This is a genomic window from Streptomyces sp. NPDC002156 (assembly GCF_053593675.1).
On the sequence record NZ_JBSFDA010000023.1, the window covers coordinates 1 to 56,204 of the forward strand.

At 70.4% G+C, this 56,204-nt stretch carries 52 protein-coding genes, 1 tRNA gene and 2 pseudogenes (1 of these 55 running past the window's edge); 23 read left to right on the forward strand and 32 right to left on the reverse strand.

What is annotated here, in order from left to right; genetic code table 11:
- Window positions 1–101: 101 nt before the first annotated feature.
- Window positions 102–1,439, reverse strand: a complete 1,338-nt coding sequence (locus ACWCRB_RS12740; RefSeq protein WP_450996063.1) for an MFS transporter — start codon at window positions 1,437–1,439, stop codon at window positions 102–104.
- Window positions 1,436–2,098, reverse strand: coding sequence for a GntR family transcriptional regulator (locus ACWCRB_RS12745; RefSeq protein ID WP_405536312.1), 663 nt, complete (start codon window positions 2,096–2,098; stop codon window positions 1,436–1,438). The genes ACWCRB_RS12740 and ACWCRB_RS12745 overlap by 4 nt, the downstream gene beginning before the upstream one ends.
- 314 nt (window positions 2,099–2,412) lie before the next feature.
- Between ACWCRB_RS12745 and ACWCRB_RS12750 the strand changes: the two genes are divergently transcribed.
- Window positions 2,413–3,312 (forward strand): D-alanyl-D-alanine carboxypeptidase family protein, encoded by a 900-nt coding sequence (locus ACWCRB_RS12750; RefSeq protein ID WP_450996113.1) that lies wholly within the window; start codon window positions 2,413–2,415, stop codon window positions 3,310–3,312.
- Window positions 3,313–3,365: 53 nt separating this feature from the next.
- Here the strand turns inward: ACWCRB_RS12750 and ACWCRB_RS12755 are convergent, their stop codons facing one another.
- Genes ACWCRB_RS12755 through pdhA (ACWCRB_RS12765) form a run of 3 tightly spaced genes read right to left on the reverse strand, consistent with a single transcriptional unit; the run spans window position 3,366 to window position 7,121 of the window.
- Window positions 3,366–4,766 (reverse strand): dihydrolipoamide acetyltransferase family protein, encoded by a 1,401-nt coding sequence (locus ACWCRB_RS12755; RefSeq protein ID WP_450996064.1) that lies wholly within the window; start codon window positions 4,764–4,766, stop codon window positions 3,366–3,368.
- A 10-nt stretch (window positions 4,767–4,776) separates the two neighbouring features.
- Window positions 4,777–5,796, reverse strand: a complete 1,020-nt coding sequence (locus ACWCRB_RS12760) for an alpha-ketoacid dehydrogenase subunit beta (protein WP_450996065.1) — start codon at window positions 5,794–5,796, stop codon at window positions 4,777–4,779.
- A 2-nt stretch (window positions 5,797–5,798) separates the two neighbouring features.
- Entirely contained in the window at window positions 5,799–7,121 is a 1,323-nt protein-coding gene (gene pdhA, locus ACWCRB_RS12765; protein WP_450996066.1) for a pyruvate dehydrogenase (acetyl-transferring) E1 component subunit alpha, read from the reverse strand.
- 320 nt (window positions 7,122–7,441) lie between these two features.
- Between pdhA (ACWCRB_RS12765) and ACWCRB_RS12770 the strand changes: the two genes are divergently transcribed.
- The 4 genes and pseudogenes from ACWCRB_RS12770 to ACWCRB_RS12785 all read left to right on the forward strand — a co-directional run.
- Window positions 7,442–8,131 carry a response regulator gene (locus ACWCRB_RS12770; protein WP_450996067.1) on the forward strand — a complete coding sequence of 230 codons (690 nt, stop codon included), beginning with the start codon at window positions 7,442–7,444 and terminating at the stop codon, window positions 8,129–8,131.
- A gap of 101 nt (window positions 8,132–8,232) precedes the next feature.
- Window positions 8,233–8,649 (forward strand): pyridoxamine 5'-phosphate oxidase family protein, encoded by a 417-nt coding sequence (locus ACWCRB_RS12775; protein ID WP_369029191.1) that lies wholly within the window; start codon window positions 8,233–8,235, stop codon window positions 8,647–8,649.
- 103 nt (window positions 8,650–8,752) lie between these two features.
- Window positions 8,753–9,169, forward strand: a pseudogene (locus ACWCRB_RS12780) (phosphotransferase); the annotation flags it as partial.
- Window positions 9,170–10,165: 996 nt separating this feature from the next.
- Window positions 10,166–10,735 (forward strand): annotated as a pseudogene (locus ACWCRB_RS12785) (phosphotransferase); the annotation flags it as partial.
- Between the two features lie 100 nt (window positions 10,736–10,835).
- Here the strand turns inward: ACWCRB_RS12785 and ACWCRB_RS12790 are convergent.
- A complete protein-coding gene (locus tag ACWCRB_RS12790; protein WP_450996068.1) occupies window positions 10,836–12,431 on the reverse strand; it encodes a protein kinase domain-containing protein in 1,596 nt (531 codons plus the stop codon).
- A gap of 351 nt (window positions 12,432–12,782) precedes the next feature.
- On the opposite strand from ACWCRB_RS12790, the gene ACWCRB_RS12795 reads away from it, so the two are divergent.
- Complete coding sequence (locus tag ACWCRB_RS12795) at window positions 12,783–14,390, forward strand: protein kinase domain-containing protein (RefSeq protein WP_450996069.1); 1,608 nt, start codon at window positions 12,783–12,785, stop codon at window positions 14,388–14,390.
- Between the two features lie 91 nt (window positions 14,391–14,481).
- On the opposite strand, the gene ACWCRB_RS12800 is transcribed toward ACWCRB_RS12795, so the two are convergent.
- Entirely contained in the window at window positions 14,482–15,024 is a 543-nt protein-coding gene (locus ACWCRB_RS12800) for a bacterial proteasome activator family protein (protein ID WP_235476769.1), read from the reverse strand.
- A 148-nt stretch (window positions 15,025–15,172) separates the two neighbouring features.
- Here ACWCRB_RS12800 and ACWCRB_RS12805 point away from each other — a divergent pair, with 148 nt between their 5' ends.
- Entirely contained in the window at window positions 15,173–15,583 is a 411-nt protein-coding gene (locus ACWCRB_RS12805) for a hypothetical protein (RefSeq protein WP_450996070.1), read from the forward strand.
- An 8-nt stretch (window positions 15,584–15,591) separates the two neighbouring features.
- Here the strand turns inward: ACWCRB_RS12805 and ACWCRB_RS12810 are convergent, their stop codons facing one another.
- Window positions 15,592–16,572, reverse strand: coding sequence for an NAD(P)H-quinone oxidoreductase (locus tag ACWCRB_RS12810; RefSeq protein ID WP_450996071.1), 981 nt, complete (start codon window positions 16,570–16,572; stop codon window positions 15,592–15,594).
- A gap of 162 nt (window positions 16,573–16,734) precedes the next feature.
- Here ACWCRB_RS12810 and ACWCRB_RS12815 point away from each other — a divergent pair, with 162 nt between their 5' ends.
- Together ACWCRB_RS12815 and ACWCRB_RS12820 are read left to right on the forward strand one after the other, a co-directional pair.
- The gene (locus ACWCRB_RS12815; RefSeq protein WP_450996072.1) at window positions 16,735–17,748 is read left to right on the forward strand and encodes an ATP-binding cassette domain-containing protein; all 1,014 of its coding nucleotides are present in this window, start codon (window positions 16,735–16,737) and stop codon (window positions 17,746–17,748) included.
- Entirely contained in the window at window positions 17,745–18,596 is an 852-nt protein-coding gene (locus ACWCRB_RS12820) for an ABC transporter permease (protein ID WP_450996073.1), read from the forward strand. The genes ACWCRB_RS12815 and ACWCRB_RS12820 overlap by 4 nt, the downstream gene beginning before the upstream one ends.
- 7 nt (window positions 18,597–18,603) lie before the next feature.
- Here the strand turns inward: ACWCRB_RS12820 and ACWCRB_RS12825 are convergent, their stop codons facing one another.
- From ACWCRB_RS12825 to pdhA (ACWCRB_RS12850), 6 genes are read right to left on the reverse strand one after another with little or no spacing between them, the layout of a single operon-like run.
- Entirely contained in the window at window positions 18,604–19,704 is a 1,101-nt protein-coding gene (locus ACWCRB_RS12825) for a potassium channel family protein (protein ID WP_450996074.1), read from the reverse strand.
- Window positions 19,705–19,735: 31 nt separating this feature from the next.
- Window positions 19,736–21,172 carry a molybdopterin molybdotransferase MoeA gene (locus ACWCRB_RS12830; protein WP_450996075.1) on the reverse strand — a complete coding sequence of 479 codons (1,437 nt, stop codon included), beginning with the start codon at window positions 21,170–21,172 and terminating at the stop codon, window positions 19,736–19,738.
- Window positions 21,169–22,107, reverse strand: a complete 939-nt coding sequence (locus ACWCRB_RS12835; RefSeq protein WP_450996076.1) for an NTP transferase domain-containing protein — start codon at window positions 22,105–22,107, stop codon at window positions 21,169–21,171. The genes ACWCRB_RS12830 and ACWCRB_RS12835 overlap by 4 nt, the downstream gene beginning before the upstream one ends.
- A gap of 55 nt (window positions 22,108–22,162) precedes the next feature.
- The gene (locus ACWCRB_RS12840; protein ID WP_450996077.1) at window positions 22,163–23,467 is read right to left on the reverse strand and encodes a dihydrolipoamide acetyltransferase family protein; all 1,305 of its coding nucleotides are present in this window, start codon (window positions 23,465–23,467) and stop codon (window positions 22,163–22,165) included.
- On the reverse strand, window positions 23,467–24,471 hold the full coding sequence (locus ACWCRB_RS12845; protein WP_450996078.1) for an alpha-ketoacid dehydrogenase subunit beta: 1,005 nt from the start codon (window positions 24,469–24,471) through the stop codon (window positions 23,467–23,469). The genes ACWCRB_RS12840 and ACWCRB_RS12845 overlap by 1 nt, the downstream gene beginning before the upstream one ends.
- Window positions 24,471–25,604 carry a pyruvate dehydrogenase (acetyl-transferring) E1 component subunit alpha gene (pdhA, locus tag ACWCRB_RS12850; RefSeq protein ID WP_450996079.1) on the reverse strand — a complete coding sequence of 378 codons (1,134 nt, stop codon included), beginning with the start codon at window positions 25,602–25,604 and terminating at the stop codon, window positions 24,471–24,473. The genes ACWCRB_RS12845 and pdhA (ACWCRB_RS12850) overlap by 1 nt, the downstream gene beginning before the upstream one ends.
- Before the next feature lie 190 nt (window positions 25,605–25,794).
- On the opposite strand from pdhA (ACWCRB_RS12850), the gene ACWCRB_RS12855 reads away from it, so the two are divergent.
- Window positions 25,795–26,280, forward strand: coding sequence for an Lrp/AsnC family transcriptional regulator (locus ACWCRB_RS12855; protein WP_235480016.1), 486 nt, complete (start codon window positions 25,795–25,797; stop codon window positions 26,278–26,280).
- Window positions 26,281–26,292: 12 nt separating this feature from the next.
- On the opposite strand, the gene ACWCRB_RS12860 is transcribed toward ACWCRB_RS12855, so the two are convergent.
- Both ACWCRB_RS12860 and ACWCRB_RS12865 read right to left on the reverse strand, forming a co-directional pair.
- Window positions 26,293–26,883 (reverse strand): TetR/AcrR family transcriptional regulator, encoded by a 591-nt coding sequence (locus ACWCRB_RS12860; protein WP_235476780.1) that lies wholly within the window; start codon window positions 26,881–26,883, stop codon window positions 26,293–26,295.
- Window positions 26,880–28,394 carry a 3-hydroxyacyl-CoA dehydrogenase gene (locus ACWCRB_RS12865; RefSeq protein ID WP_450996080.1) on the reverse strand — a complete coding sequence of 505 codons (1,515 nt, stop codon included), beginning with the start codon at window positions 28,392–28,394 and terminating at the stop codon, window positions 26,880–26,882. Before ACWCRB_RS12865 ends, ACWCRB_RS12860 begins: the two co-directional genes overlap by 4 nt.
- Before the next feature lie 172 nt (window positions 28,395–28,566).
- Here ACWCRB_RS12865 and paaN point away from each other — a divergent pair, with 172 nt between their 5' ends.
- Window positions 28,567–30,273 (forward strand): phenylacetic acid degradation protein PaaN, encoded by a 1,707-nt coding sequence (gene paaN, locus ACWCRB_RS12870; protein ID WP_450996081.1) that lies wholly within the window; start codon window positions 28,567–28,569, stop codon window positions 30,271–30,273.
- A gap of 95 nt (window positions 30,274–30,368) precedes the next feature.
- On the opposite strand, the gene ACWCRB_RS12875 is transcribed toward paaN, so the two are convergent.
- Genes ACWCRB_RS12875 through ACWCRB_RS12885 form a run of 3 tightly spaced genes read right to left on the reverse strand, consistent with a single transcriptional unit; the run spans window position 30,369 to window position 33,249 of the window.
- The gene (locus ACWCRB_RS12875) at window positions 30,369–31,133 is read right to left on the reverse strand and encodes a TrmH family RNA methyltransferase (RefSeq protein ID WP_450996082.1); all 765 of its coding nucleotides are present in this window, start codon (window positions 31,131–31,133) and stop codon (window positions 30,369–30,371) included.
- Entirely contained in the window at window positions 31,130–32,395 is a 1,266-nt protein-coding gene (locus ACWCRB_RS12880; protein ID WP_450996083.1) for an HTTM domain-containing protein, read from the reverse strand. The genes ACWCRB_RS12875 and ACWCRB_RS12880 overlap by 4 nt, the downstream gene beginning before the upstream one ends.
- The gene (locus tag ACWCRB_RS12885) at window positions 32,392–33,249 is read right to left on the reverse strand and encodes a DUF5819 family protein (protein ID WP_450996084.1); all 858 of its coding nucleotides are present in this window, start codon (window positions 33,247–33,249) and stop codon (window positions 32,392–32,394) included. Before ACWCRB_RS12885 ends, ACWCRB_RS12880 begins: the two co-directional genes overlap by 4 nt.
- Before the next feature lie 324 nt (window positions 33,250–33,573).
- Here ACWCRB_RS12885 and ACWCRB_RS12890 point away from each other — a divergent pair, with 324 nt between their 5' ends.
- Entirely contained in the window at window positions 33,574–34,707 is a 1,134-nt protein-coding gene (locus tag ACWCRB_RS12890; RefSeq protein WP_450996085.1) for an acyl-CoA dehydrogenase family protein, read from the forward strand.
- Window positions 34,708–34,748: 41 nt separating this feature from the next.
- Here the strand turns inward: ACWCRB_RS12890 and ACWCRB_RS12895 are convergent, their stop codons facing one another.
- The 4 genes from ACWCRB_RS12895 to ACWCRB_RS12910 form a co-directional block, all read right to left on the reverse strand.
- The gene (locus ACWCRB_RS12895; protein WP_369029269.1) at window positions 34,749–35,078 is read right to left on the reverse strand and encodes a rhodanese-like domain-containing protein; all 330 of its coding nucleotides are present in this window, start codon (window positions 35,076–35,078) and stop codon (window positions 34,749–34,751) included.
- A 37-nt stretch (window positions 35,079–35,115) separates the two neighbouring features.
- Window positions 35,116–36,024 carry a hypothetical protein gene (locus ACWCRB_RS12900; RefSeq protein WP_450996086.1) on the reverse strand — a complete coding sequence of 303 codons (909 nt, stop codon included), beginning with the start codon at window positions 36,022–36,024 and terminating at the stop codon, window positions 35,116–35,118.
- Between the two features lie 89 nt (window positions 36,025–36,113).
- Window positions 36,114–37,568 (reverse strand): DUF2252 domain-containing protein, encoded by a 1,455-nt coding sequence (locus tag ACWCRB_RS12905; RefSeq protein WP_450996114.1) that lies wholly within the window; start codon window positions 37,566–37,568, stop codon window positions 36,114–36,116.
- 314 nt (window positions 37,569–37,882) lie between these two features.
- Window positions 37,883–38,305, reverse strand: a complete 423-nt coding sequence (locus tag ACWCRB_RS12910) for a hypothetical protein (protein WP_450996087.1) — start codon at window positions 38,303–38,305, stop codon at window positions 37,883–37,885.
- Between ACWCRB_RS12910 and ACWCRB_RS12915 the strand changes: the two genes are divergently transcribed.
- Together ACWCRB_RS12915 and ACWCRB_RS12920 are read left to right on the forward strand one after the other, a co-directional pair.
- Complete coding sequence (locus tag ACWCRB_RS12915) at window positions 38,268–38,714, forward strand: hypothetical protein (protein WP_450996088.1); 447 nt, start codon at window positions 38,268–38,270, stop codon at window positions 38,712–38,714. The two genes, ACWCRB_RS12910 and ACWCRB_RS12915, sit on opposite strands and share 38 nt — an antisense overlap.
- A complete protein-coding gene (locus tag ACWCRB_RS12920) occupies window positions 38,711–38,842 on the forward strand; it encodes a TetR/AcrR family transcriptional regulator (RefSeq protein ID WP_450996089.1) in 132 nt (43 codons plus the stop codon). Before ACWCRB_RS12915 ends, ACWCRB_RS12920 begins: the two co-directional genes overlap by 4 nt.
- Before the next feature lie 95 nt (window positions 38,843–38,937).
- On the opposite strand, the gene ACWCRB_RS12925 is transcribed toward ACWCRB_RS12920, so the two are convergent.
- Window positions 38,938–39,021, reverse strand: a tRNA-Leu gene (locus tag ACWCRB_RS12925).
- A gap of 439 nt (window positions 39,022–39,460) precedes the next feature.
- Between ACWCRB_RS12925 and ACWCRB_RS12930 the strand changes: the two genes are divergently transcribed.
- From ACWCRB_RS12930 to ACWCRB_RS12960, 7 genes are all read left to right on the forward strand, one after another.
- Entirely contained in the window at window positions 39,461–40,333 is an 873-nt protein-coding gene (locus tag ACWCRB_RS12930; protein WP_369029163.1) for an FhaA domain-containing protein, read from the forward strand.
- A 10-nt stretch (window positions 40,334–40,343) separates the two neighbouring features.
- A complete protein-coding gene (locus tag ACWCRB_RS12935) occupies window positions 40,344–40,868 on the forward strand; it encodes an FHA domain-containing protein FhaB/FipA (RefSeq protein WP_164315837.1) in 525 nt (174 codons plus the stop codon).
- A gap of 98 nt (window positions 40,869–40,966) precedes the next feature.
- Complete coding sequence (locus tag ACWCRB_RS12940) at window positions 40,967–42,523, forward strand: Stp1/IreP family PP2C-type Ser/Thr phosphatase (RefSeq protein WP_450996115.1); 1,557 nt, start codon at window positions 40,967–40,969, stop codon at window positions 42,521–42,523.
- Between the two features lie 27 nt (window positions 42,524–42,550).
- Complete coding sequence (locus tag ACWCRB_RS12945) at window positions 42,551–43,990, forward strand: FtsW/RodA/SpoVE family cell cycle protein (RefSeq protein WP_369029162.1); 1,440 nt, start codon at window positions 42,551–42,553, stop codon at window positions 43,988–43,990.
- A complete protein-coding gene (locus tag ACWCRB_RS12950; RefSeq protein ID WP_450996090.1) occupies window positions 43,987–45,459 on the forward strand; it encodes a peptidoglycan D,D-transpeptidase FtsI family protein in 1,473 nt (490 codons plus the stop codon). The genes ACWCRB_RS12945 and ACWCRB_RS12950 overlap by 4 nt, the downstream gene beginning before the upstream one ends.
- Window positions 45,460–45,630: 171 nt before the next feature.
- Window positions 45,631–47,619: a Stk1 family PASTA domain-containing Ser/Thr kinase gene (gene pknB / locus ACWCRB_RS12955; RefSeq protein ID WP_450996091.1), complete on the forward strand. Its 1,989-nt coding sequence runs from the start codon at window positions 45,631–45,633 to the stop codon at window positions 47,617–47,619.
- A gap of 143 nt (window positions 47,620–47,762) precedes the next feature.
- A complete protein-coding gene (locus ACWCRB_RS12960; RefSeq protein WP_450996092.1) occupies window positions 47,763–48,812 on the forward strand; it encodes a restriction endonuclease in 1,050 nt (349 codons plus the stop codon).
- A gap of 102 nt (window positions 48,813–48,914) precedes the next feature.
- Here the strand turns inward: ACWCRB_RS12960 and ACWCRB_RS12965 are convergent, their stop codons facing one another.
- From ACWCRB_RS12965 to ACWCRB_RS12990, 6 genes are read right to left on the reverse strand one after another with little or no spacing between them, the layout of a single operon-like run.
- Entirely contained in the window at window positions 48,915–49,667 is a 753-nt protein-coding gene (locus ACWCRB_RS12965; RefSeq protein ID WP_450996093.1) for a class E sortase, read from the reverse strand.
- Window positions 49,668–49,710: 43 nt separating this feature from the next.
- Complete coding sequence (locus ACWCRB_RS12970) at window positions 49,711–51,057, reverse strand: class E sortase (protein ID WP_450996094.1); 1,347 nt, start codon at window positions 51,055–51,057, stop codon at window positions 49,711–49,713.
- The gene (locus tag ACWCRB_RS12975) at window positions 51,054–51,692 is read right to left on the reverse strand and encodes an aminodeoxychorismate/anthranilate synthase component II (protein WP_369029156.1); all 639 of its coding nucleotides are present in this window, start codon (window positions 51,690–51,692) and stop codon (window positions 51,054–51,056) included. Before ACWCRB_RS12975 ends, ACWCRB_RS12970 begins: the two co-directional genes overlap by 4 nt.
- Entirely contained in the window at window positions 51,689–51,871 is a 183-nt protein-coding gene (locus ACWCRB_RS12980) for a hypothetical protein (RefSeq protein ID WP_189149527.1), read from the reverse strand. The genes ACWCRB_RS12975 and ACWCRB_RS12980 overlap by 4 nt, the downstream gene beginning before the upstream one ends.
- Before the next feature lie 43 nt (window positions 51,872–51,914).
- Window positions 51,915–52,625, reverse strand: a complete 711-nt coding sequence (locus tag ACWCRB_RS12985) for a class E sortase (RefSeq protein WP_450996095.1) — start codon at window positions 52,623–52,625, stop codon at window positions 51,915–51,917.
- Between the two features lie 27 nt (window positions 52,626–52,652).
- Window positions 52,653–53,432, reverse strand: a complete 780-nt coding sequence (locus tag ACWCRB_RS12990) for a DUF881 domain-containing protein (protein WP_450996096.1) — start codon at window positions 53,430–53,432, stop codon at window positions 52,653–52,655.
- 142 nt (window positions 53,433–53,574) lie between these two features.
- Here ACWCRB_RS12990 and crgA point away from each other — a divergent pair, with 142 nt between their 5' ends.
- Window positions 53,575–53,829, forward strand: coding sequence for a cell division protein CrgA (gene crgA, locus ACWCRB_RS12995; RefSeq protein WP_006383246.1), 255 nt, complete (start codon window positions 53,575–53,577; stop codon window positions 53,827–53,829).
- 296 nt (window positions 53,830–54,125) lie between these two features.
- Here crgA and ACWCRB_RS13000 read toward each other — a convergent pair whose 3' ends face one another.
- Both ACWCRB_RS13000 and ACWCRB_RS13005 read right to left on the reverse strand, forming a co-directional pair.
- Entirely contained in the window at window positions 54,126–55,019 is an 894-nt protein-coding gene (locus tag ACWCRB_RS13000) for a rhomboid family intramembrane serine protease (RefSeq protein WP_450996097.1), read from the reverse strand.
- Window positions 55,020–55,171: 152 nt separating this feature from the next.
- Window positions 55,172–55,699: a peptidylprolyl isomerase gene (locus tag ACWCRB_RS13005; protein ID WP_450996098.1), complete on the reverse strand. Its 528-nt coding sequence runs from the start codon at window positions 55,697–55,699 to the stop codon at window positions 55,172–55,174.
- Window positions 55,700–56,089: 390 nt separating this feature from the next.
- Between ACWCRB_RS13005 and ACWCRB_RS13010 the strand changes: the two genes are divergently transcribed.
- Window positions 56,090–56,204, forward strand: the 5' portion of a protein-coding gene (locus tag ACWCRB_RS13010) for a DUF5324 family protein (protein ID WP_450996099.1). 590 nt of this gene lie beyond the right edge of the window; only the first 115 of its 705 coding nucleotides appear in the window; its start codon is at window positions 56,090–56,092; its stop codon lies off the right edge, out of view.

Here is a 56,204-nt window from a genome sequence, read left to right on the forward strand (position 1 = left end):
GGGGAGTTTGAGGACGAGGCCGTTCAGGCCGACAGCGGGGGCCTGGGGGCGGCAGCCCCCAGAAACGCCCACACCAACACCGCCCACCTACTAACCAGCGTTCACACAGGAACGTGCACTGTAGAAACCCTGCTGGCAACCAACCGCTCCGACTCCCGCAGAGCGGCCCGCTTCCGCAACCGCAGAATCTGGCTGACGCCAACCCCCTGCAACAGGAACACGAACGAGAACGCGACGGTGTAGTTGTCCCCGGTCGCATCAAGCAGCACACCGACCGCGAACAGCGTCGTCATCGAGGCGACGAACCCGCCCATGTTGGTGATCCCGGACGCCGTCCCCTGACGCTCGGGCGGATTCGCGGGCCGCGCGAAGTCGAACCCGAGCATGGACGCGGGCCCGCAAGCCCCGAGCACCGTGCACAGCACCACCAGCAGCCACATCGGGACGTGCTCGGCGCCGGACACCGCCGGGTAGGCGAGCGTCACCGCCCACGTCACCGCCGTCAGGCCCACCGTGCCCAGCGCCAGCGGCAGCCGGGCCGTGTGGTGCCGGGCGACGATCTGGCCGTACACCAGGCCGATCACCATGTTCGAGAGCACGACCAGCGTGAGCAGTTCGCCGGCCGTCGCCCGCGTGAGCCCCTGTGCCTCGACGAGGAACGGCAGGCCCCACAGCAGCAGGAACACCATCGCCGGGAACTGGGTGGTGAAGTGCACCCAGAGGCCGAGCCGGGTCCCGGGCTCACGCCACGAGGCGGCGATCTGCCGGCGCACGTAGGCGGCCCCCTGATGCGGGAACGGCTCCGGCTCGTGCCCCTCGGGGTGGTCCTTGAGGAACACGAGCATCAGCACCAGCACCACCACACCCGCGAGCGCGCTGCCCGCGAAGGCCGCCGTCCACCCCACGCCGTGCAGCAGCCGGGCCAGGACGAGCGTCGAGACGAGGTTGCCCGCCATCCCGGCCAGCCCCGCGAGCTGCGCGACCAGCGGCCCGCGCCGCGCCGGGAACCACCGGGACCCGAGCCGCAGCACGCTGATGAACGTCATCGCGTCACCGCACCCGAGCAGCGCCCGGGAGGCGAGGGCCGTGCCGTACGAGGGCGAGAAGGCGAACCCGAGCTGACCCGCCGTAAACAGAATCACCCCGATGGTCAGCACCTTCTTGGTGCCGAGCCGGTCGACGAGCAGGCCGACGGGTATCTGCATGCCCGCGTAGACGAGGAGCTGGAGGATCGAGAAGGTCGACAGGGCGGACGCGCCCACGTGGAAGCGGTCGGCGGCGTCGAGCCCGGCCACCCCCAGGGACGTACGGAAGATGACGGCGACGAAGTACACGGAGACGCCGACGGACCAGACGAGGACGGCCCGGCGCCCACCGGGCGGATCGCCGGGCAGCGAACCGGAACCGGAACTGCTCTTCACTGCACCCCCGCGGCTCATCGGACCTCGCCCCGCGCCAGGTTGGAGAACCAGCTGACGTGCCGGTGCACGATCGCGACCGCCGCCTCCGGATCGCCCGAGCGCAGCGCGTCGAGGATCTCCTGGTGCTCGACGAGCGTCTTGGTGATGCGGTCGGGGTGGGCGTGCATGACGGCGACGCCCATCCTCAGCTGCCGGTCGCGCAGTTGGTCGTAGAGGCGAGAGAGGATCTCGTTGCCGCCGCTGCGGACGATCTCGGCGTGGAAGCAGCGGTCGGTCACGGCCGCGCCCGCGAGGTCGCCCGCAGCGGCCTGTTCGCGCTGCCGTTCGAGGAGTTCGGTGAGGCGGGCGATCAGCCGGGGCGAGGCGGGCACCGCCTTGCGGATCGCGTGCTCCTCGACCAGCTGCCGGGTCTCGACGACGTCCGCGATCTCCTGCGCGGAGACGGGCAGGACGAGCGCGCCCTTCTTCGGGTAGAGCTTGATCAGCCCCTCGGCCTCCAGGCGCAGCAGCGCCTCGCGCACCGGTGTGCGCGAGACCCCGACGGCCTCGGCCAGCTCGCCCTCGGTGAGCAGGGTCCCGCCTTCGTAACGGCGGTCCAGGACGCCCTCTTTGACGTGGGCGTAGACGCGGTCGGCGGCGGGAGGTTGCTTCACGTGCTGCACGGCCAGGCTGCTCATGCCGACAGCATAGATACAACACGTACACATGAGGGCGGCCGTCCGCCATATGGACCGATCCCGTGAGCCGATCGCCGGTCGGGGCGTGACGTCGCCGCACGGAGAGCAGTTCAGTCTCCGGAAGGGTCGCGGGAACCACGAAGAGCCGTACGGCGTCCCTCGGAAAGGGAAAATCGGGGAACCCGCCTCAGCACGCGCACAACCAACTGTGCTAGTTACGAGTCACACGAGAGCGGCATTCCGCCGACGACTCGGCCAACTCGGCCGCTCTCCAGGGGCATTCGGACGATTCAGACGTAATCGGGGTATTGAAGTTGATAACCGGCATCCAGGGCATCCGTTTCCGCAGAGCCGCAGCCGTCGTGGTCACCACCGGCGCCGTGCTCGCGACCGGAGCGCTCACCGCGGCGCCCGCGCAAGCCGCTGTCGCCACACCCACCATCACCGCCCCAGGCGGATTCCTGATGAACAGCGCCAACGGCTCGACCCTGTTCAGCAAGGCCCCCAACACGAGGCGGCTCACCGCTTCGACCACGAAGATCATGACCGCGAAGGTCGTGCTCTCGCAGGCGAACGTGAACCTTGACACCAAGGTCACGATCAAGAAGGCGTACAGCGACTACATCGTCTCCAAGGGCGCCTCGTCGGCCAGGCTGATCGTCGGCGACAAGGTCACGGTCCGTCAGCTGCTGTACGGGATGATGCTGCCGTCCGGCTGCGACGCCGCGATGGCCCTCGCCGACAAGTTCGGTACCGGCACGACGGTCGCCGCACGCACCAAGTCGTTCATCGCGAAGATGAACTCGACGGCCAGAAGTCTCGGCATGACGAACACGCATTTCGATTCGTTCGACGGTATAAGCAACGGCTCCAACTACTCGACGCCGAAGGACCTCACGCTGCTCGCCCGCAGCGCGATGAAGAGCGGCGCCTTCAAGGCGGTCGTGAAGACCAAGTCGTACACGGCGAAGACGGTCACGAAGACCGGCGCCTCCCGCAACACGACCTGGACGAACACCAACACCCTGCTCGGCTGGAACGGCACGCTCGGCATCAAGACCGGCTCGGGCACCGACTCCAAGTACTGCCTCGTCTTCGCCGCCACGAAGAACGGCGAGTCGGTCATGGGCGCCGTCATGACCGCCTCCTCGGCGGCCAACCGCACCACTGACGTCAAGAAGCTCATCAACTACGGCTACGCGAAGATCAGCTGACGCCTGCGCCAGACGGAAATGGGGGCGGCCACTCGAAGTGGCCGCCCCCGTTTTCACGCCCAGGTGATGAGCTTCTTCGGCTGTTCCAGGATCGCCGCCACGTCCGCCAGCACCTTGGACCCCAACTCCCCGTCCACCAGGCGGTGGTCGAAGCTCAGCGCCAGTGTGGTGACCTGGCGCGGCTTGACCTTGCCCTTGTGGACCCACGGCTGGAGCCTGATCGCGCCGACCGCGAGGATCGCGGACTCGCCGGGCGGGAGGATCGGCGTGCCCGTGTCGACGCCGAAGACGCCGACGTTGGTGATCGTCACCGTGCCGCCCTGCATCGCCCCGGGAGAGGTCTTGCCGTCCCGTGCCGTGGACACCAACTCGGCGAGCGCCGCCGCCAGTTGCGGGAGCGTCTTCTCGTGGGCGTCCTTGATGTTCGGGACGATCAGACCGCGCGGGGTGGCCGCCGCGATGCCCAGGTTGACGTAGTGCTTGAGCACGATCTCCTGGTTCGCCTCGTCCCAGGACGCGTTGACGTCCGGATTGCGCCTGATCGCGACCAGCAGGGCCTTGGCGATGAGGAGAAGCGGATTCACCCGCACCCCCTGCATCTCCTTGTCCTGCTTCAGCTCCTCGACGAGCTTCAGCGTGCGCGTCACGTCCACCGTCACGAACTCCGTGACATGCGGCGCCGTGAACGCCGAGCCGACCATCGCCGCCGCGGTCGCCTTCCGTACGCCCCTGACCGGGACGCGCGTCTCCCGCGTGCCGTCGTACGTGGCCACCGGCGCCGGTGCCGCGGGGACGGCCGGCGTGGTGCGCACCGGCTCGGGGGCCGGCGGGGCCACCGCCGCGTGGACGTCCTCGCGCGTGATGACGCCGTCGGGGCCCGACGGGGTCACCGTCGTCAGGTCGACCCCGAGATCCTTGGCGAGCTTGCGCACCGGCGGCTTCGCCAGCGGACGGGCGGCTCCTGCGGCCGGGCCGGCCAGGCCGTTGACGGTGCTGTGGCCGTTCAGCTCCTGCTGGACCGCCGCAGCGACCTCCTGGGCCGGGACCTCCGCGCCCTTGCGGGGACGGCGCTTGGTCGAGGACACAGCCACGCCGTAGCCGACGAGCACCGGCTGCCGGGCCGGAGGCTTCGCCTCCTCGGGTGCTTCGGCGACAACCGGAGTCCCAGTCTCCGCCGCGGCACCGCCACCGCCACCCCCGACATCCACCGCGATGATCGACGTACCCACGTCGACCGTCGTGCCCTCGGGGAAGTGGAGTGCGCGGACGACCCCGTCGTACGGGATGGGCAGTTCGACGGCCGCCTTGGCGGTCTCGACCTCGCACACCACCTGGCCGTCGGCGACCGTGTCGCCCGGCTGGACATACCACTTGAGGATCTCGGCCTCGGTGAGTCCCTCGCCCACGTCGGGCATCTTGAACTCGCGAACGGACGCGTCAGTCATCGTCGTCACGTCCCTCTCCTCAGTACGCCAGCGAGCGGTCGACGGCGTCGAGCACCCGGTCCAGGCTCGGTAGGTACTCCTCCTCCAGGCGCGCCGGCGGGTACGGGGCGTGATAGCCGCCGACCCTGAGCACCGGTGCCTCCAGGTGGTAGAAGCAGCGTTCCGTGATCCGGGCGGCGATCTCCGCGCCCGAGCCGAAGAACACCGGTGCCTCGTGCACCACGACCAGACGGCGGGTCTTCTCGACCGAGGCCTGGACGGAGTCGAAGTCGAGCGGGGAGACCGACCGCAGGTCGAGGACCTCCAGGGACCGGCCCTCCTCGGCCGCCGCGTTGGCGACCTCCAGGCACAGCTTCACCATCGGGCCGTAGGCGGCGAGGGTGAGGTCGCTGCCCTCGCGGACCACCTGGGCCTTGTGCAGCGGGCCCGGGATGGCCTCGACATTGACCTCGGCCTTGTCCCAGTAGCGCCGCTTCGGCTCGAAGAAGATCACCGGGTCGTCGCTCTGGATGGCCTGCTGCATCATCCAGTAGGCGTCCGACGCGTTGGACGGGGACACCACCTTGAGGCCCGCCACATGCGCGAAGAGCGCCTCCGGGGACTCCGAGTGGTGCTCGACCGCGCCGATCCCGCCGCCGTACGGAATGCGGATGACGACGGGGAGCTTGATCTTGCCCAACGCGCGCGCGTGCATCTTCGCGAGCTGGGTGACGATCTGGTCGTACGCCGGGAAGACGAAGCCGTCGAACTGGATCTCCACGACCGGGCGGTAGCCGCGCAGGGCGAGGCCGATGGCCGTGCCGACGATGCCCGACTCGGCGAGCGGGGTGTCGATGACCCGCTCCTCGCCGAAGTCCTTCTGCAGACCGTCGGTGACCCGGAAGACCCCGCCGAGCTTGCCGACGTCCTCACCCATGATCAGGACCTTGGGGTCGGACTCCAGGGCCTTGCGCAGCGATTCGTTGATCGCCTTGGCCAGGGCCATGCTCTTGGCCGTCACGGCCTTCGCCGTCTGCGATGCCGCTGTCTCTGCCGCCATGATCACGCCCCCTCCACATCTGCGAACGACGCCTGGTAGGCGGCGAACTGGGCCCGCTCCTCGTCCACGAGCGCGTGCCCGTCGGCGTAGGTGTGCTCGAAGATCGCGAAGTGGTCCGGGTCCGGCATGGCACGGACCGCTTCACGCACTCGCCTGCCCAACGACTCGCTCTCGGCCTCCAGTTCCGCGAAAAATCCCTCTTCCGCGTGGTTTGAGGCCTCCAGATATGTGCGAAGGCGGGCGATCGGGTCCTTCGCCTCCCAGGCCGCCCGCTCGTCGTCGTGCCGGTAGCGGGTCGGGTCGTCGGAGGTGGTGTGGGCGCCCATGCGGTACGTGTACGCCTCGACCAGCGTCGGGCCCTCGCCGCTGCGGGCCCGCTCCAGGGCCCACTTCGTCACCGCGAGGACGGCCAGGACGTCGTTGCCGTCCACCCGTACGCCCGGGAAGCCGTAGCCCTGCGCGCGCTGGTAGAGCGGGACGCGGGTCTGGCGCTCGGTCGGCTCGGAGATCGCCCACTGGTTGTTCTGGCAGAAGAACACCACGGGGGCGTTGTAGACCGACGCGAAGGTGAAGGACTCGGCGACATCGCCCTGGCTGGAGGCGCCGTCCCCGAAGTAGGCGACGACCGCGGAGTCGGCCCCGTCCTTGGCCACGCCCATGGCGTAGCCGGTGGCGTGCAGGGTCTGGGAGCCGATGACGATCGTATAGAGGTGGAAGTTGTTGCTGTTGGGGTCCCAGCCGCCGTGGTTCACCCCGCGGAACATGCCGAGCAGGTTGGTCGGGTCGATGTCCCGGCACCAGGCGACACCGTGCTCGCGGTAGGTCGGGAAGACGTAGTCGTCGGTGCGGGTGGCGCGGCCGGAGCCGATCTGGGCGGCCTCCTGGCCCAGCAGCGAGGCCCACAGGCCCAGCTCGCCCTGGCGCTGGAGGGCGGTCGCCTCCGCGTCGAAGCGGCGGGTCAGCACCATGTCGCGGTACAGACCGCGCAGGTCGTCGGGGGTGAGGGCGGCGACGTACGGGTCGTAGGCGGCGTTCTTGACGCGCCGGCCCTCGGGGGTGAGCAGCTGGACGAGGTCCGGATCGGCGCCCGTCGCGGCCGGCTCGGCGGCCCGCTTCTTGGGGACGGCTCGTTTGGCGGGGGCGCGTTTGGTGGTGGCTCGCTTCGCGGCGGTGGCCTTGGACTCGGTGGCAGTGGCGGGCTGCGCGGCCGTGGCTGATGCGTCGGCGGCCGGTGCGTCGGCGCTCTGCGCGGTGGTGCGGGTGGTACCGGTCTTGCTTCCGGCGCTGCGTCGCGGTTTGCGCGCGGCAGTGCTCTCCACGGTCACGTGTACTCCTCCGTCGGTCCGGCCCCGGGGTTACCGGGTAACCAGTGCGGTCACCTGTTCCCGATACCCGTGCACGGGGTGGGTGCCACTCGGCCGGGAACAGGCGTGACAGGTGTCCCGGCGAGCGTCCGCAAGCATCACGTTACCCAGTGCGCCATATTTCTATGAAACCCCCCTGACCTGCGATTTTGCTTGGAAATCCAAGTAAATTGAACAAGTCGGGAAGGGGCCCTGGTCACAGCCTTGCAGGGGGCCGGAACAACGGCACGTTATCCCGCGGACCCAGGCCACGGGAAGAGTCGGTATGTGAGACTGTTCGCGTGTCCGAAGACGGAAAAATCACTGTATTTCTCCTCGATGACCATGAAGTCGTCCGCCGGGGGGTCCATGAGCTGCTCTCGGTCGAGGACGACATCGTGGTAGTCGGCGAGGCCGGCACGGCGGCCGACGCGCTGGTACGGATTCCGGCCACCCGTCCGGACGTGGCGGTGCTGGACGTACGGCTCCCGGACGGCAGCGGTGTCGAGGTGTGCCGCGAGATCCGTTCCCGGGACGCGGGCGTCAAATGCCTGATGCTGACGTCGTTCGCCGACGACGAGGCCCTCTTCGACGCGATCATGGCGGGCGCCTCGGGGTACGTCCTGAAGGCCATCCGCGGACATGAACTACTGGCGGCGGTACGGGACGTGGCGGCCGGCAAGTCCCTGCTCGACCCGGTCGCGACGGCCCGTGTCCTGGAGCGGCTGCGGAGCGGCGGCGGCGCAGCCACGGGGGTGCAGGGGGACGAGCGGCTCGCGAACCTGACCGACCAGGAGCGCAGAATCCTCGACCTGATCGGTGAGGGGCTCACCAACCGCGCGATCGGCGAGCGGCTGCACCTCGCCGAAAAGACGATCAAGAACTATGTGTCGGGACTGCTGTCGAAGCTGGGCATGCAGCGGCGCGCGCAGGCGGCGGCGTACGTGGCACGGATGCATGCGGAACGACAGGGGCAGAGCCGGGGTTTCTGAGGTCTTGGGCCCTCCGGGGCGCCCGAATCGGGACCTAAGGCCTCTCTTCTCGGGGCGAGCGCCCCTGGTGTGCCCGTTTGTCCGTCGCCCACAGTGAGTGCATGCCGACCGAGGAACAGCACGAGCAGGACGACCAGCGCGCCGCCGACCTCCTCGGCCGCGTCGAGCACGGCCGGGTCGCGACCAGCATGCGCGCGCTGCCCTTCCTGGCGTCCGCCCGGCACATCGTCGTGGACGGCCGGGTCCTGCTGCGGCTGCACAGGGGGCACGGGTACCACCGGGCGTGCGTGGGCGGTGTCGTCGCGTACGGCGCGGACGTGCCGTCGGCACGCAACCGGCGGTCGTGGTCCGTGCAGGTCGTCGGGGAGTGCGCGGCCGTGGAGCCGACCCCCGCCGAACTCGACCGGTTCGGCCCCGCACCGCGTTCAGTGGACGGCGTTCCCTTCGACCCCGTCTATCTACGAGTCGAACCCCAGTTCGCCACCGTGCACTCCGTGATCGAAACCGACTGCCCGTGACAGCACGCGGTCGCCTGTGACTGCCTGTGACAAGCGCCCCGCTCACGCGCCCGGCTCGTGCCCTAGCATCTGGCGCGTGCCGCGCTCATCTGTACCACCCCTTGTGCCCCACGCTCCCCCTCTGGGCGCCCTCCTCCGCCAGTACTCCGCCGGGTCCGCGCTGACCTGCGACCCCGTCGACCAGGGGCTGCTGAACCGCGGCTACCGGCTCGCCACCACGCGCGGCGACTACTTCCTGAAGCACCATTTCGACCCCGAGACCGCCGACCCCGCCGCGATCGCCCGCCAGCACCGGGCGACCCAGCGCCTCGCGGATCTCGGCGTCCCGGTGGCCCCGCCGCTGCCCGGCCGCGACGGCCGCACAGTCGCCGTCGTCGGCGGCCACGCCTACGCCCTGCACCCCTGGATCGACGGCCGCCACCGCCACGGCGGCCAGCTGACCACCGTCCAGTGCGGCCGCCTGGGCGCGCTCCTGGGCGTGGTCCACGCAAGCCTGGAACGCGTGATGCCGACACGGGGCGGGGCGCCGGGCGAGGGCGCCGGACGGAACCAGGGCGTCCCGACGCCGAGGGTGACCGCCGGTGGCCGCGAGCCGGCTGCCGGACACCGCAGCCTCTCCCCGCGGGCGGAGGCAGGCCGACGGACGGGAACCGCTGGGCGCGCCGAACCCGCCCGACAGGGAATCGCACCCCGACAGGGCGGCTTCGCCGACCGGGACCAGGACGGCCCGGGCGATCGGGACCGGGACGGCCCGGGCGATCGGGACCGGGACGGATCCGCGGGCTGGGACGGGGATCGCCACGGATCCGCCGGCCGGGACCAAGGCCTCGTCGCCGACCGGGACCGAAGCGGACCCACCGCCCCGCGCTGGGACGGAACCGCCGGCCGAAACCAAGGCGCCCCCGCCGACCAGGACTGGGACGGCCCGGCCAGCCGACACCAAGGCCTCGTCGCCGACCGGCACCGGGACCGCCCTGCCGGCCGGAACTGGGACGGATCCGCAGGCCGAAACCAAAGCGTCCCCGCCAGCCGGAACTGGGGTGGACCCATCGCCCGGAACTGGGACGCAACCGCCGGCCGAAACCAAGGCGTCCCCGCCAGCCGGCACCGGGACAGCCCGCCCAGCCAGGACTGGGACGGACCCACCGGCCGGAACTGGGCCGGACCCGGCAACCGGCCCTGGCACGGAGCCGCGGGCCGAAACACGGGCCCCCTCACCGACCCGGACCCGAGCGGATCCGACGGCCGGTACTGGGACGGCCCCGCAGTCCCACCCTCGGCGGCCGGCCGGTACCGGGCCGCCACCACTACCGCCACCGCCACCGCTGCCGAAACCTCCGCAGCCTCCGCAGCCTCCGCAGCCACCGCAGCCACCGCAGCCACCGCAGCCACCGCAGCCACCGCGAAGTACACCTCCCCGTACCCCTCCCCGGCAGCCCCGGGCCCGGCTCCCACCGGCGGCTCCGCCGAACCCGTGCACGCGGTCGGCTCGCCCACCCCCACCGACCCCCCGCACGCCCCCTCCGCCGACCCCGCCGACACCTTCGCGCTCATCGACGACCTCCTGGCCCAGGTCCGGCGTCACCGGCCCACCGACGCCTTCGACGAGTTGGCCCGCTATCGGCTGCTGGAGCGGCGGGCGCTGTTGGAGCAGCACGCCGACCGGCGGCCGCCGCCGGGTGGTTCGGTGGGGTGGGTGCACGGGGACTTTCACCCGTTCAACCTGCTCTACAAGGGGGACGCGCCCGCCGCGATCGTCGACTGGGACCGGCTCGGTGTGCAGCCGCGCGCGGAGGAGGCCGTACGTGCCGCCGCGATCTTCTTCGTACGGCCCGCCGGCACGCTCGACCTGCCCAAGACACGGGCGTACGCGCGCGCGTACCGGCGTACGGCCGGGGCGACGCCCTCCGAGCTGGCCGCCGCCGTGCACCGGGTGTGGTGGGAGCGGCTCAACGACTTCTGGATGCTGCGCTGGCACTACGAGCGGGGTGACACCCGCGCCGACTCCCAGTTCCCGGCCGCCTCGGCGCTCGCGGTGTGGTGGACGCGCGAGTACGACGCCGTGTGCGGGGCGTTCACTGACTGAGCGGGCTGAACGGGCTGACGCCTACCGGGGCCGGGAGTGCCTGAACAACGGCACGCGCGCGTGGAGCCCTCTTCGGGCCGCACGCGCGCGTGGGGGCTGTTTACGGGGTGGTGCCGCCCTCGGTGCCGCCGTCTTCCTCACCGGTGTCGCCGGTCTCCTCCTGGGAGGCAGTCGCCGTGTTCGTCGGCTGCGTCGCCGTGTTAGACGGCTGCGCGCTCGTCTGCACGTCCGACGGTGAACTCGACGGCTCGGAGGAGGTGGTCTCGGACTGCGTGTACGACGGTGTGGGCGACGGCGTCCACTGGGACCCTCCGTCCGAGCCGCTGCCGTCGTCCGTCTCGACACTCGACGTCTCCTCGGAGACCTCGTCGCTCGGGCTCGCCGTGGCGTCGTCGTTCGTCGCGCTCTGCGAGGTCGTCGGCGACGGAGTGGTGCCAGTGTTGCCGCTGTCGCCGTTGCCGCCCTGCAGGGCGAGCGCGACGCCCGCCGCGATGGCGATCACCGCGAAGAACGCCAGTATCCACAGCTTGCCCCGGCCGCCGCCCCGGTTGCCGTGCCCCTCGAAACCGCCGTCGTCCCCGCCGCCGTAACCGGCGGGCAGGATCGGCTGGGGGATCTGGGTGGTCCCGGAGTGGTCGCCCGGGTGCTGGTTCATCACCGTCGTACCGGCGAAGCCCCCCGAGGGGGTGTGCCGGCCGTCGTGCATGTCGACGGGCCCGGTGTTCCAGGTGCCGGTGTGGCTGCCCTGGTCGTACAGCATCTGCAGGCCGTACTGGATCAGCCCGCGCATCTCCTCGGCGGTCTGGAAGCGGTCGTCGGGTTCCTTGGCCAAGGAACGCATGACGAGCCCGTCGAGTTCCGGCGGCGCCGCGTCCGAGACCTCGGACGGGGGCACCGGAATGTCCTGGACGTGCTGGTAGACCACGGAGAGAGGGGTCTCGCCCGTGAACGGGGGCCGCAGCGCGAGGAGTTCGTAGAGGAGGCAGCCCGTCGCGTACAGGTCCGAGCGGTGGTCGACGGCCTTGCCGAGTGCCTGCTCGGGGGAGAGGTACTGGGGCGTGCCCATGACCATGCCGGTCTGCGTCATCGTCGTGGACGCCCCGTGCAGCGCGCGGGCGATGCCGAAGTCCATGACCTTCACGGCGCCGTTGTGCGTGATGATCACGTTGGCGGGCTTGATGTCACGGTGCACGATGCCGTGCTGGTGCGAATAGGCCAGCGCTTCCAGCACCCCGGAGACGATGATCAGGGCCTGTTCGGGCCCGGGCGCCTCGGCGTTGATGAGGAGGTCACGGATGGTGCGCCCCTCGACGATCTCCATCACGATGTACGGGACGGACTTGGGGCCGCCCGCGCCGAAGCCGCCGTTGGACACCGTGTCCTCGCCCGAGTCGTACACGGCGACGATCGCGTGGTGGTTGAGCCCGGCCACGGACTGGGCCTCGCGGGTGAAGCGGGCCTTGGAGATCGGGTCCTCGGCGAGATCGGCGCGCAGCAGTTTGACCGCGACGGTGCGCCCGAGGCGTACGTCCTCGGCGGCGAACACCTCCGCCATGCCGCCCCGGCCGAGTCTGTGGGTGAGCCGGTACCGGCCGTCCCCCACCAGTCCGCCGTTGCCCCACAACTCAGGCGCGTCTGACATACCGCCGCCTGCCGCCTCGGGGTCGGACGGGCCCTGAGCGCGCTGCTGTGCCATCAGTCCTCGCCGTCGTTTCTGCCCGCGGTGCGCGCGGTGTTGTTACGGTCTCCGTCGGCCACGCTACAGCCTCCACGCAAGCCTCCGGTCCGGGAGGCGGCCCGAGAGCAGCTCCGGAAGGAGCCCCGGTACGAGTCCCGGGCAGACCGGACATCAAACCCGTTGCCGATATCGTCGTGCAAATTCCGTGCCCCGTCCGTCCAGCACCTGTAACGCTTCCGCGACGCTTCCTCCTCGTACGGTCACGGAACGGGCACCTCGCTTGACGTGTCAGTGCCCTCCGGCAGACTTGGCCCGGTATGAGCCAATCGATCACGTGCGGCTGTGAGAAAGCTCGGGGGACGCTGAGACATGAGCCACGACGGCGCACACGGCCGGTACACGGGGCAGGCGCTCGCCGGCGGGCGCTACCAGCTGCGCGATCTGCTCGGCGAGGGCGGCATGGCCTCGGTGCACCTCGCGTACGACTCGGTCCTGGACCGGCAGGTCGCGATCAAGACACTGCACACCGAACTGGGCCGGGAACAGGCGTTCCGCGAGCGTTTCCGCCGCGAGGCCCAGGCCGTGGCCAAGCTCACGCACACGAACATCGTCTCGGTCTTCGACACCGGTGAGGACGAGGTGGCGGGGACGATGACCCCGTACATCGTCATGGAGTACGTCGAGGGGCAGCCGCTCGGTTCCGTTCTGGACGCGGACGTACGGCAGTTCGGGGCGATGCCCGCCGACAAGGCGCTGCAGGTCACCGCGGACGTGCTGGCGGCGCTGGAGATCAGCCACGAGATGGGGCTGGTCCACCGGGACATCAAGCCGGGCAACGTCATGATGACCAAGCGCGGCGTCGTGAAGGTGATGGACTTCGGCATCGCCCGCGCCATGCAGTCGGGCGTCACGTCGATGACGCAGACCGGCATGGTCGTCGGCACCCCGCAGTACCTCTCCCCTGAGCAGGCGCTGGGCCGGGGCGTGGACGCCCGCTCCGACCTCTACTCGGTCGGCATCATGCTGTTCCAACTGGTCACCGGACGGCTGCCGTTCAACGCCGACTCGGCGCTTGCGATCGCGTACGCACATGTCCAGGAGGAGCCGGTCGTCCCCTCCTCGGTCAACCGGGCGTTGCCCCCGGCGGTGGACGCGCTCGTCGCCCGCGCGCTGAAGAAGAACCCGAACGAGCGTTTTCCGAGCGCCGTCGCCATGCGCGACGAGTGTCTGCGCGTGGCCGCCTCCCTCCACCCGGCCGCCCCGAACATCGTCCCGGGCACCCCGTCCCAGAGCGGCGCGGGCGTCGCCTCGGCGGTGTTCCCGCCGGTGGACCAGGCGACTCCGCCCCCGCCGGGCCCCGTACAGACCCCGTACCAGCCGGCCCCGACCCCGAATCCGTACAGCCCCGCTCCGGCGTACGGCTATCCGCAGCAGCCCTCCTACCAGGCGCCCGCCGCGTACGCACCGCAGTACGCGCCGACGCCCGCCCCCGGAGTGGGACGGAAGAGCAACACCCCGGTGATCGTGGGCTCGATCGTCGTCTCGCTCCTCGCCGTCGGTGGGCTGCTCCTGGCCCTGAACCTGGGCGGGGACGACACCGACAACGGCGGTGCGGCCGGCAGTGACAGCGGTGCGAGCGCCTCGGCCTCGCAGACGTCGGAGACCGGATCGGGGTCGGCGACGGGGTACAAGGGGCCGGACCTGAGCAGGAAGATCGACGCGGAGGAGTGCTCGGAGGCGCCGGAGTCCTACACCGACCCGGACAAGATCCGGCTGCCCGACTTCCGCTACAAGAACCTGACCTCGGTCAAGTCCTGTTTCCAGGCGGCCGGGTGGCGGATGAAGGTGACCAGGGTCGACGAGAACACCTTCGGCAAGGACACGGTCACCGACCAGTTCCCCTCCGCGGACACGGACGCCGACCCCGAGGACATGCCGGTGATCGAGCTGAGCGTGTCGTCGGGCAACCCGTCCTGAGCGGACGGTTCAACAGTTCGACGGTTCAAACGGTTCACGGGGAGGGGCCCGGCGGCCGGTCGGTCGGCTGCCGGGCCCCTCCCCACAAGAGTTACAGGTACGGCCCGCCCGTGCGTCCCCCGGTGCGCGGATCGTCGTCGCCCTCGTGGCCGCCGACGCCCGGCGGCAGCGCGCGGCGCATCTGCTCCAGCTGGGCCCGCGCGGCCATCTGCTGGGCGAACAGGGTGGTCTGGATCCCGTGGAAGAGGCCCTCCAGCCAGCCCACCAGCTGTGCCTGCGCGATCCGCAGCTCGGCGTCGCTGGGAACGCCCTCGTCCGTGAACGGCAGGGACAGGCGCTCCAGTTCGTCGACCAGCTCCGGCGCCAGACCGTCCTCCAGCTCCTTGACCGAGCTGGCGTGGATCTCCTTGAGCCGGACCCGGCTCGCCTCGTCGAGAGGGGCCGCGCGCACCTCCTCCAGCAGCTGCTTGATCATGCTGCCGATCCTCATGACCTTGGCAGGTTGCTCCACCATGTCCGTCACCGGGATCTCTCGGGAGTCCTCGTCACCACCGCCCCCAAGAGCCATCCCGTCCTGGCCAACGACCAGGATCTGGGGGTTCTCCGGCGACCTTTCGTTCCTCGGCATCTCCATACCGCCATTCTGTCGCACCAGGCCGCGGTTCCGGCCGGTGGGTCCGGCCCTGCGGTGTCCTGTCCGGGATGCCGGACGGGCGGGTGCGTGTGAGGCTGGTCCAGTCGAACCCTGGTGACTGGCGACTCCGCGGCGGGAGGGGCCCGACATGAATCCATGGCTCCGCACACTGCGCATCTGCGGCACCCTGCTGGCCCTGGCGGCACCCACCCTCGCCGCCGCCCCGCACGGCGCGACACTCTCGTACGACAACGCCACGCACGTCGCCCGGCCCGCCCCCGACGCCTCCCGGGCCGGCAGCCGGGCGGGCGAGGGACGGGAGCGCCCCGGGCGGCAGGAGTCCGCGCCGCCCGAGGAAGCGGCGTACGAAGAGGCCGTGCCTGTCCCCGTGCCCACCTACATCCCCGACCCGGACGAGGCACGGGACACGGCCGCGCTGCCCGCCCCGGTCACCCACCCGGTGCTGCGCATACTGCCGCTGGGCAGCGGGCTCGTCCTCATCGGCCTGGGCCTGGGCCTCGCCCTCCTCGCACTGCGGCTGCGCGTACGGCGGTCCTGACCCCGCTGCTACGGGGCCACCAGCAGCACCTTTCCCACGTGGCCGCTCTCCTCCACCAGCCGGTGGGCCGCCGCCGCGTCGCTCATCGGGAACTCGCTGTCGACGACCGGCCGCACCTGACCTGCGGCGATCAGCGGCCAGACGTGTTCGCGTACGGCGGCCACGATCGCCGTCTTCTCGGCGAGCGGGCGGGCGCGCAGCGAGGTCGCGCTGATCGCGGCCCGCTTGGTGAGAAGGGCGCCGATGTTCAGCTCGGCCTTGATGCCGCCCTGCATACCGATGATCGCGAGCCGTCCGTTGACGGCGAGGGCGCGGACGTTGCGGTCCAGGTACTTGGCGCCCATGTTGTCGAGGATCACGTCGGCGCCGGTGCCGCCGGTGGCCTGTGTCAGCTCCTCGACGAAGTCCTGCTCGCGGTAGTTGACGAGGATGTCGGCGCCGAGCTCGGCGCACTGGTCGAGCTTCTCCTTCGTCCCGGCCGTCACGGCGACCCTCGCGCCGACCGCCTTGGCGAGCTGGATGGCCATCGTGCCGATGCCGCTGGAGCCGCCGTGCACGAGAAGCGTCTCGCCGGGGCGGAGGTGGGAGATCATGAAGACGTTCGACCAGACCGTGCAGACCACCTCGGGCAGCGCCGCCGCCCGCTTCAGGTCGACGCCCGCGGGCACGGGCAGCAGCTGCCCGGCCGGAACGGCCACCTTCGTCGCGTAACCGCCGCCCGCGAGCAGCGCGCACACCTCGTCGCCGACGGACCACCCGGACACTCCAGGACCGACCTCGGCGATCCGGCCGGAGCACTCAAGGCCGGGGTACGGGGAGGCGCCCGGCGGCGGGTTGTAGAAGCCCTGGCGTTGCAGGATGTCGGCACGGTTGACGGCGCCGGCCACCACCTCGACCAGTACCTCGCCCTCGCCGGGCACGGGATCGGGGACCTCGGCCCACACCAGCGCCTCGGGCCCTCCGGGTTCGGGAATCGTGATCGCATGCATGAGGGGACGCTACTCCCCGCCTCGGCGAAATCGATGTGCGGTCCGCGTCTGGCGGAGAGACCGTGGAGAGACGTACGGTCACGCGACCGATGAGTTTCCGGCCAACCGACGGTCTCCCTTTGCGTCACCCCGTACGCAAGGACTCCGGAAGGACCACGAGACATGAGCCCACAGGCAGCCAGGGCGGGCAGGGCGGCCGAGGCGCCCGACCTCGCGATCGAGACCGCGAGTCTGGTGAAGACCTTCGGCGAGACCCGGGCCGTCGACGGCGTCGACCTCACCGTGCCCACCGGCACGGTCTACGGAGTCCTCGGGCCGAACGGCGCCGGCAAGACGACCACCGTGAAGATGCTGGCCACCCTGCTCAGGCCCGACGGCGGCGAGGCGCACGTCTTCGGCCACGACGTGGTGCGCGAGGCCGACGCGGTACGCGGCAGGGTGAGCCTCACCGGCCAGTACGCGTCCGTGGACGAGGACCTCACCGGCACCGAGAACCTGGTGCTGCTCGGCCGGCTCCTCGGCCACCACAAGCGGACCGCGCGCGAGCGTGCCGCCCAGCTCCTGGAGGCCTTCGGGCTCACGGACGCGGCGGCGAAGCAGGTCAAGCACTACTCGGGCGGTATGCGGCGCCGCATCGACATCGCCGCGTCCATCCTCAACACCCCCGACCTGCTCTTCCTCGACGAGCCGACGACCGGTCTCGACCCGCGCAGCCGCAACCAGGTCTGGGACATCGTGCGCGCGGTGGTCGCCCAGGGCACGACCGTGCTGCTGACCACGCAGTATCTGGACGAGGCCGACCAGCTGGCGTCCCGGATCGCCGTCATCGACAAGGGCAAGGTCATCGCGGAGGGCACGAAGGGCGAGCTGAAGGCGTCCGTCGGCGCCGGCTCCGTCCATCTGCGGCTGCGCGATCCGGCCCAGCGGCCCGAGGCGGAGGAGGTGCTGCGGCTCGCCCTCGACGCGACCGTGCAGCGCGAGCCCGACCCGGTCGCACTGACGGCCCGTATCGGTACGTCGGTCAGCGACACGGCGGCCGAGCAGGCGGCCCGCGCGCTCGCCGAGCTGGCCCGCTGCGGCATCACCGTCGACAACTTCTCCCTGGGCCAGCCCAGCCTGGACGAGGTGTTCCTCGCCCTCACCGGACACGACACGGAAGACGAGGTGGCGGCATGAGCACCGCGACCACCACCACCGAGGGCCGGGACCTCGCCCCCGTCAGCGCCGAATCCCTCGCCGCGCTGCTCGTCACCAAGGAACGTCCGCCGCGCCCCAGCGCGCTCTCCGCGTCCCTCACCTTCGGCTGGCGCGCGATCCTCAAGATCAAGCACGTCCCCGAGCAGCTCTTCGACGTCACCGCGTTCCCGATCATGATGGTGCTGATGTACACGTACCTGTTCGGGGGCGCCCTGGCGGGCTCCCCGCGCGAGTACATCCAGTTCCTGCTGCCGGGCATCCTGGTGATGTCGGTCGTGATGATCACGATGTACACGGGTGTCTCGGTCAACACGGACATCGAGAAGGGCGTCTTCGACCGCTTCCGCACGCTGCCGATCTGGCGGCCGGCCGTGATGGTCGGCTATCTCCTCGGCGACGCCCTGCGCTACACCATGGCGTCCGTGGTGATGCTGACGGTCGGCATCATCCTGGGCTACCGCCCCGACGGCGGAGTGGTGGGCGTGGCCGCAGGCATCGCCCTCCTCCTGGTCTTCTCCTTCGCCTTCTCCTGGATCTGGACCATGTTCGGGCTGCTGCTGCGCACGGAGAAGTCGGTGATGGGCGTCAGCATGATGGTGATCTTCCCGCTGACCTTCCTGTCGAACGTCTTCGTCGACCCGAGCACCATGCCCGGCTGGCTCCAGGCCTTCGTCAACAACAGCCCGATCACCCATGTGTCGTCGGCGGTACGGGAGCTGATGGCCGGCGAGTGGCCGGCCGCCGAGATCGCCTGGTCGCTGGGGTGGGCAGGCCTGCTGATGCTGGTCTTCGGCCCGATCACGATGCGGCTCTACAACCGCAAGTAGCCCGGTCCTACGTGAACTTGCGGGCGTCGGGCGCCACATGCGCGCCCGGCGTCGCCCGCACGATGGTGATGAGCCGGTCGGCCACCTGAAGCTCCCCGATGGACGGATCGTCGTAGCCCAGCACGCGATGCCCGCGTACGACGCTCACGACCAGGTCGTCCGTCTCGCGCGGCCCCTTGCCCACCTCGGCCTTTATGACCGGCCGTTCGACGATGTCGAGTCCGCTGCCCTGCTGGATGAGGTCCTCCATGACCATGCCGGCGGCGGGGCTGAGCACGGACAGCCCGAGCAGCCGCCCGGCCGCGCTCGCGCTGGTGATGACGGCGTCGGCGCCGGACTGCTTGAGCAGCGGTGCGTTCTCCTCCTCGCGCACGGCGGCCACGATCTTCGCCGTGCGGTTGAGCTGCCGGGCGGTGAGCGTGACGAGGACGGCCGTGTCGTCGCGCTGGGTGGCGATGATGATCTGCCGCGCCTTCTGCAGCTCGGCCCGCAGCAGTACGTCACTGCGCGTGGCGTCCCCGATCACTCCGGCGTACCCCTCGGCGGTGGCCGCCTCCACGGCCTTCGCGCTGGGGTCGACGACCACGACCTGTTCCTTCTTCAGCCCGGTGACACAGACGGTCTGCACGGCCGACCGTCCCTTGGTCCCGAACCCGATGACTACGGTGTGCTCTCGCAAGGCCGCCCTCCAGCGGTTCTGCCGCCACTCCTCGCGCGTGCGCTCCGTGAGGACTTCGAGGGTCGTGCCGACCAGGATGATCAGGAAGAGCACGCGCAGCGGTGTGATGACGAAGATGTTGGTGAACCGGGCAGCGTCACTGACGGGCGTGATGTCGCCGTACCCGGTGGTGGAGAGGGTGACGGTGGCGTAGTAGAAGGCGTCGAGGAGGTCGACGGAACGGTCGGAGTTGTCGGTGTAGCCGTCGCGGTCGGCGTAGACGATGAGCGCGGTCCCGACCAGCACCAGCAGCGCTATTGCGACGCGTTTTCCGACCTGGCGGATCGGCCGTTCCACCACGGTCCGGGGAAGTTTCACCCGATGGGTCACCAGGTGCTCGTCCGCCTGGCGGGCGATGGCGTCATGGCCCGGCAGTTTCACGTGAAACATCCTCCAGTGCGGCCCGGCTGTATCGAATGTTTCACGTGAAACACACCCCGGCTTCGGTGGCTGCCGCCCAGGGCAGATCGAGCAGTTCCAGTTCCTGACCGGGGCGGGCGCCACCGGGCGGTACGACCGCGAGGGCCTCGGCCGCCGCGATACCGCGCAGCATCGCCGGCCCGTTGTAGTGCAGCGGCACGGCCCGGTAGCCGCGCACGACGACGGGGATGAGCCGGGTGTCGTGCGGGTGCCCGTGCACCTCGTCCTTGAGCGGCAGCGTGTACGGCTCCGGCGCCGCCCGTCCCGCGAGGGTCCGCAGCAGGGGTTCGGCAAGGGTGAGCAGCCCGGAGACGGCGGCCAGCGGGTTGCCGGGCAGCCCGACGAGGTGCTGGTTCTCCTTGATCCGGGCCAGCAGCATGGGGTGTCCGGGGCGCACCTGCACACCGTTCACGAGCAGTTCGGCACCGAGGCGGTGCAGGGTGGGGTGGACGTGGTCGACGGGGCCGGAAGCAGTGCCGCCGGTGGTGACGACGATCTCGGCGGGGGAGTTCTTCAGGGCCGCGTACAGCGCGTCGGCGTCGTCGCCGAGCCTGCGTACGGCGATGACGTCGGCGCCGAGCGAGCGCAGCCAGGGCGGCAGCATCGGGCCGAGCGCGTCCCGGATCAGACCGTCGTGCGGGAGTCCCTCGGTGAGCAACTCGTCGCCCAGGACGAGGACTTCGGCCCGGGGGCGGGGGATCGCGGCGAGGGTGTCGTACCCGGCGGCGGCGGCGAGGCCGAGCACCGCCGGGGTCACGAAGGTGCCGATGGGCAGCAGCTGGTCGCCGGAGCGGCACTCCTGGCCGCGCGGCCGGATGTCCTGGCCGTGGCTCATGTCCCGGGTGGCGTGCAGCCGGCCCTTGTCGTCGGTGCGGCCGTGCTCGCTGCGCAGGACGGCGGTCGTGTCGTACGGGATGCGGGCGCCCGTCGCGATCCGTACGGCGGTGCCGTCGGTGAGCGGCTCGGGCTGGGCGTGCCCGGCGAGGACACCGGCCTCGCGCACGTCCCAGGGGCCGGGTCCGGCCACCGCCCAGCCGTCCATGGCGGAGGTGTCGAAGGAGGGGAGGTCGGTGAGGGCCGCGAGGGGAGCGGCGAGGACCAGGCCGAGGGCGGCGTCGAGGGGGACGGAGACGGGGGCCTGGGCGGTACGGGGGACCTGGCGGGCGGCGCGCTCGGCGATGGCGCGGGCCTGGGGCCAGGGGGTGGCCCGAGGGCGGGCGGGGGCGGGAGTGAGATCGCCTTTGGTGCCGGGGCCTGGTTGGTCGGCCTCCACGTCGTAGACGCCTTCCCCGGTGCGGGCGGGTACCGAGGCGCCCTCGGAGGTCGGCCGGTCACCCTGCCCACCGCTGGCGCCGCCGGTTCCGCTGCCGTTGCCTTCGTTCACGAGGGCGAGCGCCTCCTCGACGCCGAGGTCGTCCAGGTCGCTGCGGGCGGTCATCCGGCGTCCGGGCGGCTGTCGGGGGCCTTGCCCGCACCGGGTTCGGCGTCGGCGGCCTTCGCGTCCGCCTTGGCCTCCTCGGCCCAGCGCAGGGCGAGGGCGACGGCCTTGCGGGTGGCCTCGGCGACCTCCTCCGGGCCTCCCCCGGCCCGGCCCGCCGCGTATCCGACGAGGAACGTCGTCAGGGGGGCGGCCGGCCTGGCCACTCCGTGCGCGGCATCGCGGGCGAGATCGAGGAGGAGGCCGGTGTCGACGTCCAGGTCGATGCCCAGTTCGTCCTTGGCTGCGGAAATCCATTCGTCCAACACGTGCCCATGCTCCCTGATGCGTGCTCTGGCGGCGGCGATGTCGTCCCAGGTGTCGCAGTCGAAGGACGCGACGGGGTCGGAGACCCGGGTGAGTGCGAGCGCGCCGGCCAGCCGGCGCAGCGGCAGGCCGGTGAGGCCGCCGTGTTCGAGGACGAGCGCGTCCAGCTCCCGGCGCAGCGCGGACGTCCGGTACGCGGCCACGAGCGGCTGGTCCCGGCCGTCCGGGTCGGTGAGCAGCGCACCCTCGGCGCCGCTCGTCCACAGGGCGTCGAGGAGCCGCCGTACCGTCGCCGGTTCGAGGAAGGGGAGATCGGCGGAGAGGACCACGACCTGCGCGGCCTTGGTCCGGCGCAGGCCGGCGTCGAGCGCGGCGACGGGTCCGCCGCCCGGCGGGTCCTCGTGGGCCCAGGTCACCGGCCGTGCGGTGGGCCGGGGGCCGGCCACGACCACGGTGGTGCCGGCGTCGGCGCAGGCGGCGAGCACCCGGTCGAGGAGCGCGCGCCCGCCCACCCGGACGCCGGGCTTGTCGGCGCCGCCGAGGCGTCGGGCGGCCCCGCCCGCGAGCACGACGGCGTCGTAGCCGTCGGCGCCGGGGATCCCTGAGGGCTGGGGCTCATGCGCGGTCACCCTCCGAGTATGCGGGCCCCCGCTGATCACAGGGAACGGGCGCGCGCCACCCTGATCACAGTGTGCGCAGCAGCACCGTCGGCTGTTCGACGCAGTCCGCCACATAGCGCAGGAAACCGCCCGCCGTGCCGCCGTCGCACACCCGGTGGTCGAAGGTGAGCCCCAGCTGGACGACCTGGCGCACCGCCAGTTCGCCCTCGTGCACCCATGGCTTGGGGACGATCCGGCCGACGCCGAGCATGGCCGCCTCGGGGTGGTTGACGATCGGCGTGGAGCCGTCGACGCCGAAGACGCCGTAGTTGTTCAACGTGAAGGTGCCGCCGGTGAGTTCGGCGGGTGTGAGGGTGCCGGTGCGGGCGGCCTCGGTCAGCCGCGCGATCTCCGCGCTCAGCGACTCGGCGTTCCTGGTGTGCGCGTCCCGGACGACGGGGACGACGAGCCCGCGTTCGGTCTGCGCGGCGAAGCCGAGGTGGACACGGTCGAGCCGGACGATCTCCCTGGCCTCCAGGTCGACCGTGGAGTTCAGCTCGGGGTAGCGGGCGAGGGCTGCGGTGCAGATACGGGCGAGCAGGGCGAGGAGGGAGATCTTCGGGCCCGTGCCCTCGTTCATCTGCACGCGCGCGTGCATGAGTTCCGTCGCGTCGGCGTCCACCCAACAGGTCGCGTCCGGGATCTCGCGCCGACTGCGGGAGAGCTTGTCGGCGACGGCACCGCGGATGCCCTTGAGGGGGACACGCGTGCCCTCCGCGGAAGCGACGGCAGGTACGGGAGTCGCAGTCGGGGCCGGGGATTCGGTTCGCGCCACACCGTCGCGCAGGGCGCGCTCCACGTCGGCGCGCAGGATCAGTCCGTCGGGCCCGGAGCCAGCCAACTCCCGCAGATCCAGGCCGTTCTCGCGGGCGAGCCTGCGCACGAGCGGCGAGATGACCGGCACGGGACCGTCGCCCCGGGCTGGGGCAGGAGCCTGTGCGTCCGTGACGGCCACCGCGGCAGCCGGCGCCGCCTGTTCTCGCCGTACCCTGCGCCGCCGCGCGGGCGCCTCGGACGTGCCGTACCCGACGAGCACGTTCCCGGAGCCCCGGTCCGCGTCGCCCGCCGGTTCGGGGTGGGCCGGGGTGCCGACCGCGACCGTCACCAGGGGCGCCCCGACGGGGAGTTCGGTGCCCTCCTCGCCGAAGCGCGCGGTGACGACACCGCCGTAGGGACACGGCACGTCGACCATCGCCTTTGCCGTCTCGACCTCGACGACCGGCTGGTCCACGGCGACGACCTCGCCGACCTCGACCAGCCAGCGCACGATCAGCGCCTCGGTGAGTCCCTCGCCGAGATCGGGGAGCCTGAACTCCAGTACCTGTGCCATCAGCGTTCCGCCTCCCATTGCAACCGCCCCACGGCGTCCAGGACACGGTCGACGCCGGGCAGGTGGTGCCGCTCCAGCATCGGCGGCGGGTACGGGATGTCGAACCCGGCGACGCGCAGCACCGGCGCCTCCAGGTGGTGGAAGCAGCGCTCCGTGACGCGGGCCGCGATCTCCCCGCCCGGGCCGCCGAAACCGCCCGACTCGTGGACGACGAGGGCCCGCCCGGTCCGCCGTACCGAAGCGCACACCGTCTCGTCGTCGAACGGGACCAGGGAACGCAGGTCGACGACCTCCAGGTCCCAGCCCTCCGCCTCCGCCGCCTGTGCCGCTTCGAGGCAGACGGGCAGCGACGGCCCGTACGTGATGAGCGTGGCGCTGCGGCCCTGGCGCCGCACCACCGCGCGTCCTATCGGTTCAACGGCCGACGGCTCGTCCGGGTTCCAGGAATCCTTCGACCAGTACAGGCGCTTGGGCTCCAGGAACACCACCGGGTCGTCGGAGGCGATGGCGGCCCGCAGCAGGCCGTACGCGTCGGCGACCGTGGCGGGCGTGACGACATGGAGGCCCGGGGTCGCCATGTAGTACGCCTCGGAGGAGTCGCTGTGGTGCTCGACGCCGCCGATGCCGCCGCCGTAGGGCACGCGGACGGTGATCGGCAGGGGCATGGCCCCGCGCGTGCGGTTGCGCATCCGGGAGACGTGCGAGATCAGCTGCTCGAACGCGGGGTAGGCGAACGCGTCGAACTGCATCTCGACGACCGGGCGCAGACCGTACATGGCCATGCCGACGGCCGCCCCGAGGATGCCCGCCTCGGCGAGCGGGGTGTCCGTGCAGCGGTCCTCGCCGAACTCCTTCGCGAGCCCGTCGGTGACCCGGAAGACCCCGCCGAGGGTGCCGACGTCCTCGCCCATGACGTGCACGGCCGGGTCGGCGGCCATGGCGTCGCGCATCGCGCGCGTGAGGGCCTGCGCCATGGTGGCCGGTTTGAGGGCGACGGTGGTCATCAGTGCGCCCCTTCCGCCTCGGCGTCGAGTTCGGCCCGCAACCGGTCCCGCTGCTCGCGCAGTTGGGGGGTGGGTTCGGCGTAGACGTGGGAGAACAGGTCCATGGGGTCGAGTGCCGGGTCCTGGTTCATCCGGGCGCGCAGGTCGGCGGCGAGTGCCTCGGCGTCGTCGCGCGCGGCCCTGATGCCGTCCTCGTCGAGCAGCCCGCGCGCGGTGAGTTCCTGTTCGAGGAGGTCGATCGGGTCGTGCTCGCGCCAGGCGGCGACCTCGGAGTCGGTCCGGTAGCGCTTGTCGTCGTCGGCGTTGGTGTGTGCCTCCAGGCGGTAGGTCACCGCCTCGACGAGCGTGGGACCGCCACCCGCGCGCGCGTGCCGTACGGCGTCGCTCAGCACCTCGTACATGGCGACCGCGTCGTTGCCGTCGACCAGGCGGCCCGGCATCCCGTAGCCGACGGCCTTGTGGGCCAGCGACGGGGCTGCGGTCTGCTTGGCGAGCGGCACGGAGATCGCGAAGCCGTTGTTCTGGACCAGGAAGACCACCGGCGCCTGCCACACGGCGGCGAAGTTCAGCGCCTCGTGGAAGTCGCCCTCGCTGGTGCCGCCGTCGCCGACCATGGCCAGCGCGACCACGTCGTCGCCCTTGAGCCGGGCGGCGTGCGCGAGCCCGACGGCGTGCGGCAGCTGCGTCGCGAGCGGGGTGGACAGGGGCGCCACCCGGTGCTCACGCGGGTCGTACCCGGTGTGCCAGTCGCCGCGCAGCAGCGTCAGCGCCTGTACGGGGTCCACGCCCCGGGCGACCACGGCGAGCGTGTCCCGGTAGCTGGGGAAGAGCCAGTCGCGGTCCTCCAGGGCGAGCGCGGCGGCCACCTCGCAGGCCTCCTGGCCGACGGTGGAGGGGTACACGGCGAGCCGGCCCTGCTTGGTGAGGGCGGTGGCCTGCGCGTTGTACCGCCGTCCGCGCACCAGCTGCGCGTACAGCCTGCGCAGCAGTCCCGGGTCCGCCTGCGCCGCCGCCTCGGTGCCGAGGACGCGGTACGGCGCCGCGTCGGGCAGCAGCGGCGCGGGGTCGGTACGGGGCTGCCAGGCGGGCGGCGGCGTGGGCCGGTATGCGCCCCGCTGCTCCATGACCGTCATGACGGCACCTCCTCGTGGGAGACGGCTTCGGGCACACCACGGATGTGAGGCGCCTCACCTACCGATTGTTCGGTCGTCGGCACATTTTGGCTACAGGCACCGTCAGGCTGTGGACAAACGGTTCTCCACAGCCTGAGATGGACGCAGTACGTCCATGGTAGGGAGGCGGGGGGACATGGCACCTGAACAAATGGCCGAACGCCCGGAGGGCGGCAACACCCTGCCGCCCGCGCGCCCGCTGGACGCCATCGATCAGGACATCCTGCAGATGCTCCAGGCGGACGGCCGCGCCTCGATCCGGTCCGTGGCCGAACGTGTGCACGTTTCCCGTGCCAACGCCTACGCGCGCATCAACCGCCTCATGGAGGACGGTGTGATCCGGGGCTTCGGCGCCCGCGTGGACCACGAACGCGCCGGGCAGGGCACCTCGGCGTACATCACCCTGAAGATCGTGCAGAACTCCTGGCGCACGGTCCGCGAGCAGTTGCGACAGCTCCCTGGGGCGGACCACATCGCCCTGGTGGGGGGCGACTTCGACGTTCTGCTGCTGGTCCACACACCGGACAACAAGGCGCTGCGCGAACTGGTGCTGATGCGCCTGCAGGCGATGCCGGAGGTGCTCAGCACGCGCACGCTGCTGGTGTTCGAGGAGGAGGACCTGGACCTGGAGGGCTGAGCCCCCGGGAGGTCACTCCGGGCTGCGCAGTCCCCCGAAGACCAGCCGCACCACCGCGTCGGAGACCTCCCGCTCGCCCATGCCGCGCCCGTCGGGCCGGTACCACTCGACGACCGAGTTGATCATCCCGAAGACGAGCCGCGTCGCGAGCCGCACCTCCACGTCACCGCGCACGTCCCCCTCGGCCGCCGCAGCCCTGAGCAGATCGGCGACCCGGTGGTCGAAGTCGCGGCGCCGTTCCAGGGCCCAGCGCTCGGTGTCGGTGTTGCCGCGCACCCGCAGCAGCAGCGTCACGTACGGCAGTTCGGCCATGAGCACCTCGACCATGCGCCGTACGACGTACTCCAGGCGCCCGGCGGCGGGCCCCACGCGCGCGTGCTCCTCGTCGAGGATCCCGAAGAGCCCGTCCAGCGCCCGGCTGACGGCGAGGCGCAGCAGCTCCTCCTTGCCGGTGACGTGGTGGTATATCGACGACTTGGAGATGCCCGCGGCCTTGGAGAGGTGCTCCATGGAGGTGCCGTCGTAGCCGCGCTCGTTGAACACCTGGACGGCGACCTGGAGCAGCGTCGTCGGGGTGTACGTGTCGCGCTTGGCGGTGGTCATGGGGTGCCCTCCCGCTTGTCGGTGGCGTACGCGTGGCGGTAGAGCGCGAGGGACGGCGCGTACCGTCCGCTCGGGTCGCGCTGGTGGAGTTCGTCGAGGATCTCGTGCGCCCAGCTCCGGCCGAGCCTGCGGCTCCACTCGAAGGGCCCGAGCGGGTAGTTGACGCCGAGGCGCATCGCCGTGTCGACGTCCTCCTCGGTGGCGACGCCCTTGGCGACGGCGTCGTGCGCGAGGTCGACGATCCGGGCCACTGTGCGGGCGACGATCATGCCGGGGGCGTCCCCGAGGACACTGACGTCCTTGCCGAGCGCCTGGAAGAGGCCGATGGCCTCGCTGAGGGTCTGCGGCTGGGTGTCCTGGGAGGCGGACAGGGCCATGCGGGTCGCGCGCCGGTAGTCGAGGGCGAGGTCGAAGTAGACGACGTCCCGGAACTCGACGCTGGTCTGTCCGTCGGCGAGGACCAGCTGGCCGCCGCCGGGCAGCACCAGCCGGGTGCCGTGGTCCTCCTCGTCCTCACGGACGGGAATGCCCGCCTCGCGGATCAGCGCGAGGAGGTCGGACGCGGGTCCCAGGTCGCCCTCCGCGACGACGTAGGCGGGCGCCTGGGCCTTCTCCGCGGTGTGCGGTTCGGCGCGCTCGGCGTCGTCCCCGTACTCGTACCAGCCCTGCCCGGTCTTGCGGCCGAGCCGGCCCGACTCGACGAGCCGCCGCTGGGCGAGCGAGGGCGTGAACCGCACGTCCTGGAAGAAGGCCTGCCACACGGAGTGGGTCACGGCCTCGTTGACGTCCTGCCCGATGAGGTCGGTCAGCTCGAAGGCGCCCATCCGGAAGCCGCCGCACTCGCGGAGCACCGCGTCGATGGTGGCGGGGTCGGCGGACTGGGCCTCGTACGCCGCGAAGGCCTCGGCGTAGAAGGGTCGGGCGAGGCGGTTGACGATGAAGCCGGGGGTGTCGGCGCAGGCGACCGGGGTCTTGCCCCAGGCGCGGGCCATCTCGTACGCGCGCGTGGCCGACGTGACGTCGGTGGCGAACCCGGAGACGACCTCCACGAGGGGCAGCAGCGGCGCCGGGTTGAAGAAGTGCAGCCCGACGAACCGGCCCGGGTTGCGCAGGACGCCCCCGATGGCGGTGACGGACAGCGAGGAGGTGTTGGTGGCGAGCAGACAGTCGTCGTCGACCACGTCCTCCAGCGCGCGCAGCAACTCCTGCTTGACGTCGAGCTGTTCGAGGACGGCCTCGACGACGAGGGAGCAGTCGGCGAGTTCGCCGAGGCTCCCTGCGGCGTGCAGCCGGCCCCGGGCGGTGTCCCGGTCGGCCGCCGTCATCCGGTCCTTCTCGACGAGCCGGTCGAGCCGCGCGCCGATCGCGTCGGCGGCCTCCTGGGCACGCCCGGGAGCGGCGTCGAACAGCCGTACGTGATGGCCGGCGACCAGCGCGACCTGGGCGATGCCCTGGCCCATGGTGCCGGTGCCGACGACGGCCACGGGGCTGCTGAGGTCGAGTGCTGTCATGTGCGCGATCCTCCCGCACGGGGTTGTCCACAGATGCGGCGGACCCCCTTGTCCCGACCGATCGTTCGGTTACTCTAACTCTGTCGTGCCTTTCCTGCCCAGGTCATGGCCCAGGTCATGTCCGAGGCCATGAGCTCAACGAAGTGCTCTTGAGACGAGGAGTTGTTCCCCGATGGCCGCCGAACTCACCGCGCACCAGCTGATCGCCCAGCACCGGCCCACCCTCGACCAGGCGCTGGAAGCGATCCGCACACGCGCGTACTGGTCCCCGCACCCCGAACACCCCAAGGCGTACGGGGAGGACGGCAGCCTCGACCTGGCCGCCGGCAAGGCCGCCTTCGACGCCGTCCTGAACACCCGCCTCGACCTCGACCAGCCCGGCACGGACGACTGGGTCGGCGGCGAGGAGTCCCCGTACGGCATCGCGCTGGGCGTCACCTACCCGCACGCGGGCGTCGACGTGCTGCTGCCCGCCATGAAGGCCGGCCGGCGCGCCTGGCGTGACGCGGGCGCGGAGGTGCGCGCGATGGTCTGCCTGGAGATCCTCCGGCGGATCAGCGGGCGGACGCACGAGTTCGCGCACGCGGTCATGCACACCAGCGGCCAGGCCTTCATGATGGCGTTCCAGGCGGGCGGCCCGCACGCCCAGGACCGCGGCCTGGAGGCGGTGGCGTACGCGTACGCGGAGCAGGTCCGCACCCCCGGCACCGCCGAGTGGAACAAGCCCCAGGGCAAGCGCGACCCCCTGGCCCTCACCAAGCACTTCACGCCTGTCCCGCGCGGTATCGCCCTCCTCATCGGCTGCAACACCTTCCCGACGTGGAACGGCTACCCGGGCCTGTTCGCGTCCCTGGCCACGGGCAACGCGGTCCTCGTGAAGCCCCACCCGCGCGCGGTGCTGCCGCTCGCGCTGACGGTCCAGGTGGCGCGCGAGGTCCTGGCGGAGACCGGCTTCGACCCGAACCTGGTGGCGCTGGCGGCCGAGCGTCCCGGTGAGGGCATCGCGAAGACCCTGGCGACCCGCCCGGAGATCCGCATCATCGACTACACCGGCTCGACGGCGTTCGGCGACTGGCTGGAGGCCAACGCCGGCCAGGCGCAGGTCTACACGGAGAAGGCCGGCGTCAACACGGTGATCGTGGAGTCGACCGACAACTACAAGGGCATGCTGTCGAACCTCGCGTTCGCGCTCTCCCTGTACAGCGGCCAGATGTGCACGACCCCGCAGAACCTCCTGATCCCGCGCGACGGCATCCGTACGGAGGAGGGCCACAAGTCGTACGACGAGGTGGTCACGGGCCTCGCGGCCGCCGTCGACGGCCTCCTCGGCGACGACGCACGCGCGAACGGTCTGCTGGGCGCGATCGTCAACCCCGACGTAAAGGCCCGCCTGGAGGCGGCGGCCGGGCTCGGCGAGGTCGCCCTGGCCTCACGGGAGATCACGAACCCCGACTTCCCGGACGCCGTGGTCCGCACCCCCGTCATCGTGAAGCTCGACGGCGCGCAGAAATATTGGGATGGGGCGGACTCCGAGGCCGCCTACATGAGCGAGTGCTTCGGCCCGGTCTCCTTCGCCGTCGCGGTCGACTCGGCGGCGGACGCGGTGGAGCTGCTGCGGCGGACGGTCCGTGAGAAGGGCGCGATGACGGTGGGCGCGTACACGACCGACCCGGACTTCGAACAGGCCGTCGAGGAGGCCTGCCTGGAGGAGTGCGCCCAGCTGTCGCTGAACCTGACCGGCGGGGTGTACGTCAACCAGACGGCCGCCTTCTCCGACTTCCACGGCTCGGGCGGCAACCCGGCGGCGAACGCGGCCCTGTGCGACGGGGCGTTCGTGGCTAACCGGTTCCGGGTGGTGGAGGTACGGCGGCAGGCCTGAGCACTCCGGTGGATACGTAGTTCTTTCACCGCGGGCCGGTGGGGGCTGGTCGCGCAGTTCCCCGCGCCCCTTTAGGGGCGCGGTTGCGCACCCGCTCAGAAAGTCGCGCCGCCCGTGACGCTCCAGTGGTACAGCGTCATCGCCACGCTGGTCGCCAGGTTGTAGCTGGAGACCTGGGGGCGCATCGGGAGGGACACCAGGTGGTCGGCACGCGCGCGTAGGTCGGGCGACAGCCCGCTGCGCTCGGAGCCGAAGGCGAGGACGGCGTCGTCCGGGAGCTTCAGGCCCCGGATGTCGTCGCCCTCCGGGTCGAGCGCGAACACCGGCCCGGCCGGCAGCTCGGCCACCGTCAGCCGCTCCACGGCGGTCGCGAAGTGCAGCCCCGCCCCACCGCGTACGACGGTGGGGTGCCAGGGGTCGAGCGTCCCGGTGGTGACGACGCCGGTCGCGCCGAAACCGGCCGCGAGCCGGATCACCGCACCGGCGTTGCCGAGATTGCGCGGGTTGTCGAGAACGACGACGGGCGCGGTACGGGGTGTGCGCGCGAGCGCCTCCAGATGGGCCGCGCGGGAGGGCCGTACGGCCAGGGCGGCCACCGCGGTGGGGTGCGGGCGCGGCACGAAGGACGTGTACGCCGTCTCCGGGACCTCGGTCAGCAGGGCGTCCAGGGAGTCCCGTACGTCCGGGGCCAGTTCGTCGGCGAGAGCGAGCGTCGCGCATCGGTCGGTGGTCACGGCCACCGGAATCCGTGCGCCGAAGCGGACGGCGTGCTTGAGGGCGTGGAAGCCGTCGAGCAGGACGGAGGAGCCCACGAGCCGGCGCCACTCGGCCACCACGGGCCCCGCTGCTGCGTCCGTCATGCCTTGAAGCCTACGTGCGGGGGTTCCGCCGACTCGCCCGCGGCGGGCTCGTCGGGCGCCCCGGAAGCTGGTGGGTCCGGCTCCGCACGCCCGTCGCCCCGCAGGCGGGAGACAAGGCGCACGCGCGCGCGTGCCGCCCGGTCGCCGAGTCGGCGCAGGAAGGAGGTCGGCAGGAACACGGCGTCCGCGGCGATCATCGCGAGCGAGAAGAAGGGCAGCCCGAGGACGACGGCGATCACGGCGTGCTCGGTCATCATGACGGCCAGCAGGACGTTCTTGACCCGCCGGTTGAACAGCGTGAAGGGGAAGGCGACCTGCACGATCACCGTCCCGTACGTCACCAGCATCACCATCGTGCCGCTCGACGACATCAGGTCGGAGAGCGCGGGCCACGGCGAGAAGTAGTCGAGGTGGAGCGGGTAGTAGACGGCGGTGCCGTCCTGCCAGCGCGAGCCCTGGATCTTGTACCAGCCGGCCGTCGCGTAGATCAGACAGGCCTCGGCCATGATCACGAAGAGGGCCGCGTTGTGCACGAGGTTGCCGACGATGTCGAGCAGCATCCGGGGCTCCCCGCCCCGCCCCCTGCGCGACACGGCCCACCACACGCCCTGCGCCAGCCACATGCCCCAGAGGATCACGGGGACCAGCGGGTCGCCGTCGAGCCTGCCGGCGGCGGTACCGGCGACGAGGAGCAGCCCGAGGACGGTCCACAGCGCCGGGCCCACCCGGTCGGGGGCGGGGTCGAAGAGCACGCGCGCGCGTGCCTCGCGGGCGCGCCGGGCGTCCAGGGACCACACCTGACCGCAGCGCGTGAACACCAGGTAGAGGGACATCAGGTGCAGGACGTTGTCGCCGCCGTCGCCCACGAAGATGCTGCGGTTCTGGAGCGAGAGCACACCGACCATGAAGACCACGGACAGGGTGCGGGTCCGCCAGCCGAGCAGCAGCAGAAGACTGGCGAGCACGGCGAGCGCGTAGACCAGCTCGAACCAGATCTGACTGCCGGACCACATCAGGACGGTGAAGGCCCCGTTGTCCGCGGTGAGCTGCTGGGCGAGATCCCAGCTCCAGGGGCCGTCGGGCCCGTACAGCTCCTGCCGGTGCGGGAACTCACGCAGCAGGAACAGCAGCCAGGTCGCCGAGAAGCCGATCCGGACGACGGCGGCCTGGTAGGGCCCCAGGGCGTTCTCGGTGACCCGCCCGATGCCGAGGGAGACGGAACGGGACAGCGAGCGGGCAGCGGCCGGCGCGGGGCGGGTCATGAGGCGTCCGCCCGCGTCGTGTCGGCCGCGCCCGCCGCCCGGGCCGCCTCCTCGTCGTCGGGGACGGGCCACCAGGGCAGTACGCGGTACGTCGGCTTCTCGGGCACCTGCACCTGTTCCTGGCTCCACTCGGGCGGCCGGACGTTGGTACTGCGGGAGCGGACCTGGACGCGGTCGATCGTGCCGCCGGGGCCGGCCGCGTCCTCGCGGTCGAGGCGCAGGACGACGATGCGGCGCAGGTACTGCTCGGCGAGGGCCCCGCGCAGGCCCGAGGGGCGGTTCTGGGCGTCGTGCGAGGCGACGAGGAAGTCCCAGGCCCGGCGCAGCTCGTTCTGCTGGGTGTGACTCGGGACCGGATTGCCGTGGATGGCCTCGCCGTCCAGCGCGGAGAGGTCGTACCAGGCGGTCGTACGGGCCCCGCCGTCCGCGGTGCGGACATCGGCGCGGACCTCGACAGCGATGTTCTGCTGGAGCGGGTTGGGGGCGAACAGTTTCCAGTTCTGCTCGAACTCCGGGTAGATCCAGTCGTCGATCGTCCGCGCGTGCGCCTTGGTGACCGTGTTCGAGGGAGCGACGTGCAGAAAGACCATCCCGAGGTGCGCGCACGCGGCGACGGCGACGACCGCGAGGGCCAGGGCGGCGCCTATCTGGTACGGGAGGGAGAGGGCGGCCAGCGAGGGGCGGGGCGCTTCCTGGGTACCGTCGGGGGCCGGGGAGCCGAGGGGAGGTGCGCTGTCACCGTCCGGCGGGCCGGACCCGGGCGACGGCGGGGGGCCCTCGGGCGGGGAGCCCTCGGCCTCGTCGGGCTCGTCACGCCCGTGCCGGGCGTCCGAGCCTGCCTCGTACGCGTCCATTCCGCCCCGTCTCCCGATTCCCGGTCCCACGCACCCCACGACACGGTGTGCGCACGGGCACGGTACTCAGGCCCACCCTCCATGCGCAGCCCCCTCCGCACACCTGCACGACCTGCACACCGCACCCGCGAGGGCCGCCTCGGGGAGTTATCCACAGCCGTTGACACCCTACGGCCCGCTGCCGGATCATCGATTCGGGCAAACCGAACGATCGGTCGGTGCACTCGCCCCACACCCTCGTCCTCCACCCGTTCCCTTCTTCTAGAACCTGTTCTATCTTGACGCCCCGTCAGATACCCCGCCCCGCCCCGAGAGGACAGCACCATGGACTTCAGGTTCAGCGAGGAGCAGCAGGCGGCGGTCGAGGCGGCCCTGGCGGTGTTCGGCGGAGTCGCACCGGACTCGGTGCCCAGTCCGTCACTCGTCGCGGGCGCCGTCGCGGACGACTTCGACCGGGTGCTGTGGGAGCGGCTCGCCGGTGCGGATCTGCTGAGTCTGCTGCTCGACGAGGAGTTCGGCGGGGCCGGTCTCGACTCCATCGCCCTGTGCCTCGTGCTGCGCGAGTCCGCGAAGGTGCTGGCCAGGGTCCCGCTGCTGGAGAGCTGCGCGGCCACGGCGGCCGTACAGGCGTACGGGGACGAGGAGGTGCGGGGCGAGGTGCTGCGCCGGGCCGGGACCGGCGAACTCGTGCTCACCGTCGCCGCGCACGGCCGTACCGGCCACGACCCCGCCGAACTCGCCGTGACCGCCGGGCGGGACGGTGACCTCTGGGTCCTCGACGGCACGCAGACGGCGGTGCCCTGGGCACACAACGCCGACTTCGTCCTCGTACCCGCGCGCACCGGCGCCGACCGGACCGTCCTCGCCCTGGTCCCCCGGATCCACGAAGGCGTGGTCCTCGGCGAGCAGATATCCACCGCGGGTGAGCGGCTCGGGGAACTGCGCCTGGATTCCGTGCGGTTGCCGGACCGGTACGTCCTCGACGCCGAGGGTGCCTGGCCGTGGCTGCGCGATCTGCTGACCGTAGGGACGTGCGCGCTGGCGCTCGGGCTCGGGACGGCGGTGCTGGGCATGACCAGCGACTACACCGGCAAGCGGGAGCAGTTCGGGTATCCGCTGGCGACGTTCCAGGCCGTCGCCGTGCAGGCCGCCGACCGGTACATCGACCTGCGCGCGATGGAGGTCACGCTGTGGCAGGCGGCGTGGCGGATCAGCACCGGGGCCGGGGGCGCGCTGCCCGTCTCCGGGGACGTCGCCGTCGCCAAGATCTGGGCCTCGGAGGGCGTACGACGGGTCGTGCAGACCGCGCAGCACCTGCACGGCGGTTTCGGCGCCGACACCGACTATCCGCTGCACCGGTTCCACGCCTGGGCCAAGTACCTGGAGCTGTCGCTCGGCCCGGCCGCCGCACACGAGGAGGCCCTGGGCGACCTGCTGGCGGCCCACCAACTGGGCTGAACCTGCGGTGGGCCGTCACGTACCGGGGCGGGGTACGGGACTCAGGCGACGAAGCCCGGCGCGCCCTCGTCGGTCACGACCGGACGGCCCGCCGCCTCCCACACCTGCATACCGCCGCCGACGTTCACCGCGTCGATGCCCTGCTGGACCAGGTAGTTGGTGACCTGGGCCGAGCGGCCACCGGAACGGCAGATCACGTTGACCCGGCCGTCCTGCGGTGCCGCCTCGGTCAACTCGCCGTAGCGGGCGACGAACTCGCTCATCGGGATGTGCAACGCCCCCTCGGCGTGCCCCGCCTGCCACTCGTCGTCCTCGCGGACGTCCAGCAGGAAGTCGCCGTCCTTGAGGTCCGTGACCTCGACCGTGGGCACACCAGCTCCGAAACTCATGTCCCCGACGATACCCAGGTCACTGCTCCAGCAACTCCGCGAGTTCCCTCTCGCGCTGCGCGACCTGCGCCAGGAGCTGCTCGGCGATCTCCTCCAGGAGGCGGTCGGGGTCGTCCGGGGCGAGCTTCAGCATCGCGCCGATCGCGCCCTCCTCCAGCTCACTGGCGACCAGCGTGAGCAGTTCCTTGCGCTGGGAAAGCCATTCGAGGCGGGCGTACAGCTCCTCGCTGTGACTCGGCTGCCACTCGGCGGGCGCCGGACCGGCCGCCCACTCCTCGGCCAGCTCCCGCAGCAGCCCCTCGTCACCCCGCCCGTAGGCGGCGTTGACCCGGGAGATGAACTCGTCGCGCCGCGCCCGTTCCTCCTCGTCCTGCGCGAGGTCGGGGTGGGCCTTGCGGACCAGTTCGCGGTAGAGCTTGCGGGCCTCGTCACTCGGGCGGACCCGCTGCGGAGGCCGCACCGGCTGGTCGGTGAGCATCGCCACGGCCTCCGGGAACAGCCCCTCCGAGTCCATCCAGCCGTGGAACAGCTCCTCGACACCGGGCATCGGCATGACCCGCGCCCGCGCCTCCTGCGCCGCGAGCAGATCCTCGGGATCACCGGTCCGCGCGGCCTTCGCCTCGGCGATGCTGGCGTCCAGTTCGTCGAGGCGGGCGTACATCGGGCCGAGCTTCTGGTGGTGCAGCCGGGAGAAGTTCTCGACCTCGATACGGAAGGTCTCGACGGCGATCTCGTACTCGATGAGCGCCTGCTCGGCGGCCCGCACGGCCCGCTCCAGCCGCGCCTCGGGCCGATCCGCCTCAGCCACGCCCTCGGCCGCGCCCCCGGTCCGATCGGCCGCGCCGGACGGCGCCTGCGCGTCAAGGGGCTCCCGCGGCCCGTCGGCTTCGGGCACGGACGAGGACTGCTCAGCTTCCGGGGTCGTCACCCGCCCAGCGTAGGCCACGGCTCACCCGCGCAGCCAAGGCCACCGAACAGACCCCGCGCTGCCCCGTCCCTCGTCCCCCGTAACAACCGTCACACCCCCATCTCCGCGTCGATCCTCCCCGCCCGCACCGCCTCCACCAGATCCGCGTGGTCGGCCTCCGTGCGGTCGGCGTAGGACATGGCGAACGTCGCCATCGCCTCGTCCAGCTCGTCGCTCTTGCCGCAGTAGCCGGCGATCAGCCGCGGGTCGGCGCTGTGGGCGTGGGCGCGGGCCAGGAGGGCGCCCGTCATCCGGCCGTAGTCGTCGACCTGGTCGGCGGAGAGGGCGGCCGGGTCGACGCTGCCCTTGCGGTTGCGGAACTGCCGTACCTGGAAAGGCAGTCCGTCGACGGTGGTCCAGCCGAGGAGGATGTCGCTGACGACCTGCATGCGCTTCTGCCCGAGCACCACCCGGCGCCCCTCGTGCATCGCGCCCGTGGCCTCCACCGGGTCGAAGCCGGCGGTCGCCAGATGCGGAACCAGCGCCGAGGGACGGGCCTCCTTCACCTGGAGCACGAGAGACTCACCGCGGTGGTCCAGCAGCAGCACGACGTACGACCGCGCCCCCACGCTCCCCGTGCCCACGATCCGGAACGCCACGTCGTGCACCGAGTGCCGGGCCAGCAGCGGAAGCCGGTCCTCGGACAGAGTGCCCACGTACTCCTCCAGGGACGCCGCCACCACCGTGGCCTCCGGGTCCGGCACCTCACGCAGCACCGGCGGGGCGGCCACGAAACGCCGCCCGCCGTCCTCGGTGACCTCCGTCGACCTGGCCGCGAAGCGCCCGCTGGTGTTGCCCCGCGCCTTCTCGGAGACCCGCTCCAGCGTGCCGATCAGGTCGTGGGCGTCCGTGTAGGAGACGAGTTCCTCGTCCGCGATGGCGTTCCACGCGTCCAGCACCGACAGCTTCGCGAGGAGCCGCATCGTGCGGCGGTACGCGCCGACCGCGCCGTGCGCCGCCCCCCGGCAGGTGGCCTCGTCCGCGCCCGCCTCCCGGCCCGCGAGCACGAGCGAGGCGGCGAGCCGCTTGAGGTCCCACTCCCAGGGGCCCAGGACCGTCTCGTCGAAGTCGTTGAGGTCCATGACCAGACCGCCGCGCGCGTCCCCGTACAGCCCGAAGTTGCCCGCGTGGGCGTCGCCGCAGATCTGGGCCCGGATCCTGGTCATCGGCGTACGGGCCAGGTCGTACGCCATCAGGCCCGCCGAACCGCGCAGGAACGCGAACGGGGTGGCCGCCATCCTGCCCACCCTTATCGGGGTCAGCTCGGGGATACGGCCGAGGTTGGACTCCTTGACCGCCGCCTCCGCGTCCGGACGCGAACCGTCCGTGCCGGAGTCGAAGGAGGCGTGCGCGGCCCGGGGGACCTGTCGCCGCAGTGCCTTCCCCTCCTCCTTGGGGGAGGAGCCCGCCGCCTGCCACTGGGCGAAGCCATGCACCCGGGGAAGCTCCCGTGCCCGGCTCGGCGCCGCTCCGGTACCCGCAGACTCCGTACCGACCTCGGTCATCGCGACCGCCTCCCCCGCTTCGTTCACCACTGTCAACATCAACTCGCGACGACCGTACCGCCACCGGACAAATCCCGTCAGAGCCTGTGGATAACTCTTCGGCCCCGGACCGGCTCGCGGGACGTACCCCGGTGTCGCGGGTCAGGTGGCCGGCAGACAGCCGTCGGTGTACAGGTCATGGGCATTGATGCCGGTGTTGCGGAGCAGGAAGTCGGTGGCGTCGGCGATCTCGGCCGTCGTCACCAGTCGTCCGATCGGTGTCCGGTCCGAGTGCGGCGGGTCGGGAACGTCACGCCATTCGGGGCTGTCGCCGATCAGACCCGGATAGGGCGTTCCTTGGCGAGCCCACCGAAAAGAACGACGGAGGCGCCCGGGTTCAACCGGTCACGCAGCACACGGACCGTCTCGGCGTAGCCGACGACCTTCATGGTCACGGCCGTCACGGCGTCGGTGATGTTGAACCGCGCGAGTGTGTTCGCGGCCTGTCCGACCGCCGTGATGACCAGGTTGTCGACCTCGGTCACGTCGGCCAACGAGGCTCTGATCGTCTCGGGTCGGGCCTGGTCGAGGGCCAGTCCCCGGGTGCCGTCGCCGACCCGGGCGGCGATGGTCTCGGCCCGTGCCTTGTCCCTGCTGGTGAGGTTCGCCGCGGCCACCGCGAGCTCGGCGGGAGTGCCCGCCTGTTCGAAGAAACCGAGGTTGAGGTGGGCGCCCTCGGGCGGCGCCGAGGCGATCACCGCGCGGGAGAACCCTGTCCATGCCTCGTCCGGCAATGTGCGCCGCCAGCGCGGGGAACAGCACCGGTTCCTCGTGATCGAGTTGCCGGTGGACCAGGTCGCGCGCACCGGCTGCCGCGGCGGCCAACGCCGTCCGGTCCGCGCCGTCCCGCCCGGGAGCGGCGGCGAGCACGTCCAGTGCGGCGTCCAGCGCATCGTGTTCCGCGCCGAGTTCGCTCAGCCCGCCGCCAACGACCCGCTCGTCGCCCTCGTGCGCAGCGCCGCGTCCGACGAGCACGCGGCGGCCCACCTCCTGGTCGCCATGCAGGAGAACAGCGCCGCCGCCTACCGGTCCGGGCTCTCCCCGATGCCCCGGCAGCACCCGGCGACGACCTGGACACCCGCGTGGCACTCGTGGGGTCACACATGATCGGAGTGGCCTTCAGCCGCTACATCGCCCGAACCGAGCCACTCGCCTCGATGCCACCCGGGCAACTCACCGCACACCTCACCCGGATCCTGCGGCACATCCTCTTCGAGGACACCGCACCTCAGTGAGAGAGCTCACACGGACAGGAAAATCACACAGCGAACCGTCACGGCAGCAAAACGAAACGGCCCTCATCGTGATCACGATGAGGGCCGTTCACTTGTGCGCGAGGGGGGAGTTGAACCCCCACGCCCTTTCGGGCACTGGAACCTGAATCCAGCGCGTCTGCCTATTCCGCCACCCGCGCATTGGGTGTGTCCTCGGCCCCTGCTCCTGGCGGTGCTGGGGCCTTCCGACATCGAGAAGATTAGCACGCTGGAGGTGGTGGGTTCACATCCCTTTCCCTCCGCCCCTGGTCACCCCGACCGAGCCGGACCGGCTGCGACTACGTATCAACACGTGCCGGTTCACGTATCAACCTCGTACCGGTCCAGCCCATCTCCTCAGGAGGCGGGCAAGCTGCACAGTCAGGTGCGGGACACTGGTTTGGCGCCGCCTCTACGATCTGAGTACGCCCGAGGAGTTCGAAGGGGAGCTTCTCAGGGAACTTCGTCAGGCGTCGACACCCGTCGACCGGGCTGACAGGGGGAACCAGCCGATTTCCCGGCGCGTGGATACGATCAGTAAGCAGTACCAAGTACGGCACGCACGGCTCAGACAGAGCAGCAACCAGGAGGAGGTGCCCCATGGGAGTCCTGAAGAAGTTCGAGCAGCGTCTCGAAGGTCTGGTCAACGGCACCTTCGCCAAAGTGTTCAAGTCCGAGGTCCAGCCCGTGGAGATCGCGGGTGCGCTGCAGCGCGAGTGCGACAACAACGCGACCATCTGGAACCGCGACCGGACCGTCGTACCCAACGACTTCATCGTGGAACTGAGCACACCGGACTACGACCGCCTCAGCCCGTACTCCGGGCAGCTCGGCGACGAACTCGCCGGGATGGTGCGGGACTACGCCAAGCAGCAGCGCTACACCTTCATGGGCGACATCAAGGTGCACCTGGAGAAGGCCGACGACCTGGACACCGGTCTGTACCGGGTCCGCAGCCGTACGCTCGCCTCCTCCACCAACCAGCAGGCACCCGGCCGCCCGGGCCCCGGCACCGCCGCTCCCGCGGCACCGCCGATGGGCAGGCCCGGCGCGGGCGCAGGCGCAGGTGGTTACGGCTATCCGCCGGCCGCCGCACCGCCCCCGATGCCCGCCGCACCGCCGCCCGGCGGACGTCCCGGAGCCGCCCCGGCGGGTCCGCCCATGGGACAGCGGCCGACAGCGGGAGCGGGCCGCACGCGCGCGTGGGTCGAGATCAACGGCGCACGCCACCAGATCACCCGCGCGACGCTGGTGCTGGGCCGCAGTACCGAGGCCGACGTCCGGATCGACGACCCCGGCGTCTCGCGCCGGCACTGTGAGATCCGTCCCGGAACGCCCCCGACGATCCAGGATCTCGGGTCCACCAACGGCATCGTGGTGGACGGAACGCACACCACCCGCGCTACGCTCCGCGACGGCTCGCGGATCGTCGTGGGCAGCACCACCATCATTTACCGGCAAGCCGAAGGGTGAAGCGGGGGCAATGTCAGAGCTGACCCTCACGGTCATGCGGCTGGGTTTCCTGGCCGTACTGTGGCTGTTCGTGATCGTGGCCGTGCAGGTCATCCGCAGCGACCTGTTCGGTACGCGTGTCACCCAGCGCGGGTCGAGGCGTGACAGCGGCCGCCAGCAGCAGGCGGCCGCCCGACAGGCCGCCGCGCCCCCGCAGCAACGCCAGCAGCAGCCGTCCGGCGGCGGCAGGCAGCGCCGGGGCGCACCCAGCAAACTGGTCGTCTCCGAGGGCACCCTGACGGGCACCACCGTCGCGCTCCAGGGGCAGACAGTCACGCTCGGCCGGGCCCACGACTCCACCATCGTGCTGGACGACGACTACGCCTCCAGCAGGCATGCCAGGATCTACCCGGACCGGGACGGCCAGTGGATCGTCGAGGACCTCGGGTCCACGAACGGCACCTATCTCGACCGGACCCGACTGACTACTCCCACACCGATTCCGCTGGGCGCGCCGATCCGCATCGGCAAGACCGTCATCGAGCTGCGGAAGTAGTGCTACATCATGAATAGGCGCGAGCGGAGCGAGCACGCGGCGGCGGTCCACGCGACGGACCGCGGCGCGCTCCCGACCGGAGGGTGGGCACCGTGCGGATGTACCCGGAGCCGACGGGCGAGGTGCGCATGAGTCTGTCACTGCGCTTCGCCGCCGGATCGCACAAAGGCATGATCCGCGAGGGCAACGAGGACTCCGGCTACGCCGGTCCCCGCCTCCTCGCGATCGCCGACGGCATGGGCGGACAGGCGGCCGGTGAGGTCGCCTCCTCCGAGGTGATCTCCACGATCGTCGCCCTCGACGACGACGTCCCCGGCTCCGACATCCTCACCTCGCTCGGCACCGCCGTGCAGCGGGCCAACGACCAGCTCCGCATGATGGTCGAGGAGGACCCCCAGCTCGAAGGCATGGGCACCACGCTCACCGCCCTCCTGTGGACGGGCCAGCGCCTCGGCCTCGTACACGTCGGCGACTCGCGTGCCTACCTCCTCCGCGACGGCGTCCTCACCCAGATCACGCAGGACCACACCTGGGTGCAGCGCCTCGTCGACGAGGGCCGCATCACCGAGGAAGAGGCCACCACCCACCCGCAGCGCTCCCTGCTGATGCGCGCGCTGGGCAGCGGCGACCACGTCGAGCCCGACCTCTCCATCCGCGAAGTCCGCGCCGGCGACCGGTACTTGATCTGCTCCGACGGCCTGAGCGGCGTCGTGTCCCACCAGACCATGGAAGACACCCTCGCCAGCTACCAGGGCCCCCAGGAGACCGTGCAGCAGCTCATCGAGCTGGCCCTGCGCGGCGGCGGCCCCGACAACATCACCGTGATCGTCGCCGACGTCCTGGACCTCGACACCGGGGACACCCTCGCCGGGCAGCTGTCCGACGTACCCGTGGTGGTCGGCGCGGTCGCCGAGAACCAGCACAACCTGCACGACGGCGGCGCCATGCAGACGCCCGCCGGACGCGCCTCCGGGCTCGGCCGGCAGCGCCCCGCGCACGGCGGGGGCGGCGAGTTCGGCCCGCCCGGCTCCGGCGACACCACCGGCTACATCCAGACCGGCGGCTTCGGCGGCTACACCGACGAGGACTTCGTCAAGCCCAGCGCCGGCCGCAGGTGGTTCAAGAGAACCCTGTACGTCACGCTCGCCCTCGCCGTCATCGGCGGGGGCCTGTACGGCGGCTACCGCTGGACCCAGACCCAGTACTACGTCGGCGCCAACGACGAGCACGTCGCGCTGTACCGGGGCATCAGCCAGGACCTGGCCTGGGTCTCGCTCTCGAAGGTCGAGAAGGACCACCCCGAGATCGAACTCAAGTACCTGCCGTCGTACCAGCAGAAGCAGGTCAAGGCCACGATCACCGAGGGCGGCCTCAAGGACGCCCAGTCGAAGATCTCCGAACTGGCCACCCAGGCCTCCGCGTGCAAGAAGCAGGAAGCCCGGCGCGCGGCCGGCAACGCGAACAACGCCGAGACCGGCGAAGGCGAGGCCGGCGGCACCACGGGAACCACCCGTACCGCCGCCGCGTCCAAGGCAACGCCGAGCCCGACGCCGTCCGGATCGGCGTCCCCGTCCACAACCGCACCCACTCCCACACCCGGCCCCAGCCTCTCCGAGGAAGAGCAGAAGCTGGTCTCGCAGTGCGGTAAGCAGTAGGCAAGCCGTGAGGGGCCACTTCATACGATGAGCAGTACAACCAACAGTCCGACACACCACACGTCCACGATCGGCGCGATCGGCACACCCAGCCGACGCAACACCGAACTGGCACTGCTGGTGTTCGCCGTGGTCATCCCGGTGTTCGCCTACGTCAACGTGGGTCTGGCCATCGACGACAAGGTCCCGGCCGGCCTGCTCAGCTACGGCCTCGGCCTCGGCCTGATCGCCGGCGTCGGCCACCTCGTCGTACGCAAGTTCGCCCCGTACGCGGACCCCCTGCTGCTGCCCCTCGCCACGCTGCTCAACGGCGTCGGCCTGGTCGTCATCTGGCGCCTGGACCAGTCGAAGCGGCTCCAGCTGCGGGACACATTCGTCGAGGCGGCACCCCGCCAGCTGCTGTACTCCGCGCTGGGCGTCGCCCTGTTCGTGGCCGTACTGGTCTTCCTCAAGGACCACCGCATCCTGCAGCGCTACACCTACATCTCCATGGCCGGCGCGATCGTCCTGCTGATCCTGCCCCTCGTACCGGGCCTCGGCGTCAACATCTTCGGCGCCCGCATCTGGATCAAGATCCCCGGCCTCGGCACCGTCCAGCCCGGCGAGTTCGCCAAGATCGCCCTCGCGATCTTCTTCGCCGGCTACCTGATGGTGAAGCGCGACGCCCTCGCCCTCGCCAGCCGCCGCTTCCTGGGCCTGTACCTGCCCCGCGGCCGCGACCTCGGACCGATCATCGTCGTCTGGATCATCTCGATCCTGATCCTCGTCTTCGAGACCGACCTCGGTACGTCGCTGCTGTTCTTCGGAATGTTCATCATCATGCTGTACGTCGCCACCGAGCGGACCAGCTGGATCGTCTTCGGTCTGCTGATGTCGGCGGCCGGCGCGGTCGGCGTCGCCAGCTTCGAGACGCACGTCCAGCAGCGCGTCGAGGCCTGGCTCGACCCGATGAACGAATACCTGCTCAGCCAGAAGGGCGTCGCCGGCCACACCGAGCAGTCCATGCAGGCCCTCTGGGCCTTCGGCTCCGGCGGCACCCTCGGCACCGGCCTCGGCCAGGGCAACTCCGACCTCATCGGCTTCGCCGCCAACTCCGACTTCATCCTCGCCACCTTCGGCGAGGAACTCGGCCTGGCCGGCGTCATGGCGATCCTGCTCATCTACGGCCTGATCGTGGAACGCGGCGTCCGCACCGCCCTCGCCGCCCGCGACCCCTTCGGCAAGCTCCTCGCCATCGGCCTCTCCGGCGCCTTCGCCCTCCAGGTCTTCGTCGTCGCCGGCGGTGTCATGGGCCTGATCCCGCTCACCGGTATGACAATGCCGTTCCTGGCGTACGGCGGTTCCTCCGTCATCGCCAACTGGGCCCTCATCGGCATCCTGCTCAGAATCAGCGACACCGCCCGCCGGCCGGCGCCCGCCCCGGCCCCCAGTCCCGACGCCGAGATGACCCAGGTGGTCCGACCGTGAACAAGCCCCTGCGCCGGATCGCGATCTTCTGCGGGCTCCTCGTGCTCGCCCTGCTCGTCCGCGACAACTGGCTCCAGTACGTCCGGGCCGACGACCTCAAGGACGACACCCTCAACCGCCGCGTCGCCATCGAGCGGTACGCCACGCCCCGCGGCGACATCATCGTCGACGGCAAGTCGATCACCGGCTCCACCACGTCCAACAGCAGCGACTTCGAGTACAAGCGCACCTACAAGGACGGCGCCATGTGGGCGCCCGTCACCGGGTACGCCTCGCAGGCGTTCGGCGCGACGCAGCTGGAGTCCATCGACGACGGCATCCTCACCGGCAACGACGACCGGCTCTTCTTCCGCAACACCCTCGACATGATCACGGGCAAGAAGAAGCAGGGCGGCAACGTCGTCACCACCCTCAACGCCGCCGCCCAGAAGGCCGCGTACGACGGCCTCAAGGGCCGCGGCAAGGGCGCGGTGGCCGCCATCGACCCGTCCACCGGCGCGATCCTCGCCCTGGCCTCCTTCCCCTCGTACGACCCCTCGGTGTTCGCCGGGAACTCGACGAAGGACGCGGAGGCCTGGCAGAAGCTCCAGAAGGACAAGGACCCGAACGAGCCCCTGCTCAACCGGGCCCTGCGCGACATCTACCCGCCCGGCTCCACCTTCAAGGTCGTGACGGCGGCGGCGGCCCTCGAGAACGGCCTCTACACGGACGCCGACGAAAAGACCGACTCGCCGCTCCCCTACACCCTGCCGACAACCACGACCGAGCTGAAGAACGAGGGGAACATCCCCTGCAAGAACGCGACCATGCGCGTCGCCCTGCAGTACTCCTGCAACACCGTCTTCGGCAAGATCGGCGCCGACCTCGGCAAGGACAAGATGCTCGAAGAGGCCAAGAAGTTCGGCTTCAACGAACAGCAGTTCGTTCCGGTCCGCTCCAGCGCCTCCAACTTCCCCGAGAAGATGGACGAGCCGCAGACCGCGCTCAGCTCGATCGGCCAGTTCGAGACCGCGACGACCCCGCTGCAGATGGCCATGGTCGCCTCCGCGATCGCCAACGACGGCAAGCTGATGAAGCCGTACATGGTCGACAAGCTCCAGGCCCCCAACCTCGACGTGCTCGAACAGACCGAGCCCGAGGAGATGAGCCAGCCGCTGTCCTCCAAGAACGCCCAGATCCTCCAGTCGATGATGGAGACGGTCGTCAAGGACGGCACCGGCAAGAACGCCCAGATCTCCGGCGTCACCGTCGGCGGCAAGACCGGCACCGCCCAGCACGGCGTCGACAACAGCGAGAAGCCGTACGCCTGGTTCATCTCGTACGCCAAGCTCGCCGACGGCAGCTCACCGGTGGCCGTCGCGGTCGTCGTCGAGGACGAGGGCGCCGTCCGCGACAACATCTCGGGCGGCGGTCTGGCCGCGCCCATCGCCAAGAGCGTGATGGAGGCGGTCATCGCGAGCAAGCAGTGAGCCCCGTCACGTCCCCTTCACATCGGTGCACGTTGCGATACCGGTCCGGTATCGGCTGACGGGCTTGGCCAGGTCACACAAATGAACCCGGGTACCGTATCCCCGGACGGCACACCGCCGGACCACACAGCAGGTGCGGTCGGGACCGACGGAGAGGGCTGGTAGGAAGCTATGGAAGAGCCGCGTCGCCTCGGCGGCCGGTACGAGCTGGGCCAGGTGCTCGGCCGTGGTGGCATGGCGGAGGTATACCTCGCACATGACACCCGCCTGGGCCGCACCGTGGCAGTGAAGACGTTGCGCGCCGACCTCGCGCGCGACCCTTCCTTCCAGGCCCGGTTCCGCCGGGAGGCCCAGTCGGCCGCCTCGCTCAACCATCCCGCGATCGTCGCCGTGTACGACACCGGCGAGGACTACATCGACGGGACGTCCATCCCGTACATCGTCATGGAGTACGTGGACGGCTCGACCCTCCGCGAACTCCTCCACTCGGGCCGCAAGCTGCTGCCCGAGCGGACACTGGAGATGACGATCGGGATTCTCCAGGCATTGGAGTACTCCCACAGAAGCGGCATCGTCCACCGAGACATCAAGCCGGCGAACGTGATGCTCACGCGCAACGGCCAGGTCAAGGTCATGGACTTCGGCATCGCCCGCGCGATGGGCGACTCCGGCATGACGATGACGCAGACATCGGCGGTCATAGGAACGGCCCAGTACCTCTCGCCGGAACAGGCGAAGGGCGAACAGGTCGACGCGCGAAGCGACCTGTACTCGACCGGCTGCCTGCTGTACGAGCTGTTGACGGTACGTCCGCCCTTCATCGGGGACTCCCCGGTCGCGGTGGCCTACCAGCACGTACGGGAGGAACCGCAGCCCCCGTCGGTGTTCGACCCCGAGATCACGCCCGAGATGGACGCCATCGTCCTCAAGGCCCTGGTCAAGGACCCGGACTACCGCTACCAGTCCGCCGACGAGATGCGCGCCGACATCGAGGCCTGCCTCGACGGCCAGCCGGTCGCCGCGGCGGCCATGAGCGCGGTCGGCTACGGCGGCTACGGCTACCCCGACGACCAGGCCACCACCGCCCTGCGCTCCGACGCCGGCGCGACCACCATGCTCCCCCCGATGAACCCGGACGACGGCGGCTACGGCTACGACGACCGCGGTCCCCGACGGCGCCAGCAGCCGAAGAAGTCGAACACCTCGACGATCCTGCTGGTCGTGGCGGGACTGCTGGTGCTGGTGGGCGCGGTCCTGATCGGCAGGTGGATCTTCGACGGCCAGAACGTCAGCGACGCCACCATCACGAACCCCAACTTCGTCAGCCAGACCAAGGACGACGCGGAGAAGGCGGCGTTGAACGTCGACCTGAAACTGACGTTCACGAACAAGGCCTGCGAGGCGGAGCCCAAGGGCAACATCTGCGAACAGAACCCGGCGGCCGGGGTCGACGTGAAGAAGGGCGACACCATCGCGCTGGTGGTGTCGACCGGGGCGCCGAAGATCGCGGTGCCGAACGTCATCGACAAGGACGTCGACACGGCCACGTCCCAGCTTCAGGACAAGGGTTTCGACGTCAAGACCAAGGAGACCGAGTCCTCCCAGGGCCCGGGCACCGTCCTCAGCCAGAACCCGGACCCCGGTACCGAGCTGGAAAAGGGCTCCACGGTCACGCTCGAAGTCGCCAAGGAAGAAGAGAAGTCGACCGTCCCGGACGTCACCGGCCAGGACTGTGACGCCGCCAAGCAGCAGATGGATGCCAACGGCCTCGTCGGCGAGTGCACCGAGGTCGAGACCCAGGACGCCAACCAGGTAGGCAAGGTCATCGCGACCTCGCCCCAGGCCAACACCCAGGCCGACCCGGGCTCCACGGTGACCATCCAGATCGGCAAGGCGGTCGACAAGACCGAGGTCCCGAACGTCGTCGGACAGACGGTCGGACAGGCCAAGCAGACCCTGCAGGCGGCCGGCTTCACCAACATCCAGTTCACCAACGACAGCGACCAGAGCGACACCGCGATCGTCACCGGCCAGGACCCGCAGGGCGGCAACGAGGTCGACGACCCGGGCAACACCCAGGTCACGCTCCAGAGCGTCGGCTTCGGCAACAACAACGGCGGAAACAACGGCGACAACGACAACGGCGGCATCTTCGGCTGACGTCTCTTGTCACGCAGCTGAGCCCCGGCACCTGAGAAGGCGCCGGGGCTCACTCATACCCATGTGCGAAATCCGACCAGAACTTCGTATGCCTGGACTCGTTGGACGGGTGAGGAAAACCCGACGAGTCGAGGAGACAGAACGTGATCAACGAAACGGCACTGTTGGAGTCGAAGTCGCTCCGCGACAGCGCGCTGGAACGTACGGATGTGCTCGACAGGGTGAAAGCACTGTCGCTGCTGCCGGACGGGATGCATGTGACCACGGCGATGGTGGCGACGTACTTCGAGGTCGCCGAGACGGTCGTCAACAACCTGCTCACTCGCCACCGGCAAGAACTCGTATCCAACGGCCTGCACATCCTCAAGGGCGCTGACCTGCGTGAATATCAGGAACTCAACTTGAGTTCCTCTTCCGGCAGTTATCCACAGCGGCGCTCCAGCCTCGCTCTCTGGTCGCGCCGAGCCGTCCTCAACGTCGCCATGCTCCTCCGCGACAGCGAAGTCGCACGTCAGGTGCGTGTGTACCTCCTGGACATGGAGTACCTGGCACGCACCCAGCCTGTGGACAACCCTGTCCAGCAGGACGTCGCCTCCCTCGACGACCACATCGACCAACGCATCACCCACATCCTCGGCAAGACCGTCGTCCCCATGTTCAACGCCCTGATCGAAACGTCGGGCGAGCACCGCAGGGAGCTGATCGCCCTGCGGGCCGGCGTCCAGCGAGTCGAGCAACGGCTCCGGCAGCACCACGCCCGGCTGCAGAGGCTCGAAAGCCCGCACGAGGGCCGTCCCCTCCCCGGAGTCATGGCCTCCATGGACGCCATGAACGGCCGCACGTTCGAGCACCACGTGGCCAAACTGCTGCGCCGCGACGGCTGTACGAACGTCGTCGTGCAAGGCGGTCACGGAGACCGGGGCGTCGACATCATCGCGCTCACGGCCGACGGACGACGCCTCGTCGTCCAGTGCAAGAGGTTCGCGCCCTACCTCAACATCACCAGCCCCGACGTCCAGAAATTCGTCGGCTCGGCGAAGGTGCTGTACGCCGCGGAAGTGGCCCTCTACGTGGCGACCTGCCCCTTCACCTCTGAGGCCCTGAGCGTTGCCGCCGTCGGCGGCATCACCGCCGTACACCGTGGGCTGCCGGAGGAGTGGAGCGCCGGAGCACCGCTGAAGATCCTGGAGTGACCACGGCGTAGCTCGGAAAAGGCCCGAAGCCGCAAGAGCAAGTTGCGGCTTCGGGCCTCGGCCATGCTAGACAACTGAGCGCCTTGCAGGCGCTCAGTCACCTCACCGCAACTCCTTCGGCACCGTCCGCTCCGAGTCCACCTTCTCCACCCGCACCAGCTCCCCCCACACGATGTACCGGTACTCCGACGTGAACACCGGGGTACAGGTCGTCAGGGTGATGTAGCGCCCCGCCTTCCGCTTCCCCGACTCCTTGGGGATCGGGGACAGGACCTGGACGTTGTACTTCGAGGTCTCCGGGAGGGTGTCGTAGACCTTGTAGACGTACCACTCGTTCTTCGTCTCGAAGACGATCGGGTCGCCCTTCTTCAGCTTGTCGATGTTGTGGAACTTGGCGCCGTGGCCGTCCCGGTGGGCCGCCAGCGTGAAGTTGCCCGACTTCGCCTGGGGGAGCGCCGACTTGATGGGGTCCGTGTAGTAGCCGGCGACGCCGTCGTTCAGGACCTTCGACGACGTGCCCTTCTTGACCAGGACCTCGCCGTTCCTCATCGCCGGGACGTGCAGGAAGCCGATGCCGTCCTTGGTGTCCAGGGCGCCGGGACCCGTGTCCGCGTCGGCCCAGTGGTCGCGTACCTCGTCGCCCTGCTTGTTCGCTTCGCGGTCCGCGACGACGTTCGTCCACCAGAGCGAGTACGCCACGAACAGGCCCAGCACCAGGCCCGCCGTGATGAGGAGTTCACCGAAAACGCTCACCGCGGTGGCCAGTTTGCCGGTCGTGCCCCTGGGACGGGCGGCCTGCGAAGGGGAAACGGACGCGTCCGCGGTCTGCTCGTCGTGGTCCGTCGTCGCTGCCACTCTTCATCGCCCTCACTGCTACTGCACGAGCCCACCGCCGCTGCTACAGCAACGCGTCCGGCTTGCCCTTGCTGCGCGGCCGTTCCTCGACCATCTTGCCCCACACGATCATCCGGTATTTGCTCGTGAACTCCGGAGTACACGTCGTAAGGGTGATGTAGCGGCCCGGCTCGGTGAAACCCGAGCCATTGGGGATCGGGTCCAGCACGCTCGTGTTGCTCGGCGACGTGACCGGCAGGATCGCCTCCATCTTGTAGACGTAGTACTTGTCCTGCGTCTCCACGACGATCGCGTCGCCCTTCTTCAGCCGGTTGATGTACCGGAAGGGCTCACCGTGCGTGTTGCGGTGCCCCGCGAGCCCGAAGTTGCCGGTCGCCGCCGACGGCATCGCCGTGTTGAGGCTGCCCTCCGCGTAGTGACCGACCATCCCCCGGTCCAGCACCTTCTTCTTGCTGGTGCCCTCCGCGATCGGCACCACCACGTCCAGCTTGGGGATGTCCAGGATGGCGAACCCCTGCCCCGGCTCGAACACCCCCGGCGCCCGCTTCCCGCTCGCCCAGTCGTCCTGGAGGCTCGTCGCCTCGTTCCCGGCCTGCGCGTGCGCCCGTACGTTCGTCCACCACAGCTGGTAGGTCACGAACAGCAGCATCAGCACGCCGGTGGTGATGAACACCTCGCCGATCGCCCGGCTCGCCATCACGGCCACGCCCGGCTTCTGCGCCCGCGCCGCCTGCCGCGCGGCCACCCGCGAGAGGGGCGCACCCTCCGCCGAATCGGCGGCCGCGCCCTCCGATGCCTCCTGAGGGCCTCCATGGCGCCCGTGACGGGCCTTGGCGGCCTTCCGGCGCGCCGCCCGTCCACCGGCCGCCGAAGGGCCCTCAGAGGCGCCTGTGGCCCCTGCGCCGGCGGAGGCGGCCGACACCGAGTCCTCGTCGGGTATTCGCGGCAGGTCCGCCAGCCGCAGCGCCACCGTCTCCTCGTCGACCGGCGGCAGCACCACGGGAGGAGCCACGGACGGCTGCGTCGCACGAGGGACCGCAGCAGGAGCCACGTACGGCACCTGCTCCTCGTACACCCCCACCTGCCAGTCCTGCGCGTACCCCCGCGAGTCGTACCCCGACTCCGGCCCGGAGCCGCGGTGCTCTGCCGCCCCCTGCTCGGCCGAGGCGTCGTACGGCCGCGCATGGCCGCGCCTGCGCCGCCCGCTGCCCGGAGGCGGATCGTTCCGCTGCCCCGGCAACGGGTCGCTCAGCGGATCCACCGGCCGCTCCGCCGGCGCCTCGAACGCACCCGGCACCCCGTACGGCTCCTGCTGCCCGTACGAGGGTCCCTGGTCGCCGGTGTCTCCGTACGCGGAGCCGGACTCGCGCTCGGGGCGCAGGGCGGTCACGCCGTGGCCCTGCCCACCACCGGGGCGAGCCCCGACGACCTCGCCACGGCACCCCGGTCGCCGCACTCCACCAGCCAGTTGGCCAGCATCAGGTGACCGTGCTCCGTCAGCACCGACTCGGGGTGGAACTGCACACCCTCGACCGGGAGTTCGCGGTGCCGAAGGCCCATGATGATCCCGTCGTGCGTACGGGCCGTGACCTCCAGCTCGGCCGGGACCGTCTCCGGCTCCGCCGCCAGGGAGTGGTAGCGGGTCGCCGTGAAGGGCGTGGGGAGGCCGGCGAAGACACCCTTGCCCTCGTGTTCCACGAGGGACGTCTTGCCGTGCAGCAGCTCGGGGGCGCGGTCCACCACACCGCCGTACGCCACCTGCATCGACTGCATGCCCAGGCAGACCCCGAACACCGGCACCCCGGTGGCCGCGCAGTGGCGCACCATCTCGATGCAGACGCCGGCCTCCTCGGGCGTACCCGGGCCCGGCGACAGCAGCACACCGTCGAAGCCGTCCTGCGCGTGCGCAGTCGACACCTCGTCGTTGCGCAGCACCTCGCACTCGGCGCCCAGCTGGTACAGGTACTGGACCAGGTTGAAGACGAAGCTGTCGTAGTTGTCGACGACGAGAATCCGCGCGCTCACTGGTCGTTCACCGTCACATCGTTGAAGGGGAGGAGAGGTTCGGCCCACGGGAAGACGTACTGGAAGAGCACATAGACCACCGCCAGCGCCAGTACGAGGGAGAACAGCGCCTTCACCCACGCGTTCCCCGGCAGATGCCGCCAGATCCAGCCGTACATGCCGTCCCTTCCGTCGCCCACGGCACCCGACTCGCGGCACCGGACTCACGCGTACCTCACCAGATTAACGGCGCAGCGCCTCGGGTTTCCCGGCCTCCACAGGCTGTGTGGAATCCAGGTGTGCCCAGACGATCAGTCGATGGCTGTGCCCCCACTCCGGATCGCACGTGGTCAGCGTGAGATAACGGCCCGAGCGCGTGTACCCGCTCTTACGTGGCACAGGATCGATCACCTCAATGTCCGTGGGCACGGTTTTGTAGGGGCCTTTGTCGATCCGATACGTGAACCACGTCGTCCCGTCCGTCAGCACCACCGCGTCCCCGCGGCGCAGCTTCGGGAAGTCCTTGAACGGATCGCCGTACGTACGCCGGTGGCCCGCGACCGAGAAGTTGCCCTCCTGGCCGAGCCGTGCGGTGGTGGCGTAGTGGCCGAGGCCCTTCTTCAGGGTGTTCGTCTTCGTGCCTTCGAGCACCGGCTTGTTCCACGTGAAACCGAGCCGCGGGATGTACATGATCGCGAAGGGCTTGCCCGAGCTGTAGGGACCGGGCGGCTTGGGGCCCGCCGTACTCGTGGGAGTGGCCGACGGCTCCGGCTCCGGCGCCTGTGTCACCGTGCCCTTCGACCACTGGTCCTGTAACTGGTCGATCTGGTCGTCCATGACGCCGTCGGCCTTCACACCGGTCCAGAACAGCACGTACACGACGAAGAGCACGATCACCGTGCCCACCGTGACACACAGTTCACTGACCGCCCTGATGATCACGCGCCCCGACACAGGCCCCCCAGTGGTGAGCTACGAGAGCTACTTCACAGGTTCCGCGTACTGCAGATCCACTGTGCCCGAGTAGCCGGGCAGAGTCACCGTCCCGTCCTCGTCGACCTGCCAGCCGAGCCCGTAGACGTTGACGTACACCATGTAGTTCTGGATCGCCTTGGACGCCGTGAGCGCGTCCCTCAGCTTCTCCGGGTCACCGACCGCCGTGATCTTGTACGGGGGTGAGTAGACGCGTCCCTGGAGGATCAGCGTGTTGCCCACACAGCGGACGGCGCTGGTGGAGATGAGCCGCTGGTCCATGACCTTGATGCCCTTGGCCCCGCCCTGCCAGAGGGCGTTCACCACGGCCTGGAGGTCCTGCTGGTGGATGACCAGGTAGTCGGGCTGCGGCTCTGGGTAGCCGGGGAGCTTCGCGGTGGCGTTCGGCGGGGCGTCGTTGAGGGTGACCGTGAGGGCCTCGCCCTTGAGCTTCTGGGTGCCCGCGGCCTTCTCCAGCGCCGCCAGTTTGGCGTCCTCGGCCTCGGTGCTGCCGTCGTCGCGCTCGGCGAGCGCCTCGACGTCGTCGCGCAGGGCCGCGTTGGACTCGTCGAGCCGGCCGTTCTTGTGGCTGCGCTCCTGGATGAGGTCCGAGAGCCTCAGCAGGGAGGCGTCGGTGCGGATGTTCGTGCCCTTGGCCGTGTCGAAGCTCGTGAAGAAAATCAGCCCCGCGAGGGCGAAGACCCCTACGGTGAGCACCCGGACCGGGCGGAAACGGCGGTTACGGGCAGGACTGGAATCCGTCCCGGGGGAGTCGGCAGAATTGCTCAACGTACCCTTATCTCCTTCGGCGCCGCGGAAGCACTACGCTAACGGACGCCCGGGGGAGCACTAAGTGTCCCCTTGTACGCTGCCCCGGAGCCCGACCCAGTTCCCTGCGCGGCCACGCAGCGCATCGACAGGAGAGACCCTCGTGCCGAAGTCACGTATCCGCAAGAAGGCCGACTACACGCCGCCGCCCGCCAAGCAGGCGACGGCCATCAAACTGAACAGCCGCGGCTGGGTCGCACCGGTCATGCTGGCGATGTTCCTCATCGGCCTGGCCTGGATCGTCCTCTTCTATGTGACCGACGGCACGCTGCCGATCGACTCACTGGACAACTGGAACATCGTGGTGGGCTTCGGCTTCATCGCCGCGGGCTTCGGTGTCTCCACGCAGTGGAAGTAGGGCCTTCAGGGCGGGCCCTCAGGGCTCTGCCCAGGGCTTTTCGCTGAGTTATCCACAGCCAGGTTGAATTTCCACACCCCGCCTGGGGAAAAGACGACGATCTGTGGATAACTCATCGAGTGTTGACGCCGGTACGACTGACACACCGGTAACCGCAAGCTTGTTCGCCCCCTGCCTGACCTGGGAAAACTCCGGTCGGTGACAGGGGGCACAGCTGTTCCCGCACACTGTGCACAGGTAGCGCCACGGACTGTGGACAACAGGCACTCAGTGACAGGAGTGACCGGTCGGGGCTGTTAGATGAGCTGGCCCGTGCGGATCAGGGTCATGACGACCACCGCGACCAGGACCACCGCGCAGACGCCGTACTGGACCAGGGATCTGCGCTCGCGCGGGGCGTGGACCATGGCGTAGCCGATGACGACACCGGCGACGAGGCCGCCGATGTGGGCCTGCCAGGCGATGTTGCTCGCTCCGAAGGTGAAGATGAGGTTGATCACCAGGAGAGCGATGATCGGCCGCATGTCCTGGTTGAGGCGGCGCATCAGGACAGCGGTCGCGCCGAAGAGGCCGAAGATGGCACCGGAAGCCCCGAGCGAGCCGCTGCTCGGGGAGGCCAGCAGATAAGTGAGGGCACTGCCCGCGAGGCCCGAGACGATGTAGAGCACCAGGTAACGGACCCGGCCGAGGGCAGCTTCCAACGGGCCGCCGAGCCACCACAGGCTCAGCATGTTGAAGCCGATGTGCCAGATGGCCTGGTGCGCGAACATCGAGGTGAACAGCAGATACCACTGTCCCTCGGCGACGCCCTCCGTGGCGACGTACGGCGCCGGCGGCCACTTGCCGACGAGGACCAGGTGGTCCAGGAACGACGGGCGGATCTGGCCGACGAGGAAGACCGCGAGGTTGATCCCGATGAGGATCTTGGTCAGGAGGCGGGGATCGGCTGCGATGGTGCCGCCGGCGATGTTGCGCGGCCTGGAGGCGCCGGGCGCGTGTCCCGTGCCGGAGCCGTTGCGCACACATTCCGGGCACTGGAAGCCGACGGAGGCGCTGACCATGCACTCGGGGCAGATCGGGCGTTCGCAGCGGGTGCAGCTGATGCCTGTCTCGCGGTCCGGGTGGCGGTAGCAGGTGGGCAGGCTCTGGGCGTCCTGCGGGCCCTGCGGGCTGCCTGGCGCCTGGTCCATGGGATCCCCTAAGTCCGTCAGTCCGTCGTCGTGCGGTTGGTCGTCGTACGCAATGCACCGCCCCGCCCATCCTTACGGATGAGCGGGGCGTTTGGTTCCCTGCTGGTCCCCTCCGGAAAAGAGCTGGCGGGAGGGGTTCCCTGGGGTGAGCCCTAGCGGGTCTCGACGACGACCGACTCGATGACGACGTCGTTGACCGGGCGGTCGGTGCGCGGGTTGGTCGCCGCGGTCGCGATGGCGTCCACGATCTTCTGGCTGGCCGCGTCGGTGACCTCACCGAAGATGGTGTGCTTGCGGGTCAGCCACGCCGTCGGGGAGACGGTGATGAAGAACTGCGAGCCGTTGGTGCCCGGGCCGGCGTTGGCCATGGCCAGGAGGTACGGCTTGTCGAAGCGGAGGTCCGGGTGGAACTCGTCCTCGAACTGGTAGCCGGGACCGCCGGTGCCGTTACCGAGGGGGTCACCGCCCTGGATCATGAATCCGCTGATCACCCGGTGGAAGACCGTGCCGTCGTAGAGCTTGTCCGTCGACTTCTGACCGGTCTCCGGGTTGGTCCACTCACGCCCGCCGGTGGCAAGCTCGACGAAGTTCTGGACCGTCTTGGGCGCGTGGTTCGGCAGGAGCCGGACTTCGATGTCGCCGTGATTGGTCTTCAGGGTGGCGTAAAGCTGCTCGGCCACGATCTGCCTTCCGTTGTCCTCTTGTGACTCCTCGATCCTCGCACGGTCCATGCCGTGCGTCGCTCGGCACCCTCCTCCGAGCGAAAATCCGGCGGTTTCGCTTGCGCTTCCGGCACGGCGCAGAAATCCGGTCGAGTAGGCACGGGACGGGAGCGCGGCACGGCGATCCGTGGCATTGTCGACGACAAGCTCCTGTTGCCCGGTATTCATCGCTATTGCATGTGATCGTCATCCGCTGCCACATGCGACCGGTCCGGTGCCGTCAGCCCCGTGCGATCGGCCGTCCATGACCCGGATGCCCGCCCTCGCATGCCTCGCGGCGTATTGCCAGGCATGATCCGTAAAAGGGTGGAGAGTCGATAACCGTACGCCACCGACGAGGAGGATCCCGTGACCCGCATCGAAAGCGTGCGCGCCGCAACCAGCTCGGCGAAGGACAGCGTCCTGCACGCCGCGGACGTGGTGGCGCCCTACGCCGACACGGCCAAGGACAGGGCCACCCAGT

Bases quoted from the DNA above. Each gene is read 5' to 3' on its own strand.
- ACWCRB_RS12935 (WP_164315837.1), top strand. From the start codon at position 40,344: ATGTCAGAGCTGACCCTCACGGTCATGCGGCTGGGTTTCCTGGCCGTA.
- ACWCRB_RS12790 (WP_450996068.1), bottom strand. From the start codon at position 12,431: ATGGCACAGCAGCGCGCTCAGGGCCCGTCCGACCCCGAGGCGGCAGGC.
- ACWCRB_RS12775 (WP_369029191.1), top strand. From the start codon at position 8,233: ATGCCGACCGAGGAACAGCACGAGCAGGACGACCAGCGCGCCGCCGAC.
- ACWCRB_RS12875 (WP_450996082.1), bottom strand. From the start codon at position 31,133: ATGACGGACGCAGCAGCGGGGCCCGTGGTGGCCGAGTGGCGCCGGCTC.
- ACWCRB_RS12820 (WP_450996073.1), top strand. From the start codon at position 17,745: ATGAGCACCGCGACCACCACCACCGAGGGCCGGGACCTCGCCCCCGTC.
- pknB (WP_450996091.1), top strand. From the start codon at position 45,631: ATGGAAGAGCCGCGTCGCCTCGGCGGCCGGTACGAGCTGGGCCAGGTG.
- paaN (WP_450996081.1), top strand. From the start codon at position 28,567: ATGGCCGCCGAACTCACCGCGCACCAGCTGATCGCCCAGCACCGGCCC.
- pdhA (WP_450996079.1), bottom strand. From the start codon at position 25,604: ATGACGGTCATGGAGCAGCGGGGCGCATACCGGCCCACGCCGCCGCCC.
- ACWCRB_RS12890 (WP_450996085.1), top strand. From the start codon at position 33,574: ATGGACTTCAGGTTCAGCGAGGAGCAGCAGGCGGCGGTCGAGGCGGCC.
- ACWCRB_RS12795 (WP_450996069.1), top strand. From the start codon at position 12,783: ATGAGCCACGACGGCGCACACGGCCGGTACACGGGGCAGGCGCTCGCC.
- ACWCRB_RS12855 (WP_235480016.1), top strand. From the start codon at position 25,795: ATGGCCGAACGCCCGGAGGGCGGCAACACCCTGCCGCCCGCGCGCCCG.
- ACWCRB_RS12905 (WP_450996114.1), bottom strand. From the start codon at position 37,568: ATGACCGAGGTCGGTACGGAGTCTGCGGGTACCGGAGCGGCGCCGAGC.
- ACWCRB_RS12830 (WP_450996075.1), bottom strand. From the start codon at position 21,172: ATGACCGCCCGCAGCGACCTGGACGACCTCGGCGTCGAGGAGGCGCTC.
- ACWCRB_RS12805 (WP_450996070.1), top strand. From the start codon at position 15,173: ATGAATCCATGGCTCCGCACACTGCGCATCTGCGGCACCCTGCTGGCC.
- ACWCRB_RS12800 (WP_235476769.1), bottom strand. From the start codon at position 15,024: ATGGAGATGCCGAGGAACGAAAGGTCGCCGGAGAACCCCCAGATCCTG.
- ACWCRB_RS12815 (WP_450996072.1), top strand. From the start codon at position 16,735: ATGAGCCCACAGGCAGCCAGGGCGGGCAGGGCGGCCGAGGCGCCCGAC.
- ACWCRB_RS12880 (WP_450996083.1), bottom strand. From the start codon at position 32,395: ATGACCCGCCCCGCGCCGGCCGCTGCCCGCTCGCTGTCCCGTTCCGTC.
- ACWCRB_RS12825 (WP_450996074.1), bottom strand. From the start codon at position 19,704: ATGTTTCACGTGAAACTGCCGGGCCATGACGCCATCGCCCGCCAGGCG.
- ACWCRB_RS12945 (WP_369029162.1), top strand. From the start codon at position 42,551: ATGAGCAGTACAACCAACAGTCCGACACACCACACGTCCACGATCGGC.
- ACWCRB_RS12940 (WP_450996115.1), top strand. From the start codon at position 40,967: ATGTACCCGGAGCCGACGGGCGAGGTGCGCATGAGTCTGTCACTGCGC.
- ACWCRB_RS12810 (WP_450996071.1), bottom strand. From the start codon at position 16,572: ATGCATGCGATCACGATTCCCGAACCCGGAGGGCCCGAGGCGCTGGTG.
- ACWCRB_RS12930 (WP_369029163.1), top strand. From the start codon at position 39,461: ATGGGAGTCCTGAAGAAGTTCGAGCAGCGTCTCGAAGGTCTGGTCAAC.
- ACWCRB_RS12745 (WP_405536312.1), bottom strand. From the start codon at position 2,098: ATGAGCAGCCTGGCCGTGCAGCACGTGAAGCAACCTCCCGCCGCCGAC.
- ACWCRB_RS12845 (WP_450996078.1), bottom strand. From the start codon at position 24,471: ATGACCACCGTCGCCCTCAAACCGGCCACCATGGCGCAGGCCCTCACG.
- ACWCRB_RS12740 (WP_450996063.1), bottom strand. From the start codon at position 1,439: ATGAGCCGCGGGGGTGCAGTGAAGAGCAGTTCCGGTTCCGGTTCGCTG.
- ACWCRB_RS12760 (WP_450996065.1), bottom strand. From the start codon at position 5,796: ATGGCGGCAGAGACAGCGGCATCGCAGACGGCGAAGGCCGTGACGGCC.
- ACWCRB_RS12920 (WP_450996089.1), top strand. From the start codon at position 38,711: ATGATCGGAGTGGCCTTCAGCCGCTACATCGCCCGAACCGAGCCACTC.
- ACWCRB_RS12885 (WP_450996084.1), bottom strand. From the start codon at position 33,249: ATGGACGCGTACGAGGCAGGCTCGGACGCCCGGCACGGGCGTGACGAG.
- ACWCRB_RS13000 (WP_450996097.1), bottom strand. From the start codon at position 55,019: ATGGACCAGGCGCCAGGCAGCCCGCAGGGCCCGCAGGACGCCCAGAGC.
- ACWCRB_RS12865 (WP_450996080.1), bottom strand. From the start codon at position 28,394: ATGACAGCACTCGACCTCAGCAGCCCCGTGGCCGTCGTCGGCACCGGC.
- ACWCRB_RS12840 (WP_450996077.1), bottom strand. From the start codon at position 23,467: ATGGCACAGGTACTGGAGTTCAGGCTCCCCGATCTCGGCGAGGGACTC.
- ACWCRB_RS12860 (WP_235476780.1), bottom strand. From the start codon at position 26,883: ATGACCACCGCCAAGCGCGACACGTACACCCCGACGACGCTGCTCCAG.